This window comes from Bacillota bacterium (assembly GCA_023511485.1).
GTDB lineage: Bacteria > Actinomycetota > Aquicultoria > Aquicultorales > Aquicultoraceae > CADDYS01.
The window spans coordinates 1-57,671 of record JAIMBH010000015.1 but is presented as its reverse complement, the minus strand read 5'-3'; the positions used below and the strand labels follow the sequence as shown (position 1 = coordinate 57,671).

General features: G+C 46.1%; 57 protein-coding genes (1 of these 57 running past the window's edge). 25 read left to right on the top strand and 32 right to left on the bottom strand.

From position 1 onward, the window contains the following. Positions 1-174 carry the start of a polysaccharide biosynthesis tyrosine autokinase gene (locus K6T91_06635; GenBank protein MCL6472475.1) on the bottom strand. 1,197 nt of this gene lie to the left of the window's left edge, so only the first 174 of its 1,371 coding nucleotides appear in the window; it begins with the start codon at positions 172-174; its stop codon lies beyond the left edge, outside the window. 309 nt (positions 175-483) lie between these two features. On the opposite strand from K6T91_06635, the gene K6T91_06630 reads away from it, so the two are divergent. Further along, positions 484-1,071, top strand: a complete 588-nt coding sequence (locus K6T91_06630) for a class I SAM-dependent methyltransferase (protein ID MCL6472474.1) — start codon at positions 484-486, stop codon at positions 1,069-1,071. 69 nt (positions 1,072-1,140) lie between these two features. On the opposite strand, the gene K6T91_06625 is transcribed toward K6T91_06630, so the two are convergent. The 7 genes from K6T91_06625 to K6T91_06595 form a co-directional block, all read right to left on the bottom strand. After that, complete coding sequence (locus tag K6T91_06625; GenBank protein ID MCL6472473.1) at positions 1,141-1,662, bottom strand: ORF6N domain-containing protein; 522 nt, start codon at positions 1,660-1,662, stop codon at positions 1,141-1,143. A gap of 323 nt (positions 1,663-1,985) precedes the next feature. Next, entirely contained in the window at positions 1,986-3,359 is a 1,374-nt protein-coding gene (gene dnaB / locus K6T91_06620; GenBank protein MCL6472472.1) for a replicative DNA helicase, read from the bottom strand. Continuing rightward, positions 3,359-3,814, bottom strand: a complete 456-nt coding sequence (rplI, locus tag K6T91_06615) for a 50S ribosomal protein L9 (protein MCL6472471.1) — start codon at positions 3,812-3,814, stop codon at positions 3,359-3,361. Before rplI ends, dnaB begins: the two co-directional genes overlap by 1 nt. Positions 3,815-4,067: 253 nt before the next feature. Continuing rightward, on the bottom strand, positions 4,068-4,295 hold the full coding sequence (gene rpsR / locus K6T91_06610; protein ID MCL6472470.1) for a 30S ribosomal protein S18: 228 nt from the start codon (positions 4,293-4,295) through the stop codon (positions 4,068-4,070). 88 nt (positions 4,296-4,383) lie between these two features. Next, a complete protein-coding gene (locus tag K6T91_06605; protein MCL6472469.1) occupies positions 4,384-4,803 on the bottom strand; it encodes a single-stranded DNA-binding protein in 420 nt (139 codons plus the stop codon). Between the two features lie 9 nt (positions 4,804-4,812). Continuing rightward, complete coding sequence (rpsF, locus tag K6T91_06600) at positions 4,813-5,100, bottom strand: 30S ribosomal protein S6 (GenBank protein ID MCL6472468.1); 288 nt, start codon at positions 5,098-5,100, stop codon at positions 4,813-4,815. A gap of 84 nt (positions 5,101-5,184) precedes the next feature. Next, complete coding sequence (locus tag K6T91_06595) at positions 5,185-6,252, bottom strand: M23 family metallopeptidase (GenBank protein MCL6472467.1); 1,068 nt, start codon at positions 6,250-6,252, stop codon at positions 5,185-5,187. A 218-nt stretch (positions 6,253-6,470) separates the two neighbouring features. Between K6T91_06595 and K6T91_06590 the strand changes: the two genes are divergently transcribed. Continuing rightward, positions 6,471-6,674 (top strand): hypothetical protein, encoded by a 204-nt coding sequence (locus tag K6T91_06590; GenBank protein MCL6472466.1) that lies wholly within the window; start codon positions 6,471-6,473, stop codon positions 6,672-6,674. 11 nt (positions 6,675-6,685) lie between these two features. On the opposite strand, the gene K6T91_06585 is transcribed toward K6T91_06590, so the two are convergent. Beyond that, positions 6,686-6,895 carry a DUF951 domain-containing protein gene (locus K6T91_06585; protein MCL6472465.1) on the bottom strand — a complete coding sequence of 70 codons (210 nt, stop codon included), beginning with the start codon at positions 6,893-6,895 and terminating at the stop codon, positions 6,686-6,688. A gap of 140 nt (positions 6,896-7,035) precedes the next feature. Here K6T91_06585 and K6T91_06580 point away from each other — a divergent pair, with 140 nt between their 5' ends. Both K6T91_06580 and K6T91_06575 read left to right on the top strand, forming a co-directional pair. After that, positions 7,036-7,311, top strand: a complete 276-nt coding sequence (locus tag K6T91_06580; GenBank protein ID MCL6472464.1) for an ACT domain-containing protein — start codon at positions 7,036-7,038, stop codon at positions 7,309-7,311. A gap of 14 nt (positions 7,312-7,325) precedes the next feature. Further along, on the top strand, positions 7,326-8,687 hold the full coding sequence (locus K6T91_06575) for a PFL family protein (protein ID MCL6472463.1): 1,362 nt from the start codon (positions 7,326-7,328) through the stop codon (positions 8,685-8,687). A gap of 51 nt (positions 8,688-8,738) precedes the next feature. Here the strand turns inward: K6T91_06575 and K6T91_06570 are convergent, their stop codons facing one another. The 7 genes from K6T91_06570 to K6T91_06540 all read right to left on the bottom strand — a co-directional run bounded on the left by K6T91_06570 (position 8,739) and on the right by K6T91_06540 (position 15,905). Then, entirely contained in the window at positions 8,739-9,203 is a 465-nt protein-coding gene (locus K6T91_06570) for a phosphate-starvation-inducible PsiE family protein (protein MCL6472462.1), read from the bottom strand. 297 nt (positions 9,204-9,500) lie between these two features. Next, a complete protein-coding gene (locus K6T91_06565; protein MCL6472461.1) occupies positions 9,501-9,797 on the bottom strand; it encodes a YtxH domain-containing protein in 297 nt (98 codons plus the stop codon). Positions 9,798-9,997: 200 nt separating this feature from the next. Continuing rightward, entirely contained in the window at positions 9,998-11,440 is a 1,443-nt protein-coding gene (gltA, locus tag K6T91_06560; GenBank protein MCL6472460.1) for an NADPH-dependent glutamate synthase, read from the bottom strand. A gap of 33 nt (positions 11,441-11,473) precedes the next feature. Next, positions 11,474-12,313 carry a sulfide/dihydroorotate dehydrogenase-like FAD/NAD-binding protein gene (locus K6T91_06555; GenBank protein ID MCL6472459.1) on the bottom strand — a complete coding sequence of 280 codons (840 nt, stop codon included), beginning with the start codon at positions 12,311-12,313 and terminating at the stop codon, positions 11,474-11,476. A gap of 421 nt (positions 12,314-12,734) precedes the next feature. Then, on the bottom strand, positions 12,735-13,724 hold the full coding sequence (locus K6T91_06550; GenBank protein MCL6472458.1) for an acyl-CoA dehydratase activase: 990 nt from the start codon (positions 13,722-13,724) through the stop codon (positions 12,735-12,737). Positions 13,725-13,803: 79 nt separating this feature from the next. Beyond that, positions 13,804-14,949: a CoA protein activase gene (locus K6T91_06545; GenBank protein MCL6472457.1), complete on the bottom strand. Its 1,146-nt coding sequence runs from the start codon at positions 14,947-14,949 to the stop codon at positions 13,804-13,806. Further along, on the bottom strand, positions 14,946-15,905 hold the full coding sequence (locus tag K6T91_06540; protein ID MCL6472456.1) for an acyl-CoA dehydratase activase-related protein: 960 nt from the start codon (positions 15,903-15,905) through the stop codon (positions 14,946-14,948). Before K6T91_06540 ends, K6T91_06545 begins: the two co-directional genes overlap by 4 nt. Before the next feature lie 291 nt (positions 15,906-16,196). On the opposite strand from K6T91_06540, the gene K6T91_06535 reads away from it, so the two are divergent. Beyond that, a complete protein-coding gene (locus K6T91_06535; protein ID MCL6472455.1) occupies positions 16,197-16,820 on the top strand; it encodes a class E sortase in 624 nt (207 codons plus the stop codon). 1,842 nt (positions 16,821-18,662) lie between these two features. On the opposite strand, the gene K6T91_06530 is transcribed toward K6T91_06535, so the two are convergent. The 7 genes from K6T91_06530 to dnaK all read right to left on the bottom strand — a co-directional run bounded on the left by K6T91_06530 (position 18,663) and on the right by dnaK (position 27,012). Further along, positions 18,663-18,926: a hypothetical protein gene (locus K6T91_06530; protein MCL6472454.1), complete on the bottom strand. Its 264-nt coding sequence runs from the start codon at positions 18,924-18,926 to the stop codon at positions 18,663-18,665. A 682-nt stretch (positions 18,927-19,608) separates the two neighbouring features. Further along, on the bottom strand, positions 19,609-22,194 hold the full coding sequence (gene clpB / locus K6T91_06525) for an ATP-dependent chaperone ClpB (GenBank protein MCL6472453.1): 2,586 nt from the start codon (positions 22,192-22,194) through the stop codon (positions 19,609-19,611). A gap of 139 nt (positions 22,195-22,333) precedes the next feature. Further along, positions 22,334-22,717, bottom strand: coding sequence for a helix-turn-helix transcriptional regulator (locus K6T91_06520; GenBank protein MCL6472452.1), 384 nt, complete (start codon positions 22,715-22,717; stop codon positions 22,334-22,336). 59 nt (positions 22,718-22,776) lie between these two features. Continuing rightward, a complete protein-coding gene (locus K6T91_06515) occupies positions 22,777-23,715 on the bottom strand; it encodes a DnaJ domain-containing protein (GenBank protein ID MCL6472451.1) in 939 nt (312 codons plus the stop codon). 154 nt (positions 23,716-23,869) lie between these two features. Continuing rightward, positions 23,870-24,496, bottom strand: a complete 627-nt coding sequence (grpE, locus tag K6T91_06510; GenBank protein ID MCL6472450.1) for a nucleotide exchange factor GrpE — start codon at positions 24,494-24,496, stop codon at positions 23,870-23,872. 45 nt (positions 24,497-24,541) lie between these two features. Then, positions 24,542-24,991, bottom strand: coding sequence for an Hsp20/alpha crystallin family protein (locus K6T91_06505; GenBank protein ID MCL6472449.1), 450 nt, complete (start codon positions 24,989-24,991; stop codon positions 24,542-24,544). 182 nt (positions 24,992-25,173) lie between these two features. Beyond that, on the bottom strand, positions 25,174-27,012 hold the full coding sequence (gene dnaK / locus K6T91_06500) for a molecular chaperone DnaK (GenBank protein ID MCL6472448.1): 1,839 nt from the start codon (positions 27,010-27,012) through the stop codon (positions 25,174-25,176). Between the two features lie 442 nt (positions 27,013-27,454). On the opposite strand from dnaK, the gene K6T91_06495 reads away from it, so the two are divergent. The 5 genes from K6T91_06495 to K6T91_06475 all read left to right on the top strand — a co-directional run bounded on the left by K6T91_06495 (position 27,455) and on the right by K6T91_06475 (position 30,275). Then, the gene (locus K6T91_06495; GenBank protein MCL6472447.1) at positions 27,455-28,231 is read left to right on the top strand and encodes an ATPase; all 777 of its coding nucleotides are present in this window, start codon (positions 27,455-27,457) and stop codon (positions 28,229-28,231) included. Between the two features lie 5 nt (positions 28,232-28,236). Further along, complete coding sequence (locus tag K6T91_06490) at positions 28,237-28,551, top strand: hypothetical protein (protein MCL6472446.1); 315 nt, start codon at positions 28,237-28,239, stop codon at positions 28,549-28,551. Beyond that, positions 28,552-28,971, top strand: a complete 420-nt coding sequence (locus K6T91_06485; protein ID MCL6472445.1) for a hypothetical protein — start codon at positions 28,552-28,554, stop codon at positions 28,969-28,971. After that, positions 28,940-29,341, top strand: coding sequence for a hypothetical protein (locus K6T91_06480; GenBank protein ID MCL6472444.1), 402 nt, complete (start codon positions 28,940-28,942; stop codon positions 29,339-29,341). The genes K6T91_06485 and K6T91_06480 overlap by 32 nt, the downstream gene beginning before the upstream one ends. Positions 29,342-29,540: 199 nt before the next feature. Then, the gene (locus K6T91_06475; GenBank protein MCL6472443.1) at positions 29,541-30,275 is read left to right on the top strand and encodes a roadblock/LC7 domain-containing protein; all 735 of its coding nucleotides are present in this window, start codon (positions 29,541-29,543) and stop codon (positions 30,273-30,275) included. Positions 30,276-30,395: 120 nt separating this feature from the next. Here K6T91_06475 and K6T91_06470 read toward each other — a convergent pair whose 3' ends face one another. Further along, on the bottom strand, positions 30,396-31,352 hold the full coding sequence (locus K6T91_06470; GenBank protein MCL6472442.1) for a DUF4349 domain-containing protein: 957 nt from the start codon (positions 31,350-31,352) through the stop codon (positions 30,396-30,398). Positions 31,353-31,503: 151 nt separating this feature from the next. On the opposite strand from K6T91_06470, the gene K6T91_06465 reads away from it, so the two are divergent. Continuing rightward, on the top strand, positions 31,504-32,070 hold the full coding sequence (locus K6T91_06465) for a sigma-70 family RNA polymerase sigma factor (protein ID MCL6472441.1): 567 nt from the start codon (positions 31,504-31,506) through the stop codon (positions 32,068-32,070). A gap of 22 nt (positions 32,071-32,092) precedes the next feature. Beyond that, positions 32,093-32,995 carry a zf-HC2 domain-containing protein gene (locus K6T91_06460; GenBank protein MCL6472440.1) on the top strand — a complete coding sequence of 301 codons (903 nt, stop codon included), beginning with the start codon at positions 32,093-32,095 and terminating at the stop codon, positions 32,993-32,995. A gap of 193 nt (positions 32,996-33,188) precedes the next feature. Here K6T91_06460 and dinB read toward each other — a convergent pair whose 3' ends face one another. The 3 genes from dinB to K6T91_06445 form a co-directional block, all read right to left on the bottom strand. Further along, positions 33,189-34,430, bottom strand: a complete 1,242-nt coding sequence (gene dinB, locus K6T91_06455) for a DNA polymerase IV (protein MCL6472439.1) — start codon at positions 34,428-34,430, stop codon at positions 33,189-33,191. Positions 34,431-34,445: 15 nt separating this feature from the next. Then, on the bottom strand, positions 34,446-34,715 hold the full coding sequence (locus K6T91_06450) for a hypothetical protein (GenBank protein ID MCL6472438.1): 270 nt from the start codon (positions 34,713-34,715) through the stop codon (positions 34,446-34,448). A gap of 324 nt (positions 34,716-35,039) precedes the next feature. Next, positions 35,040-35,711, bottom strand: a complete 672-nt coding sequence (locus tag K6T91_06445; GenBank protein MCL6472437.1) for an HTH domain-containing protein — start codon at positions 35,709-35,711, stop codon at positions 35,040-35,042. Between the two features lie 704 nt (positions 35,712-36,415). Here K6T91_06445 and K6T91_06440 point away from each other — a divergent pair. The 7 genes from K6T91_06440 (at position 36,416) to K6T91_06410 (ending at position 44,341) form a co-directional block, all read left to right on the top strand. Further along, positions 36,416-36,745, top strand: coding sequence for a transposase (locus K6T91_06440; GenBank protein MCL6472436.1), 330 nt, complete (start codon positions 36,416-36,418; stop codon positions 36,743-36,745). A 30-nt stretch (positions 36,746-36,775) separates the two neighbouring features. Then, entirely contained in the window at positions 36,776-37,288 is a 513-nt protein-coding gene (locus K6T91_06435; GenBank protein ID MCL6472435.1) for a transposase, read from the top strand. Further along, positions 37,289-37,582, top strand: coding sequence for a transposase (locus K6T91_06430; GenBank protein ID MCL6472434.1), 294 nt, complete (start codon positions 37,289-37,291; stop codon positions 37,580-37,582). Between the two features lie 285 nt (positions 37,583-37,867). After that, positions 37,868-39,883 (top strand): O-antigen ligase family protein, encoded by a 2,016-nt coding sequence (locus K6T91_06425; protein MCL6472433.1) that lies wholly within the window; start codon positions 37,868-37,870, stop codon positions 39,881-39,883. Between the two features lie 43 nt (positions 39,884-39,926). Further along, a complete protein-coding gene (locus K6T91_06420) occupies positions 39,927-40,913 on the top strand; it encodes a hypothetical protein (GenBank protein ID MCL6472432.1) in 987 nt (328 codons plus the stop codon). 26 nt (positions 40,914-40,939) lie between these two features. Further along, entirely contained in the window at positions 40,940-42,220 is a 1,281-nt protein-coding gene (locus K6T91_06415; GenBank protein ID MCL6472431.1) for a NapC/NirT family cytochrome c, read from the top strand. A 111-nt stretch (positions 42,221-42,331) separates the two neighbouring features. Beyond that, on the top strand, positions 42,332-44,341 hold the full coding sequence (locus tag K6T91_06410) for an O-antigen ligase family protein (GenBank protein ID MCL6472430.1): 2,010 nt from the start codon (positions 42,332-42,334) through the stop codon (positions 44,339-44,341). Between the two features lie 5 nt (positions 44,342-44,346). Here K6T91_06410 and K6T91_06405 read toward each other — a convergent pair whose 3' ends face one another. From K6T91_06405 to K6T91_06385, 5 genes are all read right to left on the bottom strand, one after another. After that, on the bottom strand, positions 44,347-45,693 hold the full coding sequence (locus K6T91_06405) for a sensor domain-containing diguanylate cyclase (protein ID MCL6472429.1): 1,347 nt from the start codon (positions 45,691-45,693) through the stop codon (positions 44,347-44,349). 408 nt (positions 45,694-46,101) lie between these two features. Then, positions 46,102-47,994, bottom strand: a complete 1,893-nt coding sequence (feoB, locus tag K6T91_06400; GenBank protein MCL6472428.1) for a ferrous iron transport protein B — start codon at positions 47,992-47,994, stop codon at positions 46,102-46,104. Then, positions 47,963-48,217 carry a ferrous iron transport protein A gene (locus K6T91_06395; GenBank protein ID MCL6472427.1) on the bottom strand — a complete coding sequence of 85 codons (255 nt, stop codon included), beginning with the start codon at positions 48,215-48,217 and terminating at the stop codon, positions 47,963-47,965. The genes feoB and K6T91_06395 overlap by 32 nt, the downstream gene beginning before the upstream one ends. 77 nt (positions 48,218-48,294) lie before the next feature. Next, positions 48,295-48,726 (bottom strand): transcriptional repressor, encoded by a 432-nt coding sequence (locus tag K6T91_06390; GenBank protein MCL6472426.1) that lies wholly within the window; start codon positions 48,724-48,726, stop codon positions 48,295-48,297. 140 nt (positions 48,727-48,866) lie between these two features. After that, a complete protein-coding gene (locus tag K6T91_06385; GenBank protein ID MCL6472425.1) occupies positions 48,867-49,406 on the bottom strand; it encodes a peptidylprolyl isomerase in 540 nt (179 codons plus the stop codon). A gap of 465 nt (positions 49,407-49,871) precedes the next feature. On the opposite strand from K6T91_06385, the gene K6T91_06380 reads away from it, so the two are divergent. The 6 genes from K6T91_06380 to K6T91_06355 all read left to right on the top strand — a co-directional run. Continuing rightward, on the top strand, positions 49,872-50,534 hold the full coding sequence (locus K6T91_06380; protein ID MCL6472424.1) for a tetratricopeptide repeat protein: 663 nt from the start codon (positions 49,872-49,874) through the stop codon (positions 50,532-50,534). Positions 50,535-50,580: 46 nt separating this feature from the next. Further along, on the top strand, positions 50,581-52,047 hold the full coding sequence (locus K6T91_06375; protein MCL6472423.1) for a 6-bladed beta-propeller: 1,467 nt from the start codon (positions 50,581-50,583) through the stop codon (positions 52,045-52,047). 446 nt (positions 52,048-52,493) lie between these two features. Continuing rightward, positions 52,494-53,954, top strand: coding sequence for a hypothetical protein (locus K6T91_06370; protein ID MCL6472422.1), 1,461 nt, complete (start codon positions 52,494-52,496; stop codon positions 53,952-53,954). 36 nt (positions 53,955-53,990) lie between these two features. Next, positions 53,991-54,665 carry a hypothetical protein gene (locus K6T91_06365; GenBank protein MCL6472421.1) on the top strand — a complete coding sequence of 225 codons (675 nt, stop codon included), beginning with the start codon at positions 53,991-53,993 and terminating at the stop codon, positions 54,663-54,665. Between the two features lie 228 nt (positions 54,666-54,893). Continuing rightward, positions 54,894-56,648: a fused MFS/spermidine synthase gene (locus K6T91_06360; protein ID MCL6472420.1), complete on the top strand. Its 1,755-nt coding sequence runs from the start codon at positions 54,894-54,896 to the stop codon at positions 56,646-56,648. Positions 56,649-57,408: 760 nt separating this feature from the next. Next, a partial coding sequence (locus K6T91_06355) for a hypothetical protein (GenBank protein MCL6472419.1) occupies positions 57,409-57,671 on the top strand: 263 nt, incomplete at its 3' end.

Below are 57,671 nucleotides of genomic sequence, written 5' to 3'. Positions count from 1 at the left end.
CGAAGAGGATTGCCCTTGAGTAACCAAAACGCGCACTGACGCTTCATACTGAGGAGCCATATAAGCGGTTATAAAAATTCCGGCAAGAAGACACGTGATTGTGCCAACAATAATAACGGTTTTTCTTTTGCTGATTACTTTTAAAAGTTGGAGGAGCTCTATCTTTTCTTCCAATTTACCTCTCCATTTTGAACCAGATGCGCTTGGGTGCGTTTTTATTGAACAAAACCAAGCAGGCTTTAAGCCCCGAGCGCAGCCAGCATATTCGCTAAAATAATAGTACAATTATCAAAAGTTTAACTAAGGTTTGCTTGTATGTCAATATATGGTAAAAACGGCGCTTGGTAGCACTGCTGACAATGGTAGGCAATGACGCTTCGCTTTTTTGCGCTCAGATACTAAAAGCAGGTAAAAGCAAGCTGGTTAGGATATACTTAAAAATAACTGCAGTAAATAACTGTAACCGAACTTTTAGGAGAGTACTTGAGCTTACGAGAAAACATAGAAACGCTAGCCCTGAGATATTTAAGCCGGCCGGGCAAAACTTCTGAGTTTAGGCGAAAGATCATTAATTTGGCTGGGATCGGCCCGAATACCAAGGTAATCGATATAGCCACCGCCGTCGGGGGCATGGCATTTGCCGCACGCGAGAAGACAAGCCATGTTACAGCAATCGATATAAACGAGAGACGCATTGAGATAGCCAAATCCGATCTACGTGCTAATAGTATCGACTTTCGTGTAATGGATGCAACCAAAACTCCCTTTTCCGATGGGCAGTTCGATGTTGCTTTAATTGTGCTTGGGCTTCATGAAATGACAATTGAGGAAGCTAGAAAAGCGCTCGTTGAGACCCGGCGCATTGCAAAAAAGCTGGCTGTTGTGGAGTTTGGTCTTGATAGATGGCCCCTGTTCTGGAGTTTTTTCAGATACGCACTTGCAATATTTGAGCCACCGGGCTTCCTCAAATTCACCCGTTATAATGTTGCTAATCTTATAGAAGGCGCCGGCTGGAAGATCGAGCGCAAAGAGGCAGATTTTCCTTTTGAGACTTATATCTGCGTACAATAAAATATCACCAACCCTCAAAACCCTCCAATCCTTCAGTATTCTTCCTATTTCTGTTTGTTTGAATTTTTGTTATTCATTTTTAATAAACCCAACCTTTCGGCGTGTGTTTTGCGGTGGCGTCATCAACTGGTGTATTGCTTCTAGAATCATTTTTATTTCCTCGTCATGCTTGTCAACCTTTCCTTCTAGCTCCGCCAGCCTATATTCGGGTTCCTTATGTGTTGCTATTATCTCACGCAGTTTAATAAATGCCCTTACAACCTGTACGCTCATTTGGATAGCAACAGGCGTATTTAAAACAGACGCAACCATAACTGCGCCATACTCTGTAAACGCATAGGGCAAGTTAGGTGAAAATTTAAGTTTCTCGAGGTGGTCGCAAATTGCGACCACCTCGTCTTTCTCTTCCTTTGTTAACAGAAACATAAAATCCTTAGGGAAACGTTCGTGATTGCGTTTTACCTGCTCATTGAGGCGTTTTGTGCTAACTCCGTAAATATAAGCCAAATCCGCATCTAACATAACTTTATGATCCCTAATTGTTAAAATCTTGCGCTTAATGCTTTCAAACGGAATTACAGGACTTAGCATAGTGCCTCCGGTCTTAACGAAACGACAACTATAATGACAAATTAAATGACAACTTAACTAAACTGCTGCACACTTGGTGAAAATAAATAAACGCCTACTACCCAAGATATTTCTCATAGCACAATTATAATCGAACATACGTTTGTATGCCAATAGATCATTGGCAATGAGATCCTATCCAAATCCTTAGATCATAGCTGTCAACGTTAGGATTAAAGCGTAAGCTTGGGAATATTCTCTGGGTTTTGCTTTGCGGTGGTTCCTTGGATTAAGAATGGATGCGGCGATGTGCACCATTACTGAATACCAAATCAGCAGGTCTCTTATCCCCCGATATAGTTATCGAATCTGGTGAAGTGCTCCTGGAAGGTTAGTTTAACGATACCGGTGGGGCCGTTTCTGTGCTTTGCGATGTGTATCTCAGCAATTCTTCTCTCATCTGCCGCATCCGGGTCATCCGGGCTTCCGTAGACATTGCGGTGGATAAACATGACGATGTCGCTGTCTTGTTCGATGGCTCCGGATTCTCTCAGGTCAGAGAGTTGCGGCCTCTTGTCGCTTCTTTGTTCGACCGCTCGGGAGAGCTGCGAGAGGGCGATTACTGGGACTTCAAGTTCCTTGGCAAGAATCTTGAGCCCTCTTGATATCTCAGCAATCTCTTGCTGTCTGTTTTCTACTCTACGGTAGGATTGCATAAGCTGTAGGTAGTCAACGATGATAATGCCCGGTGAGTGCCTGGCGAAAAGGCGCCTTGCCTTAGCCCTTATCTCAAGAATCCCGATGTTTGGCGTGTCATCAATAAAGATCGGCCGCTCTGCAACTTTGCCAATTGCGTTAACAAGGTCTCTCCAGTCCTCGTCGCGTAAATGACCAGTGCGCAAGCGATGGCTATCTATTCTTGCCTCTGCACACATAAGCCTTTGAGCGAGCTGGTGTCGGCTCATCTCGAGAGAGAAGATTGCAACCGGGATGTTGTTTAAACCCTTATTTGATGCAATATTGGCGGCGATGTTTAAAGCAAGAGCCGTCTTCCCCATAGCGGGCCTGGCGGCCAGGATGACAAGGTCTCCTGGGTGAAAGCCGGTTAAGAGTTTATCAAGATCTACAAAACCGGTCGGTATACCAGTAACCTGTTCTTTCTTTTCATACAGCTTCTCGACCATCTCAAAGCCTTCTTTAAGAAGGTCTTTGATATGGACAAATTTTTCAGTCATGCGCTTGTGCGCGATCTGAAAAATGAGGTTTTCTGCCCGGTCGATCAGCCCTTCAACATCTTCTGGAGCTTCATAACCAAGCGCGGCTATCTCGGTCGCCACTTTAATAAGCGACCTTAAGGTCGCATTTCGCTCAACAATCCTTGCGTAGTATCTTGCATTGGCCGCACTCGGCACTGAACTGACCAGGGTATGTATATAAGGCTTTCCACCGCAGACCTCTAGACACCCTCGGCTGGAGAGAGCCTCAGCAAGGGTAATTGGATCCACCGGATCTCCCCTTGCATAAAGCTCGATGATAGTTTCATAGATGCGCCTGTGCGCCTCAGTATAAAAGGCATCCGCAGCTAAAAATTCCAGGATGTCTGTGATCGCATCCGGGGATATAAGCATCGCTCCCAGGAGCGATTGCTCTGCCTCCAGGTTATGCGGCGGAACCTTATCAAAACCACCAAATTGCTGCGGTTTATCTGCCGCTCTCATTACCCCTCTTTGCTTGCGACAACATTAACTTTTACCGTGGCATCAACACCCGGATAAAGCCTGATATGAGCCGGGTAGGTGCCAACTTCCTTTATGCTCTGGCCAATTTCAATTTTCTTTCTATCTATCTCTACCTTAAGCTGCTCAAGAATCGCAGCTGCAATCTCTTTTGAGGTAACTGAGCCGTAAAGCTTACCTTCCTCGCCTACTTTGGCTTCGACAGTTACTTCTTTGTCATTGAGTTGCGCAGCCAGGGCTTCGGCTTCGGCACGCTCAGCTGCTTCCCTCTTGGCGATAGTTACCCTCTTCTGCTCCCACTCTTTTAAAGCTCCCGGTGTTGCTGCAACTGCCAGACCTTTCGGGACAAGATAATTGCGGGCGTAGCCGTCCGCTACATTTACAACATCACCCATTTTACCAAGGCCACCTACGGCCTCTTTAAGGATTACTTTCATCGTTCTCCTCCAAACAAGAAATAATCTTGGACATATAATCTTAACATAACTGTGTTAGCTAGTCGATTGAAAGAAAATCAACCGTTCCAAATAACTGCACAGAGGTGGAGCTTTAGCTCCACCTCTTTACGTTCATCATCCATCGCTCATTAAGTGAAGGCAAGTAGCACGGTATGAGATTGCCATGGCCTCATTGCTCCCGCGCAATGATAACCCGTTTCTGCCATTCACCAATTCACCAACCAACTACTTACTACCTAAGCGTATAAGGCAGTAGAGCCATCTCTCGCGCGCGTTTTATAGCTATCGAGAGATCGCGCTGGTGTTGAGCGCATGTGCCGGTAACCCGGCGCGGCCTTATTTTGCCGCGGTCGCTCATAAACCTGCGCAACATATTAAAATCTTTGTAGTCGATGTAGTCGATTTTATCCTTGCAGAAAGCACAGTACTTGCGTCTGGGCTTGCGGACATAATCTGCCATACTAACAATCCTCCCAAAAATTCTCTCATCTAGACCTTCTTTAAGTCTAGCCCATACTCTCTAGTCTCTGATTTCTAGTCTCTAGTCTCTAGAACGGCACATCGTCAATATCGCCGACTCCAAGTGCCTGGAGATCGGCATCAGCCTGTTCCGCCATCATATCTTCACTGCGTCCTCCAGCTCTATCTAAGAACTGGACTCGGCTCGCGACAATCTCGACGGTGGAGCGTTTTTGGCCTTCGGGTGTCTCCCAGGATCGGCTGCGAAGTCGCCCCTCAACCAAAACCGGACGGCCTTTTCTTAGATACTCGTTGCAGACCTCAGCCTGCCTTCCCCATGCAACCACGTTAAAAAAACTCGCTTCATCTACCCAGTCACCAGAAGCTCCCTGATAGCGATGGTTAACTGCAACGCGAAGGTTAGCAACCGCAGTCCCGTTTGGGGTAAATCTTAACTCCGGATCCATCGTCAAGTTTCCAATAATAAACACCCTGTTTAAACTGGCCATTTTTCTCTCCTATTTTCCAAGACGGATGACATTATGACGGATAACCTCATCGGTAATCTTAAGAATGCGGTCTAGCTCGGCTACTGTTTCGTTTTCACCTTGCAGGTTTATAACAATATAGTAGCCCTCATTATTCTGACCGATCTTGTAGGCGAGACGGCGCTTACCCCATTTGTTTACATTCTCGACCTTGCCGCCATTTTTTACGATCACATCCGAGATCCGGGCTATGAGGTTATCAATCGCCTCAGCTTCCAAAGTGGGGTCAAGAATGATCATGCTTTCGTAGTTCCTCACTTTTCACCTCCTCTGGACTAATCGGCTTCAGTTAGGCTGAAGCAGGAGTACAGGACCTAACAATTATAGCAGCTACACGAGATATCAACAAGATGCGCTTGTGTGCAGCAGGGGATCAGCCTTAACCCACCTTATTCTCTTAATTAATAGACTAGTGCTTATCAGTGCTGCAGTAAAGACCGCCATTATCAGTACGGGTTTAGGCAATAACCTATCGCAAATCGCTGCAGCCCAGGAATGGATGGGGCGATTTGCAGCTATATCTCCTACTTTTCCTTTATTTAGATCTTTTACTAGACCTTTTGCTGGACCGGCGGAGCTATTTATGCTGGCAAGCATATCTGCATGGGCTACTGGACCAGCGCCGTGCTTAAGAGAAAGAGTATGCTCCCCTGCCATATCTGGTGCAGTATCTGGAGTATTATTTTGCACTTTGGATATTCTAGCCTGCGGTTTCATTGCGATGCTTCCAATATTCGTGGTTGGCTTATCCAAACTGGCCAGACTACTTCTTAAGACAGCATTGTTGCCAATAGGCGAAGCTGCAGCAGGCGGCGGTGCTAATTCCCGGTTGGGTTTTGTTTCTTGGGTAAGAGGTTGTTCCCGGGTAGGAGGTTTCCCGCTAGCTGTCACCCCAAGGGATGGCAGATTAGATGCCCTGCTCAAAGCAGCAGATTTGGCAGCGTTTGGGCTGGAGGTATCTGCTAGCGCAAGGTACTCTTCTGGATTTAGGTAATGCGGTTTACCGCGGCTTGCGGTCAAAAAAAGCCCAAGGTGAAGGTGCGGTGCAGCTGATGATTCGTCGCCTTCCTCTGATAATACACCAATCGCCTCTCCGGACTTAACCGATTGGCCTTTAGACACAGATGCCTTTACGGGGAGATAAGTTGTCGTTATACCACCCGGGTGGTCTATTGATATATACGGCTCTCCCCTTGGGGTTTTTCCAATTCCGTAGACCACCCCATCCCCTGCTGAGACGACAGTATCGCCGATATTAGCCGAGATATCTACACCTCTGTGCTCACCCTGTGCAAACTGCTTGATTATACTACCCTTTACCGGCCAGGCTAGGGCGCTACCTGCAAAGGCGGCCGGCAGCACCCCAAAAAGCAGCGTAAAGACAACTGAGAATATAAAAAGTTTTCTCATAATAGAAGCGCCCCTCCAGTATTTGCATATATGTGCTTTTATGTTAATAAGTAAACTAGCGTAAATATGGCTTTAGGTCAAGGAATTTTCAACCAGTTTTTTAGTTTTTTCATACTTTTTCTACTTCCGCTAATACTGTAAGGCCTATCATCCGATAAAAAATATGGTACTAAAACTGCTATTCCTTGAATCATCTGTATCGTAGGGTTGTTAAAGGAGTGGCTTTTGTGAATTGTTGGGAGTATAAAAACTGCGGAAGAAATAAAGATGGCGGTTGCCCAGCATATCCCAAAAGAGGTATGGAGTGCTGGAGAATATCCGGCACGATGTGCGGCGGTGTGGTTCAGGGTACATTTGCGCAAAAGCTTGCAAGCTGTATGGAATGCGATTACTACAAAAAGACTAAAGGCATAGCTAGCTAAAAGCTTTTAATTTAAGTGGCGGCACTATCCTGGTACCGCCTTATAAATCCCCTAAACCTTCGATCGAAATCGTACCTTAACAAGCGAACCTTTCGACCGCATCCCAGGCACGTAAGGCCGATATCCATCCCAAGCTTTGTTACTTCCCATTCGTTCGCCCCGCAGGGATGGTTTTTTTTCAATTTGACAACGTCGCCAACCTCAATTTTAATGATTTCCATAGGATCACCAAACTAATAATACAACGCCGTATGCACAAAATGAAGTTCCACAAAGCCCCGGCTCTGCCCATATTTCCAGGTAGATAAAACTATTCTATACTATGACTTACTGCAGTGAATAAAAGCCACAGGGGGAATAGATGAAAAGCAAAGCCATAGTCACGGTGCTCGGTAAAGACCGAGTCGGCATTGTTGCCGGAGTCAGCCGGGTACTTGCTGAAAACAACATAAACATCGAGGATATAAGCCAAACTATTATGCACGACTTTTTCACTATGATAATGCTGGTCACAGTTGACGAAGATATAATCTCGATCGCCAACCTACAAGACAAGCTAAATAAGCTGGCACAAGAGATGAGTCTTAAAATTACTGTACAAAGCGAGGATATATTCCGTTATATGCACCGGATTTAAGGAGACTTGAAGCAATGCTTATAAACCAGGATGAGATAAAAGAAACCATTGAAATGATCCAGGAGCAAAGGCTAGATATCAGAACAATTACAATGGGGGTCAGCCTTCGCGATTGCGTTAGCCCCGACGGGGAACAGCTTACCGAAAATGTATACCGCAAGGTAACCGAGTCCGCACGGAATCTGATCGAGACCGCCGAGACTCTGCAGAAAAAATATGGCATACCCATCGTAAACAAAAGGGTCTCAGTATCCCCCATCTCGGCAATAGCCGAGTCAAGCGACTTGGACGACTACGTGCCGGTTGCAAAAGCACTGGACAGGGCAGCACAAGATATTGGGATTGATTTTATCGGGGGATTTACCGCCCTTGTCCATAAAGGAATGACCCCGGGAGACATTAAGCTTATCGATTCTATCCCAAGAGCGCTTACTGAAACCAGGAAGCTCTGCTCTTCGGTCAATGTCGCCTCGAGCAAAGCCGGAATCAATATGGATGCGGTTTTAAGGATGGCTGATGTCGTCAAAGAAACCGCTAACCGTACCGGCGATAAGGACGGCATCGGATGCGCAAAGCTGGTCGTGTTTGCCAATATACCCGAGGATAACCCTTTCATGGCTGGTGCGTATCACGGTTTTGGAGAGCCTGACAAAGTAATTAATGTCGGCATCAGCGGTCCAGGTGTGGTCAGAGCAGCACTCGAGAAGCACCCGGATGCAGACCTTATGCAGATTGCTGAGACAATCAAGCGGACTGCCTTTAAGATTACCCGCATGGGCGAGCTCATCGGCAGGGAATCTGCAGCAATGCTTGGTGTAAAGCCCGGCGTAGTTGACCTATCGCTTGCGCCAACGCCGACACCTGGCGATTCTGTTGCGCAGATTATCGAGGCTATGGGTATCGAGCGCTGTGGGGCGCCAGGGTCTACCGCAGCACTTGCCCTTCTTAACGATGCGGTCAAAAAAGGCGGTGCAATGGCCACGTCCTCTACCGGCGGGCTGTCGGGAGCTTTTATCCCGGTATCAGAGGACCTTGGCATGGCCGAAGCTGTTGAGGCCGGCGCGCTTTCAATTGAGAAACTCGAGGCGATGACTGCAGTCTGCTCGGTTGGCCTCGATATGATAGTAATCCCAGGAGACACACCGGCCGAGACGATTGCGGGGATCATTGCTGACCAGATGGCCATTGCGGTCGTAAACAAAAAATCTGCCGGAGTCAGACTTATACCAGCTCCCGGTAAAAGAGAAGGCGATCGGGTTACCTTCGGGGACCTTCTGGGTTCTGCACCAGTAATGAGGGTAAACAACTTCTCGTGCGCCAGCTTTGTCCGCCGCGGCGGCCGCATTCCGGCACCGCTAACAAGTCTGAATAATTAGGCTAAAGCTCAGCTACCTACGAGACACGAGAAGTCACTGAGACCTAGCTTTCTAATCTTGCTGCTCCAAGTTCTGCGCTTTTACCGATAGGTAATACGCAGCCACAAGAACTATAACTACAAGTGCGCTTAGACCCATCTCGTAGAGTTTGTCTACCGGAACATGGTTCATATTTGACGTCTGAGCCTCGATAAGGAGGATTCTCCTTACGGAAGCAATAATACCTATCGCTAAAAACGGCCCAAGAAGAAACTTTTGTTTCTTCAAGAACCGCAAAACTGTCCACAGAAGTTCTAGGATGATAAGGACAAGCAATACATCGTTTACCAGGTGTACCATCGAATCCTTAGTTGGAGCGAGTATATTTAATGCAGCGTAATAAAAGATGATGGCGGCGGCAACAAGCAAAAAGATCCCGGCCAGTATATGAAAGACCATATCTGCTCTTATAAGGCTCTTTCTAAACAAATCAACCATACTGTTTCTGTGTCTGGTATCATTTCTTTGCGCTACCATAGATTAAAAATAGCCTTTCTCTTACAAAAACAGCCCTTTTCTTGCCTGCCAACTGGTATGCTCTTGCTGTAAACAGCTGGATTAATGCTAAGGCTTAATTATAACACAGCAGGCTTTAATAATGGGCCGGCAAAAAGCTGACGCAAACATATATCAGGAAAAAAGCTTTTATATGCAAACCTTAAAATTGCTGATATAGTTGATTAACTTAGTAGACTTAGTATTTTAGCTGGAAAACGGCGGTAATTAAAAAAGCTGCAGCTTCTGCCACAGCTTTTTAATTTACTTAAAGCTAAGTTATGCAATCTTCTCGGCCTCTTCGGCCATCTCTGCTGCTCTTCTCTTTGCCATCTTTCTTGCACTTTCGGCTGCTTCCGATGCACGTTTGCTGATGTTTCTGCGGGTTTCCGCCCCGCTTGCCGGTGCAACTAATATCCCTGTTAACATACCAAGGGTAAATCCGGTTACGGCAATAAGGGCATATGTTAGCATATTCCTTTCCTGCGCTTCTCTAAAAAGCCTCGAGACGCGGTCTTCCAATTGTTCAACGGCCGGCATGGCCGATTCACGCAGTGCGCTCAAGCGTGATGCCATCTGCGCCGCCTCCTTTCTACCTTGTCAATTTCATCCGCATCACTAACTTCTATTTTCCCGTGCGCGAACAATATAAACGACGATTTCAGGGTCCAGAAGCCAGGGACTGGGGTCTAGGGTTTATTGAAGAGCACAACAAAAGGGCGGACCTTACGTCCGCCCAATATTTATCCTAGTCCCCGAACCTCGGTCCCTGGACCCTAGTTCTTTACTTTACTCATCAAATACTCGTGAATAGCATTCGCCGCTTTGCGCCCTGCGCCGGCAGCTAAAATTACAGTTGCCGCTCCGGTTACGATATCGCCGCCGGCAAAGACACCTGGCTTAGATGTCGCACCGTTTTCATCGGCAACTATATAGCCTCTCTTGTTTAGCTCAAGGCCCGGCGTTGACTCTGGAATAATTGGGTTAGATCCGGTACCAATCGACATGACAACTGTATCGACATCGATCACAAATTCGCTTCCCTCTACAGCAATCGGGCGCCGCCTGCCAGACTCATCCGGCTCGCCGAGCTCCATTTGAACGCACTTGATTCCCTTAACCCAACCGTCCTCACCGATAATCTCAACTGGGTTGGTCAAGAGCTTAAACTCAATTCCCTCTTCAATTGCATGGTGAACTTCCTCTTTCCTTGCCGGAAGCTCATCCATAGAACGGCGATAGACAAGATAGACTTTCTCGGCGCCAAGCCTGAGCGCAGTCCTTGCCGCATCCATCGCTACGTTCCCACCGCCGACTATCGCAACATGCTTGCCTCTTTTAATCGGCGTGTCGTACTCCGGAAACAGGTAAGCCTTCATCAGGTTGGTTCTGGTTAAGAACTCGTTTGCCGAGTAGACGCCATTTAAATTCTCACCAGGGATTCCCATAAACCACGGCAAACCCGCTCCTGAGCCTATAAATACTGCATCAAAGCCTCTCTCAAGAAGCTCATCTACGGTATAGAGTTTGCCGACAACCGAGTTGAGTTCTATTTTAACACCGAGTTTCTGTATGCCCTCGACCTCGGACTGAACGATTGCCTTAGGCAGCCTGAACTCTGGTATACCGTAAACCAAAACGCCGCCCGCTTTATGCAGAGCTTCAAATATAGTTACCTCATGGCCCAGTTTTGCAAGATCGGATGCAACGGTAAGACCCGCCGGACCGGAGCCGACAACCGCAACCTTAAAGCCAGTCGGCTCTGGTTTCACATCTTCACCGCCACTGCCTGAGCCATGCATCCTCTCATAGTCGGCGACAAACCTTTCAAGACGACCTATAGCAACCGGCTCCATCTTCTTGCCAAGAGTGCAAAGTGACTCGCACTGGTTCTCCTGTGGACAAACCCGCCCGCAAATTGCCGGCAGGCTGTTCTTCTCTTTAATTTTTCTGGCAGCGCCAATAAAGTCGCCCTGTCTGATAAGTTCAATAAATTCCGGAATTGGTACCTCAACCGGGCATCCCGCTACGCAGTCTCTTTTTTTACAGGCCATGCAGCGGTTAGCTTCGCGAAGAGCCTGCTCTTCGGTGTAGCCGAGCGCGACCTCGTCGAAATTTTTGCCGCGCGCAACCGGATCTTGCTCGGGTATCGGCGTGCGCGTTTTTCTTATTTCTTTTATCTCCTCTTTCGTGTATTCACGTAACTTTGTCTCTGCCATCTATATCTTCTCCCCTTACTTTACCGATCGCCTTTATGAATGTGGTACACAGTCGCACGTATAAGCTTCCATGGCCTCTTTTTCCTCAGCGAGATACGTGCGCTGCCTTGCCATTAGAAGGTCCCAGTCAACTAGATGGCCATCGAAATCCGGCCCATCGGTGCACCCAAACATGGTTTTGCCGCCAATCGAGACACGGCAGGCACCGCACATGCCAGTTCCGTCTACCATAATCGGGTTTAAGCTAACAAGCGTCTTTACATTGTAGGGTTTAGTGGTTAACGAGACGAACTTCATCATAATAGCCGGCCCGACAGCAATAACAAGGTCCGCTCCGTTCTCTTCGATCTCGCTCTTGAGAACCTCCGTGACAACTCCTTTATGTCCCTTGCTGCCGTCATCGGTGCTTATTAAAACCTTGTCGCTAAACTCCGCCAGCTCTTTCTCGTAAACAAGTAAGCTCTCGGTTCTTGCACCGGTAATTGAGATGACTGTGTTTCCGGCCTCCTTCATTGCGCGGCCAATCGGATAGAGTGGCGCAGCACCAAAACCGCCACCTACCAGAACTACCCTACCGTATTTCTTAACCGGAGTTGGGTGTCCCATTGGACCCGCAATATCGCTGATCTCCTCGCCCACATTTAGAGTCGAGATCTTGGTTGAGGTCACACCAATTGTCTGTACAATAAGACTTATCGTACCTCTTTCTGGATTGATATCCGCCAGAGATAGTGGAATACGCTCGCCGTTTTCAGTAGGGCGGACAATAACGAACTGGCCCGCTTTCGCTTTCTTTGAAATTTCGGGCGCTTCGACTACAAAGAAAAACAAGTCAGAACGCAACTCGCGTTTTTCAAGTATTTTATTAGCCAATTTGCACTCCTCTCTCCCAGCACTATTATATTGCTACATTATTGACAAAAAAAGTAACTTTCATCATAAAGCAGTGCGTTTTTAAATGTCAAGGCTTCTCCCGCTGCTTAAGCCCTATCACCACAGCTCAGAAAGGTGCGATGAAGACCACAGCTAACCGAAACCTTTAGACATAAAAATTATAAAAACGCTCCCTGAATATAATAAAGATACCACCAATAGCTAACTTGTAAACTAATTTGAGTAAGCGGTAGAAATAGCGTCTTGAAAGGTTGATTCTGCGGGTAAGCGTGGGACTAGGGTGGGGTTATGCCCTGGTGTCCCACGCTTGCCAAATGCCAGAGTTTTATTTTAGCGCTGCAGTAGCAAATATGCGGTAGCAAATATTAACTAAAGAACTGGTAACTGGTAGCTTAAGTAACTAAGTAGAGGCCTGCACAAGAAGGTCAACCTCATCCGGGGAAGCTATCTCCCACTTGCCGCAGCGGCCGCCCCAGCAGGCCAACGTCTTGCCTTCAACCTGAATTTTTACGATCTCGCAATTGTTCTCACACCCACGGCAGTGAAAGCTCCTGGTTTGATAATCGACTGAGGATATCTCAAATCCCTTAAAGTTGGTCCTGCCGTCGCGCACCGTCCCGCGCGCAAGCAGTGCGGCACCAATTGCACCCATTACGTGATGATGCTGCGGTACAATAACCTCCATCTGAAGCGCTTCTTCAAAAGCCTTCTTCATACCAGCATTTGCAGCAACGCCACCCTGAAACACAATCGGGGCGGCAAGCTCTTTGCCCTTAGCAAGGTTGTTCATATAGTTGCGTACAAGTGCCTGGCAAAGACCATATATAATGTCCTCCATACGATATCCCATCTGCTGCTTGTGTATCATGTCGGATTCTGCAAATACAGAGCAGCGCCCAGCAATCATGCAAGAGACGCTCGACTTTAAAGCATAACTGCCGAATTCCTCAATAGGGATACCCAGTCGTGTCGCCTGGTGATCAAGAAAAGAGCCGGTACCAGCAGCGCATACCGTATTCATCGCAAAGTCGATGACGATTCCGTCGCGTAGCAGGATTATCTTTGAGTCCTGCCCCCCAATCTCTAGAACAGTTTTTACCTGCGGCACAACATGGGATGCGGCAACCGCATGCGCCGTTATCTCATTCTTGATGATATCCGCACCGACCATGACCCCGCTTAGATATCTTGCACTCCCAGTCGTGCCAACACCAATTATCTCTATATCATCAGGCAAGCTCTCCCGAAGTTCTTTAATGCCCTGCTGAACTGCGTTTATCGGCTGCCCCTGCGTCCTGCGGTAAATGAGGCTTATGACATCGCCACGTTCATCCACAACAACCAAGTTGGTGCTGACAGAACCGACATCGACTCCCAAAAAGCCCTTCATGCGTAAAATCTCCTTCCAAACTTACTTACAACTCACAGCTCACCAAAAAGATTTTGTGCGAGATCTTTATCTGGCGCGGCTACAGTGCTGCGCCGCTTCTGGCTAGCTCCCGTCTATGAGCTCCATGGCCTAGAGCCTGGAGCCTGTCTTTATGTTTCTTCCTACTTGCCAGAAGATCGATAAATGCCTCAAGACGTGTTATAATTCCAGCACGCCCTGTTTGCTCATCAATCACAAATGATATAATCGGAATGTCGAAGTCACGACTTACCTGAGGCAGGATCGACTTTGCAATAGTGTCGGGCATACAAGTAAACGGGAAAAGCTGGATTACGCCATCCAGCCCCTCTTTTGCGTAGATTATTGTGTGGCCAACGCTTGGCAATCCTTCTCCACCCACAAAATGGTTTAGATACGGCTTTGCCGCTTTGGCGATCTCACTGTCGCTAATCCCCATAACCGGGTTCTTTGACGATGGGCTTATCCAGTCGGTTAAGTAAACCGACCGTTCAAGCGAAACCCCCATATTGCCCAAATACTCTTCGATATCGAAGTTGGTAAACGGCTCAAGAAGAACAAAGAATTCACCTACTATGCCAACCTTAAGAACCGGTCTGTCCATATCTTTCTCAACCGATTCAAGGATTAAAAACGCCTCTTCTGCAGCCTGCGTTATTTCTTCATTTGTCATCGCGGGCTGTATTATATCCAGCGCCTTTTTGTAGGCTTTGGTGGTATCGCCCCGATTGACCTCGTAAGCACGGTATTTTAAAACGTACTTTTCAAGCTCGTCCATGATCCTGGCCTTGCGGAAACTCACCTTTATGATTTGCCATATCTGGTATATTGACTTGCCCGGCGCGAGAATCTTAACCGTATCTATAAACAGCTTCCAACCGGCAGCCGGAGGTTCAAGCACAATCATATTAAATTTATATCCCGCCTCTTCCAAGACGCACTTTTGTATCTCGGCGTAGTAGCCGAAGCGGCATGGGCCCACTCCCCCAGCCATCAACAGCGTGTCCGCACCCGATTCCAGCGCCTCAATAAAGTTCCCTATAGTTACCTTAAGAGGAAGACAGGCAAACTCAGGAGAGTAGCGCACGCCAAGCTGAAGCGTGCGGGCGCTTGTTTTCGGTGGGGCAATATATTCGATGCCCGTGCGGGCAAAGAGATCTAAAAATATCCGATCAAGCTTACCCATATGGGGAGTCGTTACTCTCACGATATCGACCTCCACCTTAGCATATCGATAAAAGCCTCAACGCGGGTGACAAGACCCGCCTCGCCGCTGTGCTCATCAATAACGAGCGACATAAGCGGTACGTCGCTTTGCTTTTTGGCTTTAGTCTCAAGAAGAACCTGGATAAGAGAATCCTGCCCACAGGCAAAAGAGAGTATATATATTATGCCATCAACCGATTTTGTCTGCATCCAGTGAAACGCCGCACCAACTACCTCTTTCTCATACGACCAAAAAAGCCTCTTGGGTAGTTTGCCGGCTTCGCGATCAAGAACCTTGTGGGGTATCATCTCCTCGGTGAAAACCTGGGCTCCCCAGCTCTTTAACTTCTTGATCAAGTTGAGGTTGATATACGGGTCATGAACGTTATACGGGTGTCCTGCAACCCCAATTTTTATGTTGCCCTTGGAGGGAGCATCCTCGATACCGGATAATATATCAAGTGGCGATAAACCGGATAGAAGCTTCTTTTGGTAGAGCCTCTGAGCTCTAACACCAGATTGCCATGCCCGCCAAATCTTATATTTGCTGCTGGTGAAAAGCTTTCCGAAATCAAATATAGCCTCATAATAGCGCCTGCGCCCAAGTCTAATGTTGAAATAGGGATCGAGTATCTTGGGAAGTTTAACATCAACCGCCCTCGCGAGGTCAGGCAGGCCCAAAAATTTGGGACATGTATAAGTGTCTTTCTCAACGCTTATAACTCTGGGAACAAATAATGCATCGACTTTGTCTTTGAGCTCGATCAGGTGCCCAAAGAATATCTTTACCGGAAGACACAGTTCGTTTTCCGCCACGGCAGTTCCCGCATTTACAACCCTTTTAGTGGTTACATTAGAGGTAACCACTTCTGCACCAAGTCCCTTTAAAAAACCTTCCCATAAAGGATAATACTTGTAATAAAGCAGTGCCTGGGGAATCCCTACTGTTGCACTCAACGTGTACCCGCACCCCCATGTAAATCTTGACTGCGAAAGTCTAACCGGCCAGCACTCGAAAAACAACTAGCTTGATGTTAAGCATAACACTAGTTCAAGCAATCGCCTATAGGGTAATTTCTGTCAAAAACATACCCGCGTGCAGTTTTTCTAAACATCTTTTTGAAGCCGCTTTGTCGGATAAAAACAGAGCGGAAAAATCTACTGTTTACTCTGCGCTCAATCATGGAAGATATCCTATAGCATGCTGATAAAATAGCCTAACTATAAAAGAAAGAGGCCATGGGCAGAATGACTCTCAACCGTATACTTAAATTAGCCGGTCTAGCCCTTACGGGTATCGCGGTCTTCATACTTGTTCAAGCCGCCTATACCGATATTTATGCGGGCTTAACCCAAAAGCGGTTAAGGGATGATTGGAGTAAGTCTATAGCGAAAAAACCGCCCCCAACTATGACGTCCATACAGCGCAGCACAACCACAACGCTTGCGGCAATAAATGAAAGGCTGCGCTCCCAAGTTGTCTACGGCAAACCTTTCGCAAGGCTAGTTATCCCTAAGATAAACCTCGATGCCATAGTTTTGGAAGGTGTGTCGGCGGATGTCCTTGCGAAAGGACCCGGGCACATGGAGGGAACCGCTTATCCTGGCGAGATAGGAAATGTCGTAATCTCCGGACACAGGGTGACTTACAGCCGCCCATTTTTTGACTTAGATAAACTTACGATAGGCGACCCTATCTACATATACGCTCTGACGGATAAATTTACTTATCGGGTAGTCGAGCAAAAAGTAGTAAAACCAACCGAGATAAGCGTGACTGATCCAACGCCGGACAGAACCCTAACTCTTACCACTTGCAACCCACGTTTCAGCGCAAAAACTCGCCTTATTATAGTTGCGAAGATGCAGTAAACTTACTGCGATAAGTTTACCGGCATATGCGGATAAATTAACGGTTGATTTATGCCATCTTAATACCTTGATTGTAAACCTATCATCTTTAATAGGTTTACTTTTTGGTTAAAGCTAAAGCATTTTTGGCGCCAAAAGCATCCTTCTTGTATCTGCCCACAGTTAAGGCTCAGTAGAGATAAGGCAAACCGGTGCCCGCTTCAAAGTAATCGGTTAAAGCGGCCAAAAGCTATGTTTGATACCAAATCTCAATCGGTAAAGGGCAGGCTTTTTTAGGGCTAGATTACCATAAATTGCAAAGCCCCCGCTGTGCTTGCCATGACCAACAATCACTAGGATTGTTTTTGTCCACAGCAGGGGCTTGCACTCTAGATGGTAACTTACCGCTAATTAACTAATATAAAGATAACACGCTATAAAGTAAATGTCAAAATTTGACATATTACTTTCAAATTTCTGCCTTAACCAGGGATTTATTACCATTTCCAGGCATAATATTGCAAAGCTCCAGCGATGGTATAAATAGGCATTTTCAGGCAATATCTTCCTGCTTAATCCGGCGCAAAAATACTCTCTGCAGCGTCAATATTAGACGTGCCATACCATACACTAGTGGTATGTGTATATAGTGTTGCCGGCATTGTTTCCGTTCGCATAAATCTTGCGGCTACCGGCCACATCATGACCTTCGCCAATGTTTAAATCCTGCTTCTTAAAATGCCGCCATATGCGGGGTTTTAATTGTATACCTATATAGCCTTACGAGTTAACAATTAATTCTTCATGGGCTGTCAAAACAGCTCACGCAGGATGCTTAAAACATCCTATTCTAAACACCACTTTCTGCCACCGGCAAAGCCTGTATCTGAATTTATGCAACTGTTTTGTGTTTATTTGAGACCCGAGCGTTGCTTTCGTGTATGAGAACACGGGTCGGATTTTAATCATAGCCCATCTTTAAAACTTCCAATTATAGAGATTCCTTAAGCGAAATAGTGATGCCGGTATCTAGCGCCCTTTACGCTAAAGCGATCTGATATTTTATAATCCCTTTTTAAATATACAGCCGGTTGTTTGGAAACTTGTTTATCTGCTATGCTGGTTAGCGCAACCGAGAAAACATATGCTCTATTATATAGCATATAATAGCATATTAGGTCCATTACCTGGGCATATACGCCTAACAATGCTATCTTTACGCAATAACTATACTCTTCGATACAAACTTACGAATAGAAAATAAATTTTCTGCTTGGTTATTTCTTTTCCTTTTTTTCTGCTCTTGCACTCAACTTCAAAGAAGACCAAGCGCATTGCCTCTTTGCTACCCTTATAGTGGTTGCTTTTTAAAACAGATTTTTAAGTCGCAGCGGATAGCCCCTTATTGCTATTGGTCTTATCTCGTATGTCCGATGAAGCCTGACCCTTACTCCCAATCGCTACTTTATTGTTTGGTTTTTCCCATTGAGTTGCAACGGGCTTGGCAAGGATATATTTATATTTGGTGTATACATCTGCCTAGTATTGCTCGGCTATATATTTGCTATACTACTTAATTTGCATAACTGCCAACTTATGGTATATCTGGTAACCTATGGTACCCCAGTCAAACGATTACCTATCGATACCATGTAGTTTTGATATCATGAAGCCACATTTTGGGGAATGCAGGATTTCGCAGATTTGTAAACTGGCATTTTATGGCATTTTGATTATGATGTCATACCTTCTCTGTGCAGCAATAATAATTTGCTTAACTTGGCAATCTGTCTTAATCGCCTATCTAGGATGGTAAATTCAAACAATTAAGGGACCTATTATCCCAGCCCCATTGTAGTTATATTAGCATGCCAGCCTGTGGAAAACTAATAGAACATATGTTTCTCCTCTGGTCAGGTAGCTCTGGTATATTCTGTTAGTCATTATTTTTGTTGTTAAATATACTGCCGCGTCAAGGGAAATATGCACTTCTTTCATTAAAGCTTGGCCGTTTTGTGCGGATACTTCCTGGTAAACCATCTTCTTTTTTAGGTTGACATAGGCTGCAGAGATGCTTTCTGTGCCTATCAGGTCTCTAGAGGCATGGCCTAAGCAGGTTTTAAGCAAGGCTTAAGATAGCTCCTCTACCGGCTATTTTAAAAGATTTAGGTTGTTACACAGCCTAAGCTCCAGCTGCAATTTTAAGAGTGTAAGTTTAAGCGACAGGGCGCTTTTAAATTTGTGCCAAGATAGGCGGTTAATTCTGGAGGCTGTTGAAGAAATGCGTTTTTTTATGCCTTTACTATAATACTGCTGCTAGATATAAGTATAGTGTGCTAGATGCATAATCTGTAGCACGCATAATAGGATAAGAAGGCAGGGCTTTGCGCAATGCGGCGCTTGCGGTATTGCTGTGCTTTATAGCACTTTGTAGTTTTTCTAATATGCCAGGTAATTAATACCATATACCATTTAATGGTATATGGTATTAATTACCTGGGTGATGTAACGGCTTGTTTTCTGCCTTTAGATGGTAGCTTAACTACCAGGAGGAAAAGCTAATCTTAACATGCAAGCATTTTAATGTTTTACCCGCACGCAAGTAGCATATAGCGGTAAAATCTTCTTTTCAAATTAACCTTGTTGGTTTGCTAGCAAACCTGCCTTAATTTAATTGCAGGAGGTTTGCGTTTACTTTTCCTGGATTGGTTAATAATGCCATCTAGTATGGAAGCAGTTTTTATAAAAATGTAAAAGGCAGGCCGAAACCTGCCTTTTATTTATAAATTTGACATATTTTAAGTTATCCTTAGACGGTAACTTTTGCGTTAAATGTTATGTTGCCTGACTCGGCATCAATAGTTATGCTATCGCCGTCTTTTATCTCGCCCTGAAGTATCTTTAAGGCGAGGGCATCTTGGATCTTCCTTTGTATGACTCGCTTCAAGGGGCGGGCTCCATAGACCGGGTCATAGCCCTCAAGTGCAAGCACTTCTTTTGCTGCCCCGGTTAACTCAAGGGTTATGCCGTGCTCGGCAACCCGCTTCTTCAAGTAACTGATTTGTATATCGATGATCTTTTCAATATCCTCCATAGACAGGCGGTTAAAAATCACAACCTCGTCAACCCGATTCAAGAACTCAGGCCTGAAGTGAAGTTTCATAACTTCATCGATTTTTGCTTTTAGTTCTTCCGGGTCGATAACCTCCTGAATGAACTGCGACCCTAAGTTTGATGTCATGATAACAATCGTGTTTTTAAAATCTACAGTACGTCCTTTCCCATCAGTTAGCCGCCCGTCATCCAAAATCTGCAAAAGCACGTTAAAGGCATCTGCATGCGCTTTTTCTATCTCATCAAGAAGCACCACGGCATAAGGCCTTCTTCTGACCGCTTCGGTAAGCTGGCCTCCTTCTTCATAGCCGACATAGCCCGGGGGTGCCCCAATTAGCCTTGATACGGCGTGCTTTTCCATGTACTCGGACATATCGATTCTAATCATCGCCCGCTCATCATCGAATAAAAACTCGGCTAGTGCCCTTGCAAGCTCCGTTTTACCCACACCGGTCGGCCCGAGGAAGATAAACGAGCCTAACGGCCGGTTAGGGTCTTGCAGGCCGGCGCGCGCGCGTCTTATCGCATTTGAAACAGCCGAGACCGCGCTGTCCTGCCCGATGACCCTCATATGCAGCCGCTCCTCCATGTGGACGAGCTTCTCGATCTCGCCCTCCATAAGGCGGGATACCGGAACACCAGTCCATTTTGAAACGACTTCTGCGATATCTTCTTCGTCAACTTCTTCTTTCAACATCTTCTGCTCTTTTTGGAGCTCCACAAGCTGCTTGTTTTTTTCGTCAAGCTCTTTTTCGAAGGCGAGGATATCCCCGTAGCGAAGTTTTGCCGCCAGAGCGAGATCGCCTGTCCTCTCTGCGGCCAGGGCGTCGGTCTTGGCTTTCTCGATTTTCTCTTTTAGAGACCTTATATCCTGAATCACGCGCTTCTCGTTATCCCAATGGGCTCTCATGTTGAAAACTTTCTCTTTGAGATTGGCAAGCTCTTTTTCTATGTTGGCAAGCCTCTCGAGAGCCGCCTTGCTGGTATCATGTTTAAATGCCTGCCGTTCAATCTCAAGCTGCTTTATCCTGCGCTCGACTTCGTCTATTTCGGTTGGTACTGAGTCTATTTCGATACGCAGGCGACTTGCCGCCTCGTCAATTAGATCAATCGCCTTGTCAGGTAAGAACCTATCGGTTATATAACGGTTAGATAATACCGCTGCCGAGACAAGCGCAGAATCGGTTATGCGAACACCGTGATGTACCTCGTAGCGCTCTTTGAGCCCCCTAAGGATTGCAATTGTATCTTCAACAGAGGGCTCACCAACAAGAATTGGCTGAAACCTTCTCTCAAGCGCCGCATCCTTTTCGATATACTTTCGATATTCATCAATTGTTGTTGCGCCGATCGCACGAAGCTCACCCCGAGCTAAAGCCGGCTTTAGCAGGTTTGCTGCATCAACAGCACCTTCGGCCGCACCCGCTCCTACCAACGTGTGAAGTTCGTCGATAAAAAGGATTATCTCACCCTCAGCCGATGTGACTTCCTTTAGGACGGCCTTCAAGCGATCCTCAAACTCGCCGCGGTACTTTGCTCCGGCAATAAGCGCACCAAGGTCAAGCGCCACAACACGCTTATCCTTTAGCCCTTCGGGTATATCACCAGATATAATTCTTTGCGCCAATCCTTCGGCGATTGCAGTTTTGCCGACTCCTGGGTCACCGATTAAAACCGGGTTATTTTTAGTCCTTCTCGAGAGCACCTGGATAACCCGGCGAATTTCATCGTCACGTCCGATTACCGGATCAAGCTTTCCAATGCGGGCAAGCCTTGTGAGATCGCGGCTGTATTTTTCAAGTGCCTGGTATTTCTCCTCTGGATTTTGATCCGTTACTCTTTGTGATCCGCGCACATCAACTAAAACCTTTAATATGGCCTCTTTTGTTGCACCAAAGGATTTTAGTACCCTTGCCACACCATTTTCGTTCCCGACCAGCGCAATAAGCAAATGCTCCGTGCTGACGTACTCATCCTTTAGCTTCTCCGCCTCCACAAAAGCATCATCTAAAACTTTCTTAAGTTCTGCAGCTATATAGGATGCCGCAGCCGTACCGGAGACCTTAGGCCTGCGTGCAAGCTCGGTCTCAATTTGCGCTTTGACTGCATTAGGCTCTACTGCAAGCTTTTGCAGTATTGGTATTACCACCCCGTCCTTCTGACCAATAAGTGCTAAGGCGAGGTGCTCCGGCTCTACCTGCTGGTGGCCAAGTCCTTCGGCTATCCTTTGTGCTTCACCTAAAGCCTCTTGCGACTTTATAGTAAATTTATCTAGCCTCATGTTTATCACCTATATGTTAGCTCTGCGCTAGTAGTGCAGGGCTTTAGCCCTGCCTGTTAACAGCCATTTAGGGCTGCGCCACATTTAATAGTTCAAAGGATTACTTTGAAGTAAGATGCTTGCCAAATTGTAAACCTTTTTAATGCTTTGGTTTACGTAAGACTATGCGACCGCGAGATATTGGAACAAGGGCATTTCTTTGCACTTTCTCCAGCTCTTTATCTAAGCTTTCTTGCAGGATCGACACCCTCTTTTCAAGCTCTGCCATAATGCTTTGTAACTGCTCTATTTCATCCTGAAGCTCAAATATCTTGCAAACGCCTGCAAGGTTTATTCCCAATTCCTGGGTGAGCATCTGTATTAACTTAAGGCGGTCAACATCGCGCTGGGAATAAAGACGGGTGCTCCCTTTTGTGCGATTCGGTTTGATGAGCTTCTTGCGCTCATAGATCCTGAGCGTCTGGGGATGCATCCCCGCAAGCTTTGCTGCAACGCTTATCATATAGACTGGCTCATCATACATATCTTCTCACTCCAAAACCGGACCTATTGCCCGACAAAAATCAATCTTTCAATTAATTTCTATCTTTTAAAAATACGCCTTGGATCGTCTTTTCTGCTACTTGCAAATTTTAGCAAAAGTTCCTTTTGCTCAGGCGTAATATCCTTGGGCACCTCTATACGAACAGTAGCTAGCATATCACCCCGGCCGGCCCCTTTAAGCTTCGGAGCGCCCTTTCCGCGCAGCCTGAACGTTTGCCCATCATGTGTGCCTGCCGGTATTTTTAGCGCAACGCTTCCGTCAATCGTTGGAATTTCGATGCTTGCCCCAAGCGCAGCTTCGGTAAAGGTCACAGGAACATCTAGCAATATATCGCTTCCTTTTTGCTTAAAGAACGGATGTGCAGCTACTTTAGTCACAACATAGAGGTCACCTGCAGGACCGCCATTTTTGCCGGCGCCTCCCTTTCCTTTAAACTTGAGCTTACTGCCATCTGCCACACCAGGCGGTATCTTTACCGTCTCAGTTGCCTGAGACCCGCCCCGGTTGACAACAAACTGCACAGTTTTTCCCTTAAGCGCTTCATCAAAAGTAAGGTGTATATTATAGATTATGTCTTCACCCTTAAAAGCACGGGTACCGGCAGCCCGTCCATTTATATCGAAGTTAAAAATGTCGAACAAGTCTCCAAGGCCGTTAAAAGAGAAACCTCCTTTGAAATTGGAGAAGCCGGCACCATCAAATCCGGCAAAATCCTGCGGATTAAACCCACCGAAGCCTTTCCCGCTAAAGTAGCTACCCATAGCGTCATATTGTTTGCGCTTCTCCGGGTCTTTTAAGACCTCATAGGCCTCATTTATCTCTTTAAACTTCTCCTCGGTCTCTTTATTCGAATTATTTGCATCAGGATGGTATTTGCGTGCCAATTTCCGGTACGCATCTTTTATCTCTTTTTGGCTTGCATTTTTGCTAATCCCAAGTATCGCATAATAGTCCTTATACGTCCTGCTCGCGTTCATATCTATCACCTGAGACCTCTGGGTCTCACTCCCGGTCCATCGTTAACAAATCCAGAGCAAGGGTAGGTAACGATGGATTATCTCACCTGGCCTTCCCTCAAGGGGAGGAATTATTAATTCGACAACCAAAGTTCACAAATTAAAATTTCCAAACCTATTTAGCAACTGTTACCATCGCCGGACGCAGAAGCCTGCCTTTTAGGCTGTATCCCTTCTGCATTACCTCAACCACGGTGTTTTCCTTGAACCCATCAGCCTCAACCTGCATAACGGCTTCATGTAAGAGGGGATCAAATTCTTCGCCCACAGGATCGATTACCTCGACACACTCCTTTTCTAATATCCCCTTAAGCTGCGAGTAGATAAGCTCCACACCCTCGCGAAGTTTTCCGCCGCCAGCCTCAGTATCGGCCGTATTCAGCGCGCGCTCCAGGTTGTCGATTACCGGCAGGAGCTCAAGCAGCACAACTTGGGACGCAAATTGCGTTATTTGCTCCTGTTCTTTCATCATCCGCTTGCGGAAGTTATCCATCTCCGCCTGCGTGCGTTTCAACATATCAAGGTACTCAGCTGCTTCAGCTTCCTTTTTGTCGAACTTCTCCTTTAGCTCATAGTAGAGCTTCTCAAAATCCTCTTCCGCCGCAGCCTTCTCATGGGCATCATTTGCGTCACTTGTAACTGCCGGCTCGCCTGCGTCTGCCGGCGCATCTGCCTGGGGCGCTTCACTATCTATTATGTTATTGTCATCTTTTATGTCGCTTTTAATCTTATCTTTTGGCAACGAAATCACCTCAAAATTACGGGAAGAAGTGGCGTTACTGCTAACTTACGACTCTTTTTCAACACGAACCTTTATCTGCTTCGGTTTTTCTTCTTCAGCCCGCGGCAAGGTAACCTCGAGTATTCCATTGGCAAACACTGCCTTGACATCCTCGGCGTTGACCTTTGCGGGCAGCTGCATGATTCTCTCAAAAGTTCCGTAGCGCTGTTCCATACGGTAGTAGTTTTCTTCTTTTACCTCTTCTTGAATCTTTCGCTCGCCACGGATTGATAGCCTGTCCTCGATTATTGAGATATCAACGTCCTCCGGCCTAATACCCGGAAGCTCGGCGCGAACTACAATTGCACCTTCTTTTTCAAACATATCAATTGCCGGTATCCAGGCAGTCGAACGAGAAGCTCGATCTGCTGTGCCAAAGGCTCGCTCAAACATCCGGCTTAATTCATTCTGCATGCTCAACAAATCACGCCATGGATCCCATCTCAGAACTGCCATTTTAATCCCTCCTTAAGATACGCCACTCTTCCCGGTTTCATTAGTAAAATTCAGACTGGTGCTAAAGCACCTCTCAGAGACCAGATTAAGATTTCTACAGATCTAAGGCCCTTCACAATAACACCTTATTCCCTCTAGAGCCTCAATCTGACCTCTTGTTTCCAGTTTTTGACCTTCAGTCTCTAGTTTTTAGATTCCTCTTCGCTTACAACCTCATAATCAGCATCAACTACATTCTCGCCCTGGCCGTTTGCCGAAGGTTCTGCGCCGCCGTCTGATGCGGTTGCCTGCTGCTGCGAGTAGACAGCCTGGCCGATCTTATAGGATTGCTGCAATAGTTCCTCATGCGCCTTCTTGATTCTCTCAATATCAGAGCCTTTAAGCGCGTCCTTGACCTCGGCGATAGCTTTTTCGATCGCTTCTTTATCAGCCGCAGGAAGCTTATCTCCAACATCTTTTAACGTGCGCTCAGTCGTATACGCTAGGTTGTCCGCATTGTTTCGGACCTCTGCCTCCTCACGGCGTTTGCGATCCTCCTCCGCGTGAGACTCAGACTCTTTTATCATCCGGTCTATTTCTTCTTTGCTAAGCGCAGTCGCGCCGGTTACCGTAATTTTCTGTTCCTTGCCGGTGCCCATATCTTTTGCCGATACGTTTACAATACCGTTGGCGTCAATATCGAAAGTTACCTCGATCTGAGGTACACCCCTCGGTGCCGGCGGGATATCAACTAGATGGAAGCGGCCCAGGGTCTTGTTGTATGCCGCCATCTCACGCTCGCCCTGCAATACGTGGATTTCAACCGATGTCTGCCCATCTGCAGCAGTGGTAAAGATCTCGCTTCTCTTGGTTGGAATTGTCGTATTCCTCTCGATCATCTTGGTGAAGACGCCGCCAAGCGTCTCAATACCAAGCGAGAGCGGTGTAACATCAAGAAGCAGTATGTCTTTTACCTCTCCCATCAAGACACCGGCTTGGATTGCGGCACCAACAGCAACTACTTCATCCGGGTTGACTCCCTTGTGCGGCTCTTTACCGGTGATCTTCTTGACCATCTCTTGCACCGCAGGCATCCTAGTTGAACCACCAACCAAGATGACATGGTCGATATCAGATGACGAAACGCCGGCATCCTTCATCGCCTGCTCAACCGGCTTGCTGCATCTCTCTAATAGATCTGCAGTCATCCTTTCAAACTCCGAACGGGTAAGCGTCATGTCAAGATGTTTTGGACCATCTGCATCGGCCGTGATAAACGGCAGATTGATGTTGGTCGTAAGCGTCGTTGAAAGCTCCATCTTGGCTTTCTCTGCCGCCTCTTTTAAGCGCTGCATAGCCATCTTATCTGCTCTAAGGTCAATCCCGTTTTTAGCCTTAAAGTCGTCAGCCATCCAATCGATTATCTTCTGGTCCCAATCATCGCCGCCTAGGTGGTTGTCGCCTGCAGTTGCACGTACCTCAAAAACGCCGTCTCCGATATCCAGGATAGAGACATCAAACGTTCCTCCACCTAAGTCAAAAACCAGAATAGTCTGGTCGTGCTCTTTATCTAAGCCGTAGGCAAGTGCTGCCGCAGTAGGTTCGTTGATTATTCGCAAAACCTCAAGGCCAGCAATTGTTCCTGCATCTTTTGTTGCCTGACGCTGGGCATCCTCAAAATAGGCCGGAACCGTAATTACAGCCTGTGTGATCTTCTCACCGAGATATGCCTCGGCATCTCTTTTTAGCTTCTGCAGGATAAAGGCCGAAATCTGCTGCGGCGTATAATCCTTGCTGTCGATGTTGATCTTCCAGTCGCTACCCATATGGCGCTTAACTGATTTAATAGTGCGATCCGGGTTGGTGATCGCCTGTCGCTTTGCTACCTCCCCAATGAGCACCTCACCGGTCTTAGAAAAAGCCACAACCGATGGAGTAACCCTGCCACCCTCGGCATTGGCGATAACTTTCGGCTCGCCAACTTCGAGAATGGCCATACATGAGTTGGTTGTTCCTAGGTCAATCCCCAGAGCTTTAGCCATTATTCAACACTCCTTACGCTTCAGTTTAATCTAAGTATAAAATCTAAGCGTGGTATTGTCAAGTTTTATTATATGGTTCTTATTATATTATCGACCATCGGCAAACTAACTTTATACCGCAAACGCTAACTTATAAATACCATTAGTTGATGCAAGGATTAGTGATCGCACGACATGCTAAATATTCAGCATAGCATCTATGCAGGCTAGGAGAGGCTTTGTATAAGAGGTTACAAGATATTGAATTACTCTAGTTCTTGATAAATTTATAGAGTAAAAGTAGAGATGAAGTTACTTATATGTTATCCTAGTCTATAGATTAGCGAATTGTTTCACCTGCTGCCGGCACATTTTTGCGGAGCTTTTGCCTCTGCGCAACAGTTCGGTGTACCTGGGCAGATTGCGCGATCAAGTATGTAGTAATTAATAATGGAGGCATACAGTGAAAAAAATACTAAGCGGCGTACCCGGATTAGATGAACTGCTTGATGGTGGCCTCTATGAGAGAAGCTCAACTGTAATAGCGGGTCCACCTGGAACAGGGAAGACTACCTTTGGGATACAATTTATCCATAATGGAGCCGCTCACTATGATGAATCGGGAATCTATATCACATTTGAGGAATTTCCAGAGATTATCTACCGGGATGCGCTAAACATGGGCTGGGACCTTAAAAAACTTGCAGATCAGGGCAAGATTAAGGTTATTTTCACGTCCCCGGCTGTCCTTAAGGGCGAGCTCGAGAAAGAAAACGGCTTTATCGATCGCCTGGTCGCGGAGATTGACGCGAAAAGAATTGTGATCGATTCCGTGACCTTAATGGAGCAGCTTGATAACAACCCCCAGGAATTAAGGCAGATATTTAACAGCTTGATAAATGGATTCAAGAGGCTAGGGCTAACCACCATATTAACCAGTGAGGTTCCCCTGTTTTTTGGTCACGACGGTGTGCTTGAAGCAAGCCTTGGCTTTGTCGTTGATAATATAATCTTCTTAAGATATGTTGAGATCGAGAGTGAGCTTGAGACCGCCCTTACGATTCTTAAAGCCAGAGGCAGCAAACATGCCAAAGATATTAGAAGATATAAAATTACAGATAAAGGTATAAAGATCGATACCAAGTTCGCAGGACAACAGGGAATTCTAACCGGATTCCCATCACGCCTGGTCAGCGGTAAGACTCTTCTTGAAGAGGGACTAATTCGCAAGAAAAGGTAGCTTCGATGGGCTTCGTAGCTTTTATAGAACTAATCGACTTGTTATTGGCGTGCCTGGCAGCATTTATATCATACGGTATACTTAGAAAAGTCGCTGGCAACTTAGCCTTAAGCTGGACATATTCTTTCATCGCTTTCCAGGTACTTGCATTGGCAATGCTATTTATGCTTCTTTATGAGCTTGATGTAACATCCCTCGCTGGCATAAGCACGCAGTTCCTTGGGATTACCGCCCATTTCGTCTTTGTTATACTTGCCTTCTTCGGCCTTCTGCGGCAGTATCAGCTACTAAAAGGCCTCTCTAGACGGCGAGGTGCCTAAGTGACATCGGTTGATTTAATTGCCATTATAGTTACAGTCATTGGACTTGTAGCCGCCCTAATCGCACGCAAAACCTGGCTTATCTTAGAGGGTGATCTGGCAGAGAGCTGGCGCTGGATACTTCCAAGCGTGCCGGTGTATGCGATATCTTTTACTATCCTAATCGTACATAACTTTCTGTTAAGGTATAAAGTTAGCCAACCAGTATTATCACTTGCTCTTGACTTAAACCTGGCTGGTGGTAAAGCCGGTTTCAGCATGAAGGTATGGGAGCCTATAATACTTGTGCTTAAGAATATTCATATTCTTGCTGAGCTATTATTCTTGATCCTGGTCCTAATTGGTTTGATCAGGCAATACAAGTTCTTCCAGGAGTTAGCCAGCAAACATGAATACGACAACGACAATTCTGGTGAGTAAGACGATAAACAGAAAAATAGCAAGAATACTAAAAGCTCTGGACAACAAAACAAAATCGCTTGTTTTAGACATTCTTGATTCGCCCATTAAATGGGATTTAGTTAATTTCTATCAGGCGAATCCCTTCTCTTTACATACTGTAAAAGGCCTTGCCAACATAATCGGCCGAAGGCAAGGGCAGGTAGAAAAAGAGGCCGATGAGCTGGCACGTAACGGGATTCTAAAGAATCTTTCCGATAACGACCCCATCGCTGTCTACTCCTATGAACCTAAGGCCGATATCAGCTGTACGATAGCCGCAATTTTTGCTTTAGGTGCCGAAGACAGCAACCTTCTCAAACAACTCCACGAGATACTTAGAGAGAATTAATCACTGCTGATAGTGCCCAAAGACTAACCAACGCCAAATCACATAGTAGACAATCTATCTACCGTCATTTAATACTATTACAGCAATCAAGTCATTGGCATTCATGTAATGTCTGGTAGGACTTGGCAACTAAATAGATTGCCTGTAAACTAATGACATACTAAGTGTACCGGAATACCCGTCCCAGAGGAGGTTCGCCTTGGATGAGCGAGATTTTGCTGAGCTAATATCCGTATTCTTAAAAGGTAACGAGCCGGATGAGTCCCCGGACGATAAGAAAAAAAAGAAAAAAGATGCCGAAAGAGGCAGGCCAAAACAACCGAACGAGGCCGAAATAAGGAAAAATATCGTTGAAGCACTGGCCGAAAGAATCAAGAATGCAAATGCGCCCCAAAATGCCGATGGCAAAGAGGCAAGCAGCAGCGAGGCCATCGCGGCACAGGAGATAGCAGAAGAAAGCGCGATAATAGAAGAGGTAGCAGAAAAAATCATTACGGCTGAGCCAGTAGATAATACTGCCAGCGATCTTGTAACACAAGAAGAGGTAGAAAGCCTTCTTAACGATGAAGACCCACTTGACATGGTTACCCTTCAGCAACTGCTGCATCGTTTTATAGATATCGATGGAGTTATAGCTGCTGTCCTTGTCACGCGAGACGGTTTTACAATCGACCATGTATCCAGCACCGAGCTTGATGCGGAGATGGTAAGCGCCATTATTGCAACTAGTTTTAGCGTGCTCGATAGAATCGGATACGAATTAAATCAGGGCGGACTTAAAACAGCCCTTCTTGAATTCGAGCACGGACCGGTAGCGGTATCATCTCTCAACCCGGATGTCGCGCTGGTCATTGTTGCTTCGCAGTGGACAACGCTTGGGCGCATCCGCTGGGAAATCAAGAAGCTGGGCGATGAGATAATTGCCCGCCTGTAGGTAAAGTGCCGAAGTCTTGATATGCCAAAGTGCCAATATCTTTACCAATGCCTTTTGTTTACTCAACTTTGACACCTCCGCATGTTGGCACTTTTTGGCTAGAATCAAGCTTTTTGCAAGCTACGAACTATGGGCCACACGCCGCAAGTTGATCAGTCGATATATCGCATAGCCGATAGCAGCGAGAGCTGCCAAGGGAAGCAAGTATCCCGTGAGTATAATAAATGCACCTAAGACCATTGTGCTTGCCCGCAGTGCATTTTCCAGCGCGGTTTTGAAGCCCCACTTATCAGGTTTCACTATTGCCTGCGGCTCGGCTATATATAGCCTTATGGTGGCAAAGCTAACCCGGTTTTTTAAGAAGTTTAAGCGTCCGTTTATTCTCTCTATCTCCAACTGTACCCGTGAGAGACTGTTCTGAATCATTATGCTTTCGGAAACCGACTTGGCCTTTCCCATAAGACCAAGCAATACGGATTCTTGCGCCCTCCAGTTTCTAAGCCGGCTCTCCAGGTCTACATACTCCTCAGAGACATCTTCACCTGTTATGTTAATCGTCTTTACCTTGCCAATTTTTTTAAGGCTGGCGAGAACCGAGTCGAACTCTTCCGCGGGAATGCGCATAATAATCTCCCCGCTTGTAATTCTATCCCCGATCGCCTGACTTTTTGATTGGCTGGCATATCCGCCGGCGCTTCTAATAATGGAAAGTGCCCGCTCAAAGCTACTATCAAATTCACCCTTCTTAACTTGAAGCTCTAGATTAGCATTCTTTACTACTCTGCCATCAGCTGATGGTATATTGAGCTTTTGGAGCACCTCAGGAGCACCTACATCAGCTACTTTCGCATTGCGGGACATCGACTGAAAATCTACGGCGCTTCCTGATGAGTTAACCTTCCCCGCAGCGAACCCTTCTGGCCTACCCGTTGAATAGCCCTGTTTAATGCTCCCTAAAGGTATGTTTGCCTTTCTCCCCTCCGGAGCTACCCCAATAAAGACTGCATATCCAAAAAGAATAGCGGCCGAGCTGATTATCAGTCCAAAAGCTAGCGGTCTTACAATCCTTTTTCCCATAATTACTCCTCCTTGTGATACCTTAAAGATATTTCATAACTTTAGACGCCGATTTGTCGCTCTTAGTTCCATTAAGTCGCGCTATTTGGCCGTATAAATATGTGCTATCCTTTCAACGTAAAGCTATGCAGTCAGGCAAAAGAGAGTCGTTATGGTAAACAACAGATTAGACCCGGACATGCATACCATTAGAAGATACCTTTCAGGTGAAAGGCATGCCTTTAACGAGCTGGTCAAGCAATATGAGCGATTTGTGTATAACCTAGCCTATCGGATGTCGGGTAATGGCTCAGATGCTGCAGATTTGACGCAGGAGATATTTCTTCACCTGCATCGAAAATTGCCAGGATTTCGCGGTGACTCTGCCTTTTCCACGTGGCTTTACCGCCTGGCGATAAACTATTGTAAAGATTGGCTGCGCAAAGAATCTCACCGGGCCGAAACTGTCGAGGCCGATGAAACTCTTCTGGATGGGGGAATGCTGCCACACCAGGCCTACGAGCAAAAAGAGATTGAGACTATAGTTCAAAAGGCGATCCTTGAGCTGCCAAAAGATCAGCGAATTGTAGTAATACTTCACGACTTAAATGGTTACAGCTACGAAGAGATAGCCGATATAACCGAATCACCGGTCGGCACGGTAAAGTCCCGTTTGGCGCGCGCCCGACTTAAACTTGCCGAAAAACTTGCGCCATATGGGAACAGCTTGAGAGAATAAACGTCTAAATAGGTGGATGGCTATGGACTGTAAGAATGTAAGAGATCTGCTAAGTGCACACATAGACAAAGAACTCGAGGCGGAAGAAAGAGAGCAGGTGGAGGCTCACCTTAAGGAGTGCTCTGGCTGCAAAGAAAACCTCGCGCGGATGAAGAGTGCGATAAAGATGATTCAAAGCCTCGGTGAGCTAGAAGTGCCAGCCGAAGTATCACGCTCCCTAGGGGAAATCGCCCTCGCTGAAAAAGATGGGCGGGTCCGTGGGCGTCGCCTGTTTTTACCTCGTCTGCAGTACTTGGTAGCAGCCGGTGTGGTCGCTGCTATCGCGCTGGCGTCCATACTGTCACAGATTAATATAAACACACCCGAAAACGGCACAACCGGACAACATACTCTGCCGGGAAAAACCCCAGCGCTGAGTGAAGAATATGGCAGCAATAAGGCGCAAAAAGCCGAAGCCCCCACGGATGCGGGGGTAGAAGGCCGCACGAATGCAAGCAGAGACACAGCGCAAACCTCGACAAAAAAAATCGGCCCCTGGCCGGAAGTCGTTGTCTTGCAGAAAAACTACGACTCAAAAGCTGCTGATGAGCTGCTTATCAACATAAAGAAGAAAACAGATGGTCTCTTTACCGTAGGCGACGTAAAGGAGCTGCACAATCAAGCCATGGACTTGCTGGTCAATAGAATAAGCGATAAGGCAGGAATCAACGGCGAGCTGATGCGAAGCCCGATCTCCGCCATTTTAAACCAGACAAAAAGACCCGCCCTTCCCATTTATATGGAGAAAGCAAATTTTAATAAGCAAGACTGCTGGCTACTTGTAATCCGCTGGGGGTTTGGCAGCACCAACAACAGCCTTAACAGGGCAAGCCTCTATATAACCGACCTCTCCGGTTGGAACATGCTCTACTACACATCAAGCTGATCACCTATCGCAACAGGTCTTTATATACCAATCTTCCAACGCGCTAAATTTAAGTAAAGCTACTTAAGCTATCAGTTATCAATTGCCAGTTAGTATTTCTTATCTGCAGTACGAGAGCAATGGCGAACTTCAGCACTAAACCATAGCACTAGAGCACAGGCATTGGCACTTCGTTACACCAAGACTTTGGCATTTAAAAAATCCCGATTTCCGCCCTCGGCGCCCCAAGATATTTACTGCGAAGACCAAGCAGAGAGCATCTGGTAACAGCCCTCTCGCCATATTTATTTTTCAAGCGGTCAACGGTTGATGTTAGAGCTGCCTCTTTCTTATCCAGAATATCAAAGACCGATATTTGCTGCCCGAAACCCTTTTTGGTTAGATCAGCCACGCTTACACCTACTTTGGTAACGGGATAGATATCAAAAGCGGCCCTCTCCGCAAGTAGAGATGACAGGATACGCCTGGCACTGCCGAAGACTCGACCCGGAAGGTCGGTGTATCCCCCCAAGCTGGTACGCCGGCTCAGGCTAAAAAGCCTGCCCATGATAATGTAGACAGTAACGGTTCTTCCTAAATACCCCGCCTTCCTCATTCTTCTTGTTGCGCCATCGCAAAGGCCAAGAAGCACATTGTATAGATAGTCAGTATCTGTACTTCCTTTTCCCAAAGATAAGCTCTGGCCAAATGACTTTACATCTACACCCTCACGCGTTGAGATGACTGGGCTATCGTCTATACCGCGGGCCGCCCGACTAAGCACCTCACCGATGATACCAAACTTCTTTTTAAGCACCTCAGGCCGCGCTTCTGCCAGATGCCCGATGGTTTTGATCCCAATAGCATCAAGATGCTTGCTCATTCGCCTGCCTATCCCTGGTATACTTTCTATCGGAAGGGGTGCCAACAGGCCGGGTAGGTCCTTACGGTCTACTACTGAAAGACCTCCCGGCTTGTTAAACTCGGATGCCATCTTTGCAACCAGCTTGTTCGGGCCAACCCCAATTGAACAGGTAAGGTTAAGCTTTTCCTGCACTTCTTTTTGTAGAGCCGCTGCAGCATCCCTGGCCGAACCGAAAAGATGTGTTGTTGATGTCATGTCCAGGAAAGCCTCGTCTATGGAGTAGACTTCCACAATGTCGGAATACCTTTCACATATCTCAACCAACCGCCGCGTGTTATAAAGATATTTCTCATAATTGCCGGCAACATAGATAGCATTCGGAAGCTTGATTTTTGCCTCAAGAACAGACGTTCCTGCCCTGATACCAAACTCTCTTGCCTCGTAAGAAGCCGCCGCCACAACACCCCTATAAGAGGAAAGGTCGTCTGTATGGCACACGAGAAGTGGTTTTTTGCGATACAACGGCACGTCGCGCTGTTCAATAGAGGCAAAGTATGCGTCCATATCAATATGAATAACTGTTCTTGACATGGTAACTCCTATCGTCTAAACCTTCCGCTGGCTGTAGAAGTCAAATCCGTCATGTATCTTCTCTAGTTGCCAGACCATCTCTCCAGTGTTTAGCGATATCTCATACAGGTCAGAGCCCGACCTTACTATATAGCCATAGCACTTGGAGGCGCCTACAAAATATTTATAAACCCCTGTTATACTGTCGATTTTGTAATATCTGCGTTTCCAGACAAACGAGATTGGCTTTAGGCGGCCTTTAGTAAAGACCGCAGAAACCTCAATTGGTTCATGAATATCAAGCACAGCAGACTCCTCCGTTACCGATTGCTAATCCGAACATATGTTCGATTACAGATTAAACCCTGCGCCGAATTCTGTCAAGGGAGTAGAATCGTATCGGTAGATAACTAACTGTGCTTATCAATATCAGGCCGATACGGGATAGTTAAATGTCTTTGGGATTAAAGAAAATGGGTTTACCGATTTTTAGGATTGCTTAAGAAACGTTTTTTACACTAGTTTTACTGCGCAAAAAACGGAAGCGAGACATAGGGGCATTTTACTCTCGCTCGACTCGAACCCTGTTTAAAAACGACTTCTAGTTGCAAGCTATAGTATCTTGCTGAACTATATCTCGGCCTCCGTTTTTTGCTCCAGCATATTTACTCTATGGAAGAGCGACTTCAAATCGCAAGGTATCCTAACCTGTGTAACGTATACACCTTCAGGAACATCAATTACAACCGATGGTGTTAAAACCAGGATGCCTTTGATGCCTGCTTGCGCAAGAAGGTTGATACTGTGCTGAACCCAGCTTGGGTGGGTTACAACAACGGCTACCTTTATCCCCATGGCACCCAGCTCAGGTGATATTGCCTCGACAGGCTCAACCTCCCTGCCGTTGATTACCGCACCTCTATCGTTAGGGTCTTCTGAGAAGAAAGCAGCAGATATAAACCCGAATTTCTCAACGAGAAAGAAAGTAAAAAGCGAGCTTATTACTTTTGCCGAACCGACAAAAGCCACGGGAGCAAATGGTGGCAAGGCCAGGTACTCGCCCAACATCTGCCTCAAACCATCAATGCTGTACCCAACCCCCCTTTTGCCAGGAGTTTCACCTAGAAACGAGAGGTCGTTTCTTACGGTAACCTCATTGAGACCCAGCGAGGAAGCTATCTCTTTGGAAGTTATAGCACCTTTCTTTCCGGCCAACAGCCAGTCGGTTAACAAGCAATGATACAAAGACAACCTATGCAACACTGCTGCAGGAGCCGGCTTTATATTTGACAGTTTACTCATAAATAAAATCACCTCCTTTGTAGTTTATTTTACGAGCTTTAGTTAAGTATACGCAATAAGTCATTAAAATAGCAACTGTTTTCACATTCTCTAGCATATATTTGCATTTTTAAGCCAGATACCTCCTGTATTGTAATAATTTTTTGAGCTTAATATCATTTATCTGGCAAACTTTGTGAATCCTTTAGCTTAGCTCAATCGGCAAAGATAAAGCTTGCTTTGAAACAATTGCTATTATTTTAACAAACTATGGTATCTGTTGCACTGTTTTAACAGTATATCCCTGCTCAGCCCAAGCATTCAATAGAAACTTTAATAATTTGTTGACAATTACTAACGCTCGCATTATCCTCGTGCTAAACCATGTGATTTATAAACCATAGAAAATTTTTTATAAAACCATCTGGGGGCACGCCAGCTACGAGCTTCTTAATTCGAAACACCCGGTTTCGGCTGTCAGGAATAAGCTCGTAGCTGGTTTTTTATTAAAGCTATAGCATGTGGCTACCAGCCGCCGGTAAAACCTACTTATAGCTGCCGGCACTTATAGCGTCGGCTTACTTAGACAGAAGTTAGTGGCTGGCTATGGCTGGCGGTCCCGTCATAAAATGTCTGTAAAAAGGTAGCGGTCTGAACTACGATCATGGTATATCAAACCATCGATGAAGGGAGTCCAGACCTAATGAAAAGAATACCACCGAGCAATGGCTTTAGAAAAGTTGGCACAAGGATTAAGAAAAGGCGATGAGGCCGCTGATTTAACTGGCGAGTTGTTTAGGATCGGCGCAAGAAGAGTAATTCAAGAATTTCTGGAGTCGGAGGTCGAAGAAGTCTTGGGGCGCGGTTATTACGGGCGAAAAAGCGAAGAAAATAATGGTTATAGAAACGGATATAAAAAGCGCTACTTAGATACGGCTGAAGGCCGCCTTGCAATTGATCTGCCTCAAGTACGAGATACCGATGAACCGTTTTCTTCTAAAGCTTTGGAGGCAATTAAAGAAAAGGACCGAGGTGTTAGAGAACCTGGTAGTTGAGATGTATGTAAGCCCCTTACAACCAGAGACATCGAAGATATACTTTCAGGTCTTGCTCCTGATGACGATTTGCTTCTGTCTCGCTCAAGTGTAAGCCGCATAACTGAAACTCTCTGGGAAGAATACAAGGCCTTTACCGAGCGTGATCTATCTAAGTTTGATGTCGTCTATCTTTTTGCAGATGCCGTATACGAGTCCTTAAGAAAACAATCCGGCACAAAAGAGGGAATATTAGTAACCTGGGCGATACTCTCTGATGGGTCTAAGGTTTTAATTCATATGACTACCGGCAACAAAGAAAGCTATGACGCCTGGCTTGAGCACTTTAGAAGTCTGGTAAAACGAGGGCTTAAAATACCCTTAACCATTACAAGTGATGGTGCGCCAGGGCTTATCAAGGCCATAGAGGCAATGTGGCCAGAGGCAGAGAGAATCCGCTGCTGGTTTCATAAGATGAAAAACCTACTCGAGAAAGTACCGGAAGATGCAAAAGCAATTATAAAGCCCTACCTTGTAGCAATAAGAGATGCCGCAGACTTTTGATTGGGCAAAATACTTGCCAAACAATTTATCGAGCAGTTCGAGAAAGAATATCCCTCGATGATCAAGTGCTTCAATGAGGATATCGAGGCAAGTCTTGCTCATTTAAAACTGCCGGCTGTGCATAGAAAAAACGTGCGAACGACTAATCTAATCGAGAGAAGCTTTGTTGAAGAAAGACGCCGCTCTAAGATTATTCCTCGTTTTCGTGGTGAGCAGCAATGCTTAAAGCTTGTTTTTGGTACTCTCTTAAAGAGCATCCGAGAGATGGCAAAGAGTTCGCTTTACCGAACATGAACGCAAAGCTTTGAGAATCGCTATATTGAGCAACGAGAAAATGAGAAGCAAAAGGAGGTTAAAGTCTTGAGCAACCGTGGCGTAGTCGGGACTGCTATTTACAGACAGATTGAGACTTGACCATGGCTGGCTGCCAATGATAATAGCTTCTTGTCTGATACTTTTTTGCTTTGACACCCTATTCACAATCTGTTAATAATAGAAGAGCAATATAGGGATTGCACTGCATTTAAACATCGAATCAGTAAACAATGCCGGACCGGATAACTACTAGGCGTGAGTGTCGTGGAAAATAAAACGGTAAGCACTACAGAAGTATGGAGCAATTCAATCCGCTGGTCCTTAGTTGCGGCATTCGCACTCTTACCGCTTGTAATGTCGGCAATAAACTACGATGCTTACGACCTTCCAAAAGCAATTGTACTTTATACCTTAACCCTGGTTATACTGGTGAGCTATCTGGCATATTCACTTCTCTCTGGAGGAATCACTATAAAGCGGAATCCTCTCAATAAGCCATTGTTCGCATTCGCGATTATGGTGACCATAGCTACCTTTGCTTCACCGATAGTTCTCATTAGCCTGATTGGCGAATACGCGCGGTATGAAAATCTTCCTACTTTTTATGCATATATAATACTGTGCTTTATGGCCGGGCAGTTCATGAACAAAAAGGAGTGGCTAGATCGCCTGCTAGTAGCATCGGCCATCTCTTTTGGCATAATAGCTATTTACGGTATCCTGCAGTACCTCGGCCTCGATTTTCTGCCGCCGGTTATGCGGGGCTTCGAGGGTAGGAGCCGCTCAACGCTTGGCAATCCAGTTTTCCTGGGTGGCTATATTGCCACCATGGGGCCGATATTTTTTAACTACTTTCTGGACAGAAAAGAAAATATCCCGGGGCTTCCAAAGTGGATTGTTGCCCCTCTACTGGGCCTTGGCTTTATTACTGTAATTTTCTCCGGCTCTCGCGGCGCCTGGATTGGAGCTGCAGTGGGAATCCTGGCTGTTATCATCTTGCAGAGAAAGCAACTCTTAAGGGCCGTTGCAACTGCATTTTCTGTCAGCGTCATAAGTACCGCGATAGCACTACTTATCCTACTGGCCGCAGGCAATAGCGTTTTGGTAGGCACGGTAAATTCTCTGCAAGAGAGAATTACAACAGCGGCCAATCCATCGGCCGGTACAGGGGCAAGCCGTGTCGAAATATGGAAAAGCTCTCTTGGGATGATATCGGTTCGCCCGCTCGTGGGCTATGGACCGGATCAAATGTATGTATGGTCGCCGGCGTTTAACACGCTAAGAAAAGCCCAGCTTGAGAAAAATACAATTCCCGATCGAGCGCACAATATATTCCTGCAGGCAGCCATAAACGGTGGTCTCATAAGTATGTTGATATTTCTATGGTTGGTAATCATTTTAATTGCCACCGGGCTTAAGCTTATCAAAAAAGAAAGCTCAACGACAGGCTTTGCCATGGGAGCGCTGGCCGGCATTGCCGGCTATCTTGTTCAGGGTATGTCTGGCATCGATGTTATAGGCATAACAGCTCCTGTATGGGTGCTAGGGGGTACCATTGCCTCTCTATATCCTTACAACAAATCGCTTAGAAGTATCACAATCCCCCTGAAAACAAAATACGGCACAGCGATCATTGGGGCGGCTTCCCTTGCGGCATCGGTTTTATTTATCTTTTCGTTAAAGCCTCTGATTGCCGATATATACTACCTTAACGGGATAACTAACAGATATTACAACCAGCCAAACCAGGCGATTATAAACTTAAGTAATGCCGTTGGTATTTTTCCTTATCAGTCCCAGTACAGACGCGACCTTACGGTAGCAATGATAGCCCAGGGCAACGTGCTTAAAGACCCTAACTTGCTTGAACAGGCAATTGATGTCAGCAATCAAGGATTAAGATATAATCCCCAGGATTTTGACCTGCTCCTGGCCCAAGCTTCCGCATACAGGGTGTATGCGGCAATGGTCAATGAACAGGCTCTAATTGGGCAAGCTGAACAATGTTACGGGCAGGCGATCACCTTAAACCCCTACTCGACAAATCCAAGAAGGGGTTTGCTGGGATTACTCATGGTTCAACAAAAATATCCAGATGCAATAGAGCAGGCCAAGATAATTTTGCAGATCGATCCCGAAGATAGCGAGGTTAAATACCGCCTGGCCCAGGCATATGAAAAAACCGGAAAGTACGGGCGTGCAAAGCGAATCTATAGCGAACTTTTGCAAAAGTACCCAAACCGAAGTGACATCAAGGCTGCTTTGAGCAACCTCGAATAGTAAATGAGAGGCAGGCTGATTATGTTATGAATAAAGGGTTTAAATGGCTAAGATACAGACCAAGGGTAAATATCATGGAGATATAACCAAGCAAATCAGGGCTTTTGCGGTCCTGGCAGTCTCGCTAGTGATTTTTGTCGGCGTATCTATCCAATTTTCCGCTAGGTATGGTAGCCCTTGTTCTATTTGCCATGCCGCCAGACAACAGACCGTATCATGGAGATCCTCACCCCACCATTCGGTATCCTGCCTTGCCTGCCACCAGGACACCGGATATTTTTCGTTTCTAAAAACAGAGTTAAAAGCGGGAAGAAACTTTACGACATGGCTCTTTCGCTCTTATCAAGACCCAATAGTAGCTTCTGTTGGAAACGATAGCTGCCTTGTCTGCCACAGCCGTGAAGTCAAACATACAATTATCAGCAAGGGAATCAGGGTGAGCCATAAAGAATTCTCGGGATATCTGTGTACGTCATGCCACGCTGATATCGCTCACCAGATAAAAGGACGTATCAGAAACCAGGCCGATATGGACAGCTGCTCCGGCTGCCATAACTATACAGAAGGAGACGTGACCTGCGAGAAATGCCACCCGAAAAACGCTGAGACAGAAAAGCTGGCCAGTGGAGGTCCATGGAAATTAACCCACGGCCCTGGCTGGAAGGCATTGCATGGGATGGGTGACCCCAAGACCTGTACTACCTGCCATGATGATAACTTCTGCATGGGATGCCATCAAAGCCCGGTCCCACATACAAAACCATGGTCATATCTGCATCCTGCTGCTGCAAAGCAAAACGTAAACGGGTGCTATCAATGCCATAAAAAAAGCCTGTGCAATGATTGCCATCGTATAGAGATGCCACACCCGGAAGGATTTTTGAAGGAACATGAATTTATGGTAAAAGACCGGGGTTATGACTTATGCTGGCGCTGCCATCTGCCCGAGGCATGTGTATCTTGCCATACAAAAGCGGCTCACACAAATACTCCGGGGAAAAAGTTCGCACCGGGGCACAAGAGCCCGTAATCAAGCTAAAGGAGCTATAGGTTTACATGCTAGCAAAACTGTATCTACTTGCAACACACTTGTACATATCTGGATTTGCGCAGGTCGATTCCGAATCGCTATTTGGCCGCTTAACAAAATATTTCTCAAATTGGGATAAACTTAAGTCGACCTTGGTTAAGCTCTTAAACCAGGTGGTATTAATCCTCAGGAATCCCAGGCGGTTCCCGCGTGAGTCAGTCATCATAATTTCGGCAATTGTTTTAACGCTAATCGTAGCAATCCTTTTCATATTAATAATCTTCTCAATCAAGAAACAATATGAGATCCACAAAGCAGCGAGAAGCGTCAACAGAGCGATACCAAAAGAAGAGATCATCAGAAGATTCACTATTGCGTCGATTTCTCTAATAGTTTTTCTAGCCATCGTAAATGTGGCCGCCTCGCAGCCGGTACTCTGTGCAAAGTGCCACTCTATAGAGAAAAGCCATGCGGAGTGGCAGAAGTCAACGCACAAGGACGTAGGCTGTTTAAGCTGCCACTACGAGCCCGGCATCTTCGGTTACATCACCGGAAACATTACCGGGGCAGAACACCTGATCGCATACTTTTTTAAGGGGGGTGAACCGTCCCCTGCAGTTGTAACTAACAGCTCCTGTCTGCAATGCCATAATGATATCTTCAACCGAACGGTTAAGAGTAAGCAGGAAGTAATGGTTAGGCATAAAGATTTAATAACCGGGGGCTTTAGTTGTACCGGCTGCCATCCAGATGTCGCGCACAAGACGCAAACAGCCAAGCTATTTGCCATGAATAGCTGCACCGGTTGCCACAATAACAAAATAGCAAGCGCCAAATGTGATACCTGCCATAAGCAAGATATAGCGTATAAGGAAAATAGAATGCTGGATGACTGGCCTAAGGTAAAAACTATAAGAATTACCTGTACCGGCTGCCACCAACCGGCAACTACTCAGGGTTGTGTCAAATGCCATGGGTTAACCCTGCCGCACAGCGCCGAGTTTAAGAAGCACCATCCAATGCAGGCTGAGAAACTTAACGGTCTTTGCTATAAATGCCACTGGGAAAGTATGAGCGAAAACAGGATGTGCGGGTGTCACAGCGAAGGTGAAATCCATGGGCTGCCTGATAAATGGTACTATGAGCACCAGAAGGTCGCAAAGTCGAACGGAGCCGGCTGCAATTGTCACGCACTTGACTTCTGCGGCAGGTGTCATGACAACCCGGAAAAAGTCTACCCAATGGGATATGCGGGAGGAGAAGGTGCCTTCTCGATGCATAGCGGATGGAATACAGGAATGCGCTAGCTAAACGCCTAAGCCCCTTTTTTTGATTTAAGTCCTGCAAAGAATTATACTGAGTGGTGCCACCACCTGGCGGCACCACTTTATAATCAAATTATCTTTTAAGGACATATCATGGGAAAAAAGACTAGGTATGCGGATAGCAATAACTTATTTAACGACCCGTTAGCGCTAGCTGTCGTTGTGATATTGGCCCTTTTACCTATAGTCATGTTTCCTTATAGCTTTGATATGTACGCTCTACCAAAGGTAACCTTTCTCTATATAGCAACAACAGTTTTGATCGTAGGTTTCACCGCCCGTGCGATAAAGGCCGGAAAACTTTTGCTCTACAGGTCGGTTTTTGATATTCCTATTGCACTGCTTTTACTGGTTTCTACCTTGTCGCTAGTATTTTCTGACATGCCCATACTTGGGATAATCGGCAAATACCAACAATACGAGACACTGCCCGCCCTTTTTTGTTATGCGATAATTTATTTTATAGTAGTCCAGCTCGTAAGAGATGAGAAATCATTTGAGCGCGTGCTTAAGGTGATGACGATTGGTTTTATACCGGTAGCCATCTACGGTCTGTTGCAGGCTGCGGGACTTGATTTTCCGAATGTCTTTCGCTTTGAAACCCGCGTACACTCAAGCCTCGGCAATCCTGTACTGTTTGGAGCCTATTTAGTTATTATGCTGCCGCTTCTCCTTAGCCTTGCAAGAAATTCTAATGAGGAAAGGTGGCGTTTGCTTGCCTGGACCCTTATAGTAATCGGAATAATCGATCTTATATTTACAGAATCAAGAGGTGCGTGGCTTGGGATCTCGGTAGCAGCCGTTGCGGTATTTATAAGATGGAGAGGCAACATCGCACTTAGCAAACGCATGAAAACAAGCCGGGCTAAATCCTCCATCCAAAGTAAAAACAGGATGCGAACAGTTGGGCTGGTCTTGGTTATTGCTGTTTTGCTGATAACTTCCCTTATCGCCATCCCTGGCAATTATTTAAAAAGCCGACTTGTTTCAACTTTTAGCTTTTCGGAAGGTTTAGCGGCAAATCGAATAGAGACCTGGAGAGCATCACTTAAAATGATAGCCGATAAACCCCTTCTGGGATATGGTCCTGAACAGATGAACGATTGGATGCCTCTGTACAAAGCAGAGAAATATGCTTCTGATTCGCCGCGTATGCTTACAGAACACGCACACAATGATTTTTTGCAAGCCGCACTTAGTGGTGGCATACCCGGAATGCTGCTTTACGTCTGGATGTTTATCATGGCGATCCTTGGGCTTTTCAGAAATAAGATGGCATTTCGAACATCCTATATGACAGGTCTATTCGGTGCTATAATCGGCTACCTTGCGCAGGCTCAGACCGGCATTACTGCTGTTTTTTTGACACCATTAATTTGGTCCTTGCTGGGAATTGCGGGCAATATCAAGTATCCGACTAAAGAGAAAAAAGTGATAGTGATGCCTGGCTGGCTTAAGCTAAAACCAGCCACACCGGCTTTGGTGATAGTCTCTGTTTTAGTCGTTTTATTTACAGCCAAACCGGTACTTGCTGATTACTACATCTATAAAGGAGAAGAGCTTGCCAGGTCATCCCCAGATCAAGCGGTTTCATACTTCGAACGTGCCTTGGCTCTTGACCCTTACCAGACAGAATACAGGAAAGATGCAGTAGAGTTTTATTTAAGCTATGCCTCGCTTTATAATAGTACTATTTACGCACGTCAAGCCTTATTAATTGCAGACCAAGGCCTGATTTATAACAAAAGAAGCTTTGAGTTAACCTACTATGCTGGCGAGGCCAATTTAGTAGCCTATGAGATAACCGAGGATAGAACCAACCTTGTGCAGGCAAAAAAATATTACAAGCAAGCAGAAAATCTATGGCCAAGCCTTATACTTACGAAAAAAAGACTCCTTGAGGTTGCAAATCGTGAAAATGACTCAAGTAGTGCGATAGCGATTGCCGAGGAGCTAGAAAAACTGGGAGATAAAGACCCAAGAACATATCTTATCCTTGCAACCAATGCACAAAAAAACGGCGATACCAAAAAAGCAGAGCGATATTTTAGGAAAGTTGAGGAACTTAATCCCGATTTTTTACTTAAGAAAAGAGGAGGCTAGGTTTTCTATTTTGAAGCCCCGGTATCTTCATAGCAGCAGACCAGGTTTTTTCCTCGCTGCTTACAGATATAAAGGGCAGTACTTACTGCATTCATCAATTCGTCGCAATTTTTACCCAGGCATGGAAACTCCGCTATCCCGATACTAACCGAGAGTCTGAACTCTTGTCCGCCTTCTCTAATTACTAAATCGCTAACTTCACGCTTAATGCGGTTTGCAAGAATGGATGCCTGGCTGCAACTGGTGCTTGGCAGGAGCATGACAAACTCATCTCCGCCATATCTGGCCTTGTAGTCGGTCTGGCGCGAACAGCTTTTTAAAACATCTGCGACTTTCTTTAAGACCCAGTCTCCCTTCGAGTAGCCAAAATAGTTGTTGACAAAATCAAGACCGTCTACATCCATGAGAAGTATTGCAAATCCTCCGCCGTATCTTTTTGCTCTTGCCATCTCCGCCTCTAGGGTAGTAAAGAAGTGACGGCTGTTGTAAAGCCCAGTTAAGTTATCAGTAACAGTAAGCTCTTCGTTTTTCTCAAGGAGCATTGCTTTCTGAAGAGCTAGCGATGCCAGCCCAGCATATGCAGAAAATAAAGATAACTCCTGTTCGGAGAAATTCCTTAGCTTAAAATCACCGGCAAATAGAAGCCCTATCACCTCGGAATCTTGCTTCAGCGAGGTAGCAAGAACAGAAACCGTTCCTTCATTCATTACGGGGTTATCAAAAAGAGGCTCCTCGTTAATATTTTGGATAATCATTGGAGTATCCTCATCTAGGAGCTGCTCTGTAATTCCGCCAGGCTGAAGTTCCCAGCTCTTCACATTAATTGTTTTTGAGTAGCCTGCCACTCCAGCAAGGTGGCATGTCTCATCTCTCTCGCTAAAGATTATCAAGGTGCCAGCAGCACAACCAACTACTTTAAGAGCATTTTCCACAATCGCCTGGTAAAGTTCCCGGCTATCCTGCATTGTGCCAAACTCATCTGAAGCGGCAAGTATGCTATCAAGTTTATCGCTTGCATTTATTCCGTTTACAACAAGCCCTTTTATGACATCAGCTGCTTTACCGCGAACTACCTGGACTTTGCTAAGTTCCTTAACAGAACCTATATCGATCTGTCCGTCTGACGTGTCAACAATAACGTCGACATTACCAATTGCCGGTAGCTGTCCAATGCTTTCAAATAAGGGAATGTTTAGTTCCTGGGCGATCGAAGTGCTGGACGAATCGGAGCGGGGGTCGCAAAACCCAACCACATTAATCGTTGGACACTTGCAAAGCGTAGATAAAATATCCGCTGCCTCACTTCCGGCGCCTATAACTGCTACATTTGTTGCGTCTTTGTGCTTCATCACTGGTAACCCCCTGCTAGCTTCCGGATTACTGCTTAAAGAAATTATCGTCTACTATATTAAAATCTTTAGCAATGCAAATACTAATACGTTCGCTTGAGAGTATAGCCTATCCTTTTTGCAGCATAGTTTCGCCTAAGCAAAAAGCCTAGCTTCTCTTGAGAATACAGAAGCTAGGCTTTATAAGCAAGTAGGTATAAAACTACGGCAACCAGTGTTCCTAGCTACCCACCTACCTGGACAAGTGGCAGCTGCTGCAGCCACCACTGCATGAGGCAAAACCCGGCAGTCCTGCCATACACCGAGGGCAGACAGTGATAAGAGGATTGTTAGTTTTAAACCCACACCTGTTACAGACCTTCTCTATTTCTTTTGCCTCTTTGGGCTTTACTATTTCACATTTCATCTAAATCACCTTACCAAAATCTGCGCAAGCACTCCACCAAGACCAAAAGCTAAAACCCAGCTTCCGATCCAGATTGGCACCGCTTGCCTTGCCCCGCGCTCTTTAAATAGTATCATCAGCGAAGCTATACAGGGCACAAAGAGTGTGATAGTAACCAGCGCTACAACCGTTTGCATTGGGGCTAAATGCATCCCGAAAAGACCGGCTGCACCGAAGTCTCGCCTAACAAGACCCATTACAAAAGCTGTTGCCGCCTCTTTTGGAAGCTTTAACCAGCCAGTAGTAATCGGCTCCCAGAGATTCTGCCAGACATTAAGCAATCCGGTGACCTGCATCACCGACACGATAAGTGCACCGACAAAAAACCAGGGGGTGGCCTCTTTCATGAATGCATACGTGCGGGTGATAGCTTTCCTAGCCACATTGTTTGGCCTCGGCAGGCGCAGTGGCGGAAGGTCGATTAGAAGCGGCGAAGATTTTCCCGGCAGCCATTTTGAAAGAACGGTTCCAACCGTCACGAGAACCAGAAAGATTATGCTAGCGTAAAGCAGTATATATGGTCCCCCTATTGCAGCCAGAAGAACTGTAATTACCCCAAGCTGTGCAGAGCAGGGAATAGCCCACTGGAGTATCGCAGTTGCAATCGTCTTCTCCCGCTCGGTACCGAGAAGTCTTGTCGTTATGGTCGCCATGGTGACACAGCCAAAGCCCAGAATTATCGGTACAACCGCCCTACCGTTTAACCCGATGGCGTTAAGTGCCCTATCAACCAAAGTAGCCAACCTAGGCAAATAACCCGAGTCCTCCATCAAGGCAAGAGCCAGATAGAAACCTAAAACCAGAGGCAAGAGCAAGCCCAAGAGGTAGGTCACTGTCATCGTCAAAACGCCGAACTCGCCGATAAGTATTGTTCCAAGTGCGGTCTTCTGGCTTATAATCGGCTCAACGATGCCCCTTATGAAGGGCTCCCATTGCCCCTGCATTATCTGTTCTTCAGTTACTCCAACGATTATTTGCGCTATGAGAACTCCAACAAGCTCATACAGACCGTAGAGTACAAGCGCAAGAATAGGGATGCCCGCTATTGGGTTCAAAACAAGCCGGCCGATTTTTTGCCGAATAGTCTCAGATATTCTCGTCTCGCTTACAACATGGTTGACAATATCGTTTACCCGCTCGCGGCGCCTTACATATATCTCCTCCCGATCGGTTCCAGGAGATATGCCATGTCTTGCGGCAACATATGGGTCGCCCTCTAAAACCATAAGAGCTTCCGGTTGGGAGCCGACTCGTGAGAGCATCTCGTGAAGTTTCTTATGCAGAAACGGGTCCTGACGCCCTTCCCTGGCCTCCGTAAGAGCCGCTTCTACATCGGCCAAGCCCTGCTTCTTAACCGCAGCCGTAGGAATTACCGGCACTCCCAAAAGGTCAGAGAGTAAATCTACATCTATCTTCAACCCTTGTTCTTGAGCTTCATCCATAAAGTTAAGAGCCACTATAAGCGGCAGGCCCATATCTATAAGCTGCAGTGTTAGAAAAAGGTCTCGCTCGATGTGCACTGCATCGATCACATTTACAACTTTATCGGCGCTTAATATTATATCCCGTGCAACGATCTCCTCGTCATTAAACGACGAGACGCCATAGATTCCTGGAGTGTCGATTATGGCGCTATCTTTGTAGCGTGCCTGGGATATTTCGATTGTGGTTCCCGGATAGTTAGACACATCGGCATATAAACCCGAGAAGTAATTAAAGAAAACAGACTTTCCAACATTCGGGTTACCCACGAGGACGATTTTCTGGCAATCCTGCGGCACGTCAAGCGCCAGTGAGCCGGTATGGCAGTGCCCTCCATGTGTAGTTTTAACCCCGGCCGTGTCTATGTCTCTTGGCATGACTGCCCCTCCTCTCGATTTCGATCGTACATGCAAGGGCGCGGCCGATTGCAATTTCCTGCCGGTTCTTTCGCAGAACCACCGGTCCGAAGGGGATTTTGCTATGGCAAACGACGGTACTTCCTTCACCTATACCAAATCTGATAAACTGTGTTTTTGCCATGCTATCAGGAATCCTTTTTATGATAACCTCTTCACCGGTCCTTATCTGATCAAGACACATCTTATCCTCCTTTGAGATTGCGACTCTATCTCAGCCAAACTTTAAAAAATATATGCGAATATGCGAATATCCAGCACCTATTCAGCACTGCAATTTTTACAGTAACCGTAGATATTTAAATTGTGTCCAATTGGCTTAAAAGCTGCCTTCTCGCAGGCCCAATCCTGCAATTGTTCTATTAGCGGCTCTTCGAACTCCTGCACTGAGCCACACCTGATGCAGATGAGGTGGTCGTGGTGCGCATGCCCCGCCGTATGCTCGTATACCGAACGGCCATCGCCAAGATCGATTTTCTCAACCAAACCGCTTTCAACCAGCAGATCTAAGGTGCGATAAACCGTTGCCCGAGAAGCCTTGCTCCCCTTGCCTTTTAAAATTTTCAAAAGCTCTTCAGCATCCAGATGCTCGTGGTTAGAGAAAACCTCATCTGCAATACACTGCCGCTCTGGCGTAAAATACAATCCCCTAGCCTCGATATAGCTTTTAAACTGCGTTGTTTCGGCTCTCATAAATCACCTTTTATTGAGACTGTATCTCAATACTACTTGCTTTTGCTCACCATGTCAACTGAATTTTCAACCAGTTTTTATATTTTTTTCGCCAGCGACGGGAGTATTCGCCTGGTGGCCCACTTTACAGTTTTAAGGTTTTATCTCTCCTCGATATAGACCTTATTCATAACATCGCCAACCCGTATCTGGTCCACGACATCCATGCCCTCTGTCACCTGGCCAAAAACGGTATACTGGCCATCCAGCCTTGGCTGATCGGAAAGGCAGATATAGAACTGACTGCCCGCACTATCAATGCTCTTTGCATTGTGAGCCATAGCAACGGTTCCTCTTAAATGAGGAGCATCGTTTATCTCAGCCTTTATGGTATATCCAGGGCCTCCAAACCCATCATTAGAGGGGTCGTTATCTCTGCTGTTTGGGTCGCCGCCTTGAATGACAAAACCAGGCTCATAGCGGTGCCACTTAATACCGTTAAAAAATCCTGAGTTGGCAAGTTTTATAAAATTTTTAACGGTATTGGGCGCCTTGTGTGAAAAGAGCTGAAACACAATTCTGCCTTTGTTTGTTTCGATAACGGCATACTGCTTCTTAGATGTATCAAGAGAATCTTGACTTTTGCTTGCCTGTTCAGACGACTCTTTGCGCTCCTCACCGGGTTGGGAGGCCGGCTGCATAGCGCCTTTGTCCTTACTTGCCTGCCTACCTGAACTGCCGCCCTGGGATGAACATCCGACTGCCAGAATAAGCAATGCAATAACAATAACCGCCAATAAGATTAACCCATGCTTGATCTGTCTCATAATTACCTCCCGTTAATACTAGTGCATAACCATAATACTAAGGTGGCGCGTAATTTTAAACCCAGCTACTAGAAATTGAAATATTGCAGGCTGCAATGTAGCGTTGAGCTGCAAGCTTTAGCCCTGCCTAGCAGCCTTTTGTGTCTGGACCGCAGTTCTTAATTTTATATCTTTATCTTGACTCTTTGTTACATGCAGCGATCAACCTGTTAGTTAACCATCTGCTAACTGGTTATCTTGCCTCTAAAAAACCTCTATGTTATTATTTGAATCGTTATTTTTTTGCTTCGCTTTGTGAAAAGGGTCACCTCTGGCAATTAAAGCTTGAAAGGAAGTAGCATGGAAGGCAACCTAAGAAAGGTATTGATCTACCTAACAATCCTCTTAACCCTTGGAATTATAATCATACTTGGATTGATGCTAAAGGATGTCTTTTTCGCTAGCTCTAAACCCCGAAACCCGGCCGAACAAGCATATGATGTCGCAAAGGCCTTGGTTGCTAAGAACCCAAAAAACCCGGACTATCTTTTCAGGCTTGCCAAGGCAGAAGCCGATTTAAACAGAACCCAGGATGCGATAGGGCACCTAAAAAAAGCTATAGACCTACAGCCTGCCGCACCGATGCTTCACTACACATTGGCTCAGATATATAAGGATTTAAACCAGGAAAGCAATGCCATTAAAGAACTGAAAGAAGAGTTAAGGGTTACCGAGCTTAGAAATGAGCTGGCCTGGTATGACCTTGGCGTTATAATGAATAAGAGAAAGGATTACAACCAAGCAGTTGCTTGCCTCACAAGGGCACTGCAAAGGATGGATAGTAGCGCGGATGCTCATTATGAGCTGGGTAAAGCGTATGAAGGTCTTGGCAAGTACGACCTTGCATTGAAGGAATATGATGAGGCGTTAAGATTTATACCCGACCATGCTGAGGCTCAACGAGCAATTGAAGAACTAGAGGCAAAGAATTTAAACAAAAACTCTACAAAGAACAATAAGTAAAAACAATAAATAACATTATCGGCGCTTCACAGCTAGGAGGCATAAGTTGGTTAGAACTAGAACACTGATAATCCTGGTAACAATATTACTGCTGACGCTAGGACTCCTTATATTCTTTTACTTCTATGTATTAAACAACTCGACTGAAAAGGTGCAAAGCGAAGGCATGACCCATCTTTTCAGCATCTATGGTTGGGGCGACCGGCCAGATGAGCTACTAAAAAGACCAACAGGAGTTGCAACCGATGGTAAGGGCAACATATATGTCACTCTACCCAGTAGGGGCAAAGTCGTCGTCTTTGATAGAAATGGCAACTATGTGCGCTCTTTTGGAAGCCGCGGCATGGCGCCGGGCTCGCTGCGCGGTCCATTAGGGATTGCTGTTGATGCCCAGAGAAACCGTGTCTATGTCGCAGATAGGGCGCGTTTCCGGTTGGTTATCTTTAACCTTCAGGGTAAGTACATAAGCGAGACTACACTCATGTCTCCGGTACAACCGGTTGTTGCCAAAGACCGCGTCTACCTAACAACTTTTGGCCCGATCGCGATTCTAAGCCTTGACGGAAAGATACTCGATACCTGGGGTGCTAGAAGCCGAATGGTAGGCGGCTTCGACTACGCCCATGGCATATGCGTTGATAGCCATGGGAATATATTCGTATCAGACACCAACAATACGCGGTTAGTCTGTCTTAACAAAAAAGGTGATGTCCTCTGGATAAGAGGTAACCCGCCAAAAGGTGTTCTCGACCCAAAGAAGGGCCTGAACCTCCCAGCTGGTATGGCAATAGACGAAAAAGACCGCCTGTATGTGGTAGATGCCTTTGACTATGCAATCAAGGTTTATAACACTAGGGGCAAAGAGATAGCCAAGTTTGGTGGAAGTTCGGGTAACCTTGAGGGACAGTTTAACATGCCGGATGGTATCTGTTACCTCGGCAACAAGACGTTTGCAATCGCAGATAAGTTTAACGACCGAGTCCAGGTAGTAAAGCTTACTATTCCTGGGGAAGAGAGTCCATTTGATAACTTCCCGTGGTGGGTGCTGCTTTTCATACCGCTTCTGATGCTCTTGCTGCGCCGCAAGAAGTTTATCGCCAATGAGGACTTCGTTGAGCTCGTCATTTCCGATCAAAAGCTAAGGCTTCTAACCCAGGTTGCAAAAAATATCCAGGTAAGCCAGGAAGTATTCGACAGGTTTGCAGATTATGAGGAAGACACGTTAAAGTTTGTTGACATAGCAAACGTAAGAAAGTACTCAAAAGACGAAATCGAAAAACTAATGGAAAAATATGGAGTTGAAGAGAACACCGCAAGCTTTCTCGTGCTGGCCAGGAAGAGGTTTTTTGAGAAGATAAAGTTTGATTCATTTACGCTTGCATTTGAAGATAGTAAAGTGCGTGAGATCTTAGAGGAAAACGGTAAAAAACCGCCTAAGATGATAAGCTACAAAGAATTTATTGAAAAATACGACGTGCAGGAGGATGAAAAGAGCGTCCTTTTGCACAACTAGACCTAAAGCTAAAAAGCGGGCATAAAGGGCCCGCTTTTTCTTTTTCGTGCTTTCCTTCCCAAATGGCCTTGAATATCACCTCGTCTTTCATTAGCCAGGGCTGCATGCAAGAGCTGGAAAAGAATGTGAAAATTTTTTCAATAATCGCTTGACTTCTATGTAATTATGGGATAGGTTTAGATTGTGAACGTATAAACAAGCTGGGCAAAACGAAACACCAAGCCACCCTTTGCCTACCTGCTCCTTGACAAAAATATAATATAAAGAGACCTAAGTAATCCCTTGGCGTGTAAAAGCTCTAATTAGCGATTTGTCGTAAAAGACTACAAATTTTTTTCGCCTAGGGTATACCCCTAGGGGGTAATGTGGAGACTATCTAGCAGCATAAATTCTTCCACCTCTTGCAGATTTTCAAGCTTACTTCACTATGAAAGGAGGTGAAAAAGATGAAAAAGGCCTTGATTTTGATGACGGCTATATTGCTTGTTTTTGCCATGACCAGTATAGCAATCGCCGCTCAGGAAAACCCTCCGGCCGATGGTAAAGGTAATATCCGTGCCAATGACTATAGTCTAAGCGGCAAGGATTGGGCCCAGAGGTCTCAGGGCGCAACTGTGACAATCGATGGAGTAGATCAGGTTTATGCTGGCGCTACCAGTAGCGTCCACCCGTACGGAACCTGGAACAGCCCATACACCTTAGGCGTTGACGGTTACAACTACAATGACGCCCAGGATTATACCGATAACGGTACTCTGGTAAACAAAGACGGTACCCCTGGAGACATCACCAACGCATCTCAGGCTGTCTTTACTTCAGGTCCACACGGTGGTTACCTCACCTCTACCCACAGGTGCCGTGAGTGCCACGCGGTTCACCGTGCGGCCGGTAAGTTCAAGTTAACAAGAGGCGATTCCCGCTATGAAGCATGTGATTGGTGTCACGGCACAGGAGCCGGCTCTGGTTTTAACATCCAGATGGACAACGACGATAACTACACAACTGAGTACAACGTCGGTCACACCATGGGCTTTGGTATCGATAACGGTAAGTGGAAAGCTCCAGATGATACCTATCCAGCATATACTCCAAACTACTGGATCGGTGGATTCTCTTGCTTTGACTGCCACAGCCCGCATGCTAACCCGCAGAGAATCATGGGGTTTGACCAGAACGGTAACCCGATCGCATCGATTGTAGATACTGAGAACGGCGCAGTTTACAATATCGGTAACCCCGGACATGATATGTTTACTTCCGGCGGAAAAGGGTTCGCCGGCGATGACCCGAGCAAACTAGCGAGGGGCGCATATCTCGTACCGGCTCTTGGCATCTCATTGCCAAAGGCAAAACCATATTATCTGGCCGGTAGCTGGCTACTCATCAAAGACCCGGATCGCGAGATGTCGCAGAATACCAACGTAACGGTTCAAAGCCCGATTACAACTTACGACCCACTTGGCTTAACAGCGCCAATGGGAACCATTGATATCGGCGGTGGCTACAGACGCGACCCGGACATAACAATTACTGCTGGTCAGGAGATTCCAGACGCCGTAACCGACAAACTCTATGAGTTTGACACCGATACCGCTTACCCGATCAACAAGGTTCCGACAGACTGGAACAACCCGGTCGGAAGCGCGAGCCTCTGGGATGAGCAGTTCGGGCCGGGAATGCCGCCTGCAAATCAGAACTATGGTTACACTGTAAGGAACCCGTTCTGCAGATCTCTCATACTTGATGAGTTCTGTACTGACTGCCATGACGGCAACTCTGGCTTCCACACCATACAGGCTCCGCAGTACAGCGAGGATCGTGCCCTTAGAAACCAGGGCAATGCAGGCGATAACTGGAAAGGCAACTACGACATAGCATATGGCCACGACTCCAACGTCAGGCACTGAAGCCGCAGCATGAGGTTTAATCCGGAGGATGACCAATTGGGCGGCCCGAGATGCCGTAACTGCCACAGAGGTTCAAGCGGCTGTGGTGGATGCCATAATACAAGTGGCGGTGTCAATCCATCTCTGGCGCTAACGAAGCAGGAGCAAGAGGCTGAAGCAGCGGATAACACCCGGACCGACATTACGCAGTTCTTCATGATGGCGATGGGCGATCCGAACCACACTCAGTACAAAGCCTATACGATGTATAATCTGACAAGAAACGCTAATGGCGACCCGGTCAACGATATCTCGTTAGCTTACAGCGATACAAACCTCAAGACCCAAATCATCAAAGTATCCCGCAAAGTTAATTGGGGTGCTCCAGGAAGCGACTGGAGAACTAATCCGGGCGTGTCTTCGTCTACCTGTTCTGATGATGGTCTCAGCTGGCCACACCGAACCCTTGGTTACATGATGCTCAAGGACGATCTATTCGGTATCGATGTAGTCGGCAACACCGACGGAACATCACAGGCCATTGGACCAAATCAGATCAGACAGTTTGGCGGCCTAAACGCCAAGACGCATGATATTGACAGCGTCTGTCTGGATTGTCACAACCCGACCACTTGGGCTGGCGGTGGAGCAGGCGTAGAAGGACATACCGACACGCCAGGCACTACTGCTGATGACAAGTACGATGATGTAATCCTAAGAGGATTACCGTAGCGTTTACTAACTTACAAAGGATTGCAAACAAAGAGGCAAGGGATAACAGAGGCCCGTATCGTACGGGCCTCTCCTATTCTGCATCTGGCGGTGGCTTGGCTTGCTTAAGTATTTCAAATCTCTTCTGCGAAAGCATTGTTTTGTTGCAGAAACACCGTTTGCATAAAGGCAGAGCAGCCGTTTTTTTGCATTTTTTATAACTTCATGCACGCAAGGAGGTGTTAGTGATTGGCAAAGTTACATACGAAAAGCAAATCATCAAGACCAAAGCCCTCCATTAAAGAAATAGCAGTCAGGCAAGCTGCTGATAAACAAAAAACAGCAACCGCCCGTGCCCGTAAAACAGCGGTATTTGCATTCGCATTCTCGGGAATGGCAGCTCTCATTTACGAGGTGATCTGGACGAGAGAGCTCTCACTGATTTTCGGTTCGACGGTTTATGCGGTTTCCATGATGCTTACCGCTTTTATGTCTGGACTTTCTCTGGGTGCGTTTGCCGGTGGCAGATGGGCAGATAAAAGCAAGAATCTTTTTGCTTTGTTTGGTAAGCTTGAACTTGGCATAGCGATATTTGGTCTGCTTACAATACCGCTGATTCAAGTGCTTCCAACGCTGTACTTTTTTGTCTACAACACTACAAGGCCTGGCTTCTTTTTATTCTTCTTCTTCCAGTTGCTTCTATCGTTTCTTATTATGCTCATCCCAACAACATTTATGGGCGCGACCTTTCCAGTCGTTGCAAAAATTAATACTGCCTCTATCGAAGAACTTGGCAATGATGTAGGTAATGTCTATTCGATCAACACGGTAGGCTCAATTATCGGTTCTTTGGGCTCTGGATTTTTGCTGATTCCTTTAATCGGCATAAAAGGAACTACCTTTGTTGCGGCGGGCTTAAATCTTTTCGTCTCGCTGACAATGATCATCGTCTCAAAATCATCCGTCGCCAGGAGATCTTTTATGGCCGGAGCCGCTATCCTGGTTATTGTAGGAACTTCTGCAGCAGCAATCCACCAGCCGGCAATCACTCATAACTTTTACCGCATTGCAGATTACCAAACGTATGATGAATATAAAGAGTATATGAAAAACATTAATACCCTTTTCTTTGCCGACGACATTCATGGTCGGGTTTCTGTCTTTGAAGTACCAGGCGGTGAGAGGTCTCTTGTAAACGATGGAAAAATTGAGGGATCCAACACACAATACGACCGCCAGGTCACATCGCTTCTTGCACTCATCCCGATTATGAGCACAAGGGGCGCTAAATCCGTGCTTGTAATCGGGCTTGGTACCGGCCTGACTGCGCATGCCGCTCTTTCTGAGCCTGGTGTCCGGGTCGACATAGTTGAGATAAATAGATCGGTTCTTCAAGCATCGCGCTATTTTGTTGGCGACTCTGTCGAGAAAAACCGCCGGGTGCAGCTTTTCTTTAACGATGCGCGGAACTATCTTTTTGTAACCGATAAAAAATATGACGTCATAACTTCTGAGCCAAGTTATCCTGTCTCAACCCATGTGTCTCACCTTTTTACAAAAGAGTTCTTTGAGCTTGCCGCCAAACGACTCAACAATGGAGGCGTCTATTGCCAGTGGATCCCCCGGTATATCATGAAGAACGAAGATATGCTTATGATGTTTAAAACTTTCTCCTCAGTATTTCCGCAGACGTATGTCTGGGGAGCCAACTATGGGGCAAATGAGGCACAAGACGTCATGCTTGTTGGCGTAAATGGAGACAGAAACCTTAACGTTAAAGAAATCGAGAGAGCTGTGCGGGAGGCTTCCCAAAGTAGATTATCGTTTGATCAGCTTCAGTTTAGCTTCTTCGCCGATCCATCGGCAGTCCGCAAACTCGTCTGCGGGACACTTCCCAGCGGTAAGCCTATCCCTATAAATACCGATGACCGCCCAATTCTTGAATTTGTTGCCCCCAGAAACCATATTGAGTTCTTTGATCAGGGCGCAAACGGCTTTTTCTAAAACAGACCTGCCCTTACACTACGGGGTATAATTTGCATTCCTTGCCGCCAAAATACCCACCGTAAGCTTGCTGGGAATTTGTCTGTTCCAACGCCATTCTTGTAACACCACAGCTTTACAGAACTTGGGAAACCCCATTATTATTATAAATACCTATATCTAACATGCGGTTATTACCTACGCTAATTATTGTTAGATGATTATTTTATGCTATAAATTAACTATCATAACTATAACAATAGTAATAATTGCTAGCACTATACACTTATATACCCCCTGGGGGCATACTATAAAGTTACGCTTGCTTATTTGTAAAACAATGCACCCTACCTGCTACTAGTGCTAGGTTGATTTTTACCATAGAGGCTCAAATCTTAATATTTCGTAATTTTCCTAATTTTACCTTTGACATACGGCAATGCGCTTGCTATACTCTAATTGTGAATTACTAAACAAGCTAAGCCACCACACCTGTTGCTGCTTAGCTTAATCCATCGCTCCTTAAACTGTATCGGTTCTTTTTAGGCGCTAAAGCATGGCGGCCTACCAATAGCGTTGTTCTATTAGTATAAGGCAATAGATTGCTATACTTAATTGCTATACTTAGTGATTGTTAGCACAATAACTATACTAGTTCTTTGATAACTGAATAAAAATACCTTTTAAAATACCCTTTGACCAACCTTTTATGCATAGCAAAGGTTAACCTTACTATGCCGTATAGGATAGGCTTACTTTAAAACGAAAGGAGGTGAAAAAGATGAAAAAAGGTTTAGTCATCCTGATGGCTATAGCGTTTCTCTTTGCCATGACCAGCCTAGCAGTAGCCAAGCAGGAGAACCCTCCAGCAGATGGTAAGGGTAATATCGTTGCTAATGAGTATGACCTAAGCGGCAAGGACTACAACGAGAAGGTGCAGGGTTCATCGGTCAGGCTGTACCCCGGTGCTACCAGTAGCGTCCACCCGTACGGAACCTGGAACAGCCCATACACCTTAGGCGTTGACGGTTACAACTACAATGA

Coding starts and splice junctions, on each gene's coding strand:
- K6T91_06625 (MCL6472473.1), bottom strand. CDS start 1,662: ATGCTAAGTCCTGTAATTCCGTTTGAAAGCATTAAGCGCAAGATTTTA.
- dnaB (MCL6472472.1), bottom strand. CDS start 3,359: ATGAGAGCGGCAGATAAACCGCAGCAATTTGGTGGTTTTGATAAGGTT.
- rplI (MCL6472471.1), bottom strand. CDS start 3,814: ATGAAAGTAATCCTTAAAGAGGCCGTAGGTGGCCTTGGTAAAATGGGT.
- rpsR (MCL6472470.1), bottom strand. CDS start 4,295: ATGGCAGATTATGTCCGCAAGCCCAGACGCAAGTACTGTGCTTTCTGC.
- K6T91_06605 (MCL6472469.1), bottom strand. CDS start 4,803: ATGGCCAGTTTAAACAGGGTGTTTATTATTGGAAACTTGACGATGGAT.
- K6T91_06595 (MCL6472467.1), bottom strand. CDS start 6,252: ATGAGAAAACTTTTTATATTCTCAGTTGTCTTTACGCTGCTTTTTGGG.
- K6T91_06585 (MCL6472465.1), bottom strand. CDS start 6,895: ATGGAAATCATTAAAATTGAGGTTGGCGACGTTGTCAAATTGAAAAAA.
- K6T91_06580 (MCL6472464.1), top strand. CDS start 7,036: ATGAAAAGCAAAGCCATAGTCACGGTGCTCGGTAAAGACCGAGTCGGC.
- K6T91_06575 (MCL6472463.1), top strand. CDS start 7,326: ATGCTTATAAACCAGGATGAGATAAAAGAAACCATTGAAATGATCCAG.
- K6T91_06570 (MCL6472462.1), bottom strand. CDS start 9,203: ATGGTAGCGCAAAGAAATGATACCAGACACAGAAACAGTATGGTTGAT.
- K6T91_06565 (MCL6472461.1), bottom strand. CDS start 9,797: ATGGCATCACGCTTGAGCGCACTGCGTGAATCGGCCATGCCGGCCGTT.
- gltA (MCL6472460.1), bottom strand. CDS start 11,440: ATGGCAGAGACAAAGTTACGTGAATACACGAAAGAGGAGATAAAAGAA.
- K6T91_06550 (MCL6472458.1), bottom strand. CDS start 13,724: ATGAAGGGCTTTTTGGGAGTCGATGTCGGTTCTGTCAGCACCAACTTG.
- K6T91_06535 (MCL6472455.1), top strand. CDS start 16,197: ATGACTCTCAACCGTATACTTAAATTAGCCGGTCTAGCCCTTACGGGT.
- clpB (MCL6472453.1), bottom strand. CDS start 22,194: ATGAGGCTAGATAAATTTACTATAAAGTCGCAAGAGGCTTTAGGTGAA.
- K6T91_06520 (MCL6472452.1), bottom strand. CDS start 22,717: ATGTATGATGAGCCAGTCTATATGATAAGCGTTGCAGCAAAGCTTGCG.
- K6T91_06515 (MCL6472451.1), bottom strand. CDS start 23,715: ATGAACGCGAGCAGGACGTATAAGGACTATTATGCGATACTTGGGATT.
- K6T91_06505 (MCL6472449.1), bottom strand. CDS start 24,991: ATGGCAGTTCTGAGATGGGATCCATGGCGTGATTTGTTGAGCATGCAG.
- dnaK (MCL6472448.1), bottom strand. CDS start 27,012: ATGGCTAAAGCTCTGGGGATTGACCTAGGAACAACCAACTCATGTATG.
- K6T91_06490 (MCL6472446.1), top strand. CDS start 28,237: ATGGGCTTCGTAGCTTTTATAGAACTAATCGACTTGTTATTGGCGTGC.
- K6T91_06480 (MCL6472444.1), top strand. CDS start 28,940: ATGAATACGACAACGACAATTCTGGTGAGTAAGACGATAAACAGAAAA.
- K6T91_06470 (MCL6472442.1), bottom strand. CDS start 31,352: ATGGGAAAAAGGATTGTAAGACCGCTAGCTTTTGGACTGATAATCAGC.
- K6T91_06465 (MCL6472441.1), top strand. CDS start 31,504: ATGGTAAACAACAGATTAGACCCGGACATGCATACCATTAGAAGATAC.
- K6T91_06460 (MCL6472440.1), top strand. CDS start 32,093: ATGGACTGTAAGAATGTAAGAGATCTGCTAAGTGCACACATAGACAAA.
- dinB (MCL6472439.1), bottom strand. CDS start 34,430: ATGTCAAGAACAGTTATTCATATTGATATGGACGCATACTTTGCCTCT.
- K6T91_06445 (MCL6472437.1), bottom strand. CDS start 35,711: ATGAGTAAACTGTCAAATATAAAGCCGGCTCCTGCAGCAGTGTTGCAT.
- K6T91_06440 (MCL6472436.1), top strand. CDS start 36,416: ATGGCTTTAGAAAAGTTGGCACAAGGATTAAGAAAAGGCGATGAGGCC.
- K6T91_06420 (MCL6472432.1), top strand. CDS start 39,927: ATGGCTAAGATACAGACCAAGGGTAAATATCATGGAGATATAACCAAG.
- K6T91_06415 (MCL6472431.1), top strand. CDS start 40,940: ATGCTAGCAAAACTGTATCTACTTGCAACACACTTGTACATATCTGGA.
- K6T91_06410 (MCL6472430.1), top strand. CDS start 42,332: ATGGGAAAAAAGACTAGGTATGCGGATAGCAATAACTTATTTAACGAC.
- feoB (MCL6472428.1), bottom strand. CDS start 47,994: ATGCCAAGAGACATAGACACGGCCGGGGTTAAAACTACACATGGAGGG.
- K6T91_06395 (MCL6472427.1), bottom strand. CDS start 48,217: ATGTGTCTTGATCAGATAAGGACCGGTGAAGAGGTTATCATAAAAAGG.
- K6T91_06390 (MCL6472426.1), bottom strand. CDS start 48,726: ATGAGAGCCGAAACAACGCAGTTTAAAAGCTATATCGAGGCTAGGGGA.
- K6T91_06385 (MCL6472425.1), bottom strand. CDS start 49,406: ATGCAGCCGGCCTCCCAACCCGGTGAGGAGCGCAAAGAGTCGTCTGAA.
- K6T91_06380 (MCL6472424.1), top strand. CDS start 49,872: ATGGAAGGCAACCTAAGAAAGGTATTGATCTACCTAACAATCCTCTTA.
- K6T91_06370 (MCL6472422.1), top strand. CDS start 52,494: ATGAAAAAGGCCTTGATTTTGATGACGGCTATATTGCTTGTTTTTGCC.